This is a genomic window from Agrobacterium sp. 22-226-1 (assembly GCF_053522345.1).
This window is the reverse complement of the sequence record NZ_JBNWCP010000019.1, coordinates 1-57,671: the sequence shown is the minus strand read 5'-3', so window position 1 is coordinate 57,671 and position 57,671 is coordinate 1. Positions and strand designations below refer to the sequence as shown.

Below are 57,671 nucleotides of genomic sequence, written 5' to 3'. Positions count from 1 at the left end.
GTGCGGCTGCTGTTCAACAAGGTCGGCGTCGTCATCGGCCTCACGGAAATCCTGATGCCCTATATGATTCTGGCGCTGCTGGCGGGTTTCGGCAGGCTCGATCCGCGTGTCGAAGAGGCGGCGGAAACGCTCGGCGCATCGCCGTGGAAGGTATTCTGGCGGATCATCGTGCCGCTTACCATGCCCGGCGTCGCCCTCGGTTGCCTGCTTTCCTTCGTTCTCGCCGTCAGTTCGTTCATCACCCCCAAGCTGCTTGGCGGCGGGCGTGTCTTCCTTCTGGCGACGGAAATCTACGATCAGGCCATCGTGACGCTCAACTGGCCGCTCGCCGCGACGCTGTCGATGATCATTCTCGTGATTTTCGGCACTGCCCTGGTGCTCTATTCCCGGCTTCTGCGGGCCATTCTTTAAAGGAGATCGAAGATGGAAGAACGTCCCGCTCCGCTGGCGCTGAAAATCCTCGCCTTCATCATGTTCCTTTTCCTGCTGGCGCCCGTCGTTCTCGTCGTGCCGATCTCATTTTCGGCCGATAGCTACATGACCTTTCCGCCCTCCGGCTGGAGCCTGCGCTGGTATGTCGATCTCATGCATAATTCCAAGATGATGGGAGCGCTCGGCACCAGCACCCTTCTCGCCATCATCGTCACCGTGCTCTCCATGCTGATAGCGCTGCCCGCCTCCTATGCCATCGTGCGCATGCGGGTGATCGGGGCGGATGCGCTTCTCGCCTTCTTCACCGCGCCGCTGCTTCTGCCCACCATCGTTCTTGGCCTCGCGATCCTGATCGTTTTTGCCGGTGCCGGCCTGCTCGGCACCTTCACAGGTCTGGTGATTGCGCATCTCATCATCGTGCTGCCCTATGCGCTGCGTGTTCTCACCACCTCGCTTGCCGGCCTGCCGCTGATCTTCGAGGAGGCAGCCTCCACGCTCGGGGCATCGCCGCTCACGATTTTCCGACGCGTGACCATGCCGATGATCGCGCCGGGTGTCGTGGCGACGGCGGCACTTTCCTTTCTGGTGTCGTTCGATGAAGCGGTGATTTCGCTGTTCCTCACCGGCCCGCGCATCACCACGCTTCCCGTCGCCATGTATCAGCATGTGGAAACGCAGGCGGATCCGCTCGTTGCGGCCATTTCCGTTCTCTTGATCGTGCTCACCCTTGCCGTCGTCCTCATCGTCGACCGCACGGCGGGCCTGACCAAGACTTTCGTGAAATAAAGTCGCGGGGGCCGCCCGCTGGTGCTGGCTGCCCCTACTGGTACAGGCGCGAATTTCACTCCCGTTTATGAACGCCGCTGCTGCATCGGCGCGATCCGTCGCGCCCGTTGATTTCGCTTTGAAAGACGAAGGCAAAGGGAAGCCCATGGCTGAAACCCCCTCCACGGAATTTGATGTCGCCGTCATTGGCGCCGGTGTGGTCGGTTGCGCGGTCGCTCGCCGTTTCGCGCTGGCCGGTGCGAAGGTGGTGGTCATCGAAAAAGGCCCCGATATCCTCTCCGGCGCTTCCAAGGCCAACAGCGCCATCCTCCATACCGGCTTCGATGCGCCGGAAGGCAGTCTGGAACTTGAACTGGTGAAGGCAGGCCGGGAGGAGTATCTCTCCATTCATGGGCAGATGGGCCTCAGCCTTGTCGAAACAGGCGCACTGGTCTGCGCCTGGAACCCGGACGAGGCGGAAAAACTGCAGGGCATCTCCGATCAGGGGCGGCGCAATGGCATCGCCGGGCTTGAGTTCCTTACGGCCGGGCAGGCCCGTGAAACCATGCCAGGCCTGTCCAACCGCCTTGTCGCCGCGCTCGACGTTCCGGGCGAACATATCATCGATCCTTGGTCCGCGCCGCTCGGCTATCTCACGCAGGCGGTGGCGCTGGGTGCGCAGCTAGTGCGCAACGCGGAAGTCCTGTCCGGTGCGTTCGACGGCGCGTGGCGGATCGAGACGACGGCAGGCGTTATCCTTGCCGCGAGTGTCGTCAACGCCGCCGGGCTGTTCGGCGATATCGTCGATGCGCGTCTGGGGCTTTCACCCGACTTCGCCATCAAGCCCCGCAAGGGGCAGTTCGTGGTACTGGACAAGGCTGCCCGCCGGCATGTGCCGCGTATCGTCCTGCCCGTTCCGACCGAAATCACCAAGGGCATCGTGGTGTGCCCCACCGCCTTCGGCAATGTTCTCGTCGGTCCGACAGCGGAAGAGCAGGAAGACCGCGAGCGCGCGACGGTCGGGACGACGACGCTGGAAGCACTGCTGGAACGCGGTGCGGAGATCGTTCCGGCGCTGGCCTGCGTTTCCGTGACCGCCGTTTATGCCGGTCTGCGCCCCGCGTCTGAAAAGAAGCATTACCGCATTTCCGCCCGACCGGACCGGCGGGCGATCACGCTCGGCGGCATTCGCTCCACGGGCCTCAGCGCCGCCCTCGGTCTGGCGCAACATGCGCTGAGGCTTCACGAAGGTTTCGACACGCATTTTATCCCACCGCCCTCGGCTCCCGACGTGACGATGCCCAACCTGACGGAAACCTGCGAGCGGGACTGGCAGCGTGCCGATCACGGCGAAATCGTCTGTCATTGCGAACTCGTCACCCGCCGCGAGATCGAGGCGACCTTTTTAAGCCCGGTGCCGCCGGGCGATTTTGGTGGGCTTCGGCGGCGCACCCGCGCGGGCATGGGCCGCTGTCAGGGTTTTTATTGCAACGCCCGACTGGCTGCGATGACGAGGGACCGTCTGGTAACCCCGCTTGCCGTTCGCGAGGGAGATAACCAATGAGCGCAGGGGAAGCTTTTCAGCAAAAGAGTGCGGATGTGATCGTGGTCGGCGGCGGCCCGGCGGGTGTGGCGGCGGCGCTGGAGCTGAAAGCGCGCGGTATCGCCCGCGTGATGATCCTTGACCGTGAGCCGGCCCTTGGCGGCGCGACCCGGCATTGCCTGCATTCGCCCTTCGGCATGCGTGAATTCGGACGCGTCTATTTCGGTCCGGCTTATGCGCAACGCCTGCAGCGGCAGGCGCAGGATGCGGGTGTCGATATACGCACCGGTCATTCCGTGGTGGAACTCGGGCAGGATGGCGCGCTGCTGGTGGCATCGGCGCGCGGCGTCGAGACGCTAAAGGCCCGGCGTATCGTGCTTGCGCCCGGCGCGCGGGAAAAACCACACTCCGCGCGACTTCTGCCTGGTGACCGGCCGGTGGGTGTGGTCACCACCGGCACGCTGCAATCCTATGTCGCCTTTCACGGCATCATGCCCTTTCGTCGGCCGCTTATCATCGGTTCGGAACTGGTTTCCTTTTCCGCGCTTCTGACCTGCCTGACGCATCGCGCCCAGCCGGTGGCGATGATCGAGCCGGAGCCCCATCCGCTGGCGCGGTCGCCTTTCCATTGGTTTCCGCGACTGGCCGGGGTGCCCTTTCATTGTGGCGCGGCACTCACGGATATTCGCGGGCGCGGCCGGGTCGAGGAGGCCGATATCCGTCTTGCGAATGGTCGTATCCTGACGGTTCAATGCGACGGTGTTCTGCTCACCGGGCGGTTCACGCCGGAGGCAGCGCTTCTCAATGCGTCCCCCGTGGATGTTGCGGCAGGCAGCGCCGGGCCGCTGATCGATCAGGACGGACGGATGCCCAACCCGATATTCTTCGCCGGCGGGAATGTCTTGCGAGCCGTGGAAACGGGCGGCTGGGCGTTTCGCGAAGGCCGTCGGGTTGGCGCGGCGGTGGCTGACGATCTCGTTCGGGAACCCTGCAATGCGCCGGGGGTTCCCGTCACCTTCGCCGATCCGCTCAAGCTGGCGGTTCCCGCCATGTTGCGGCCGGGCGGGCTCGACAGACCCGCATTTCGCGACTTTCAGCTTCGCTTCGACAGACGCGTTCAAGGCCGGCTTTCGCTGCATCTCGACGGAACGGAAGTGTGGAGCAAGACCGGCCGTTGGCGTCCTGAACGCCGTGTGCTGGTGCCCATTCCCGGCGCTGCGTTTGAAGCGGGGCAGATTGTTTTTCATTTTCGGGAGACCAATTGATGCGCATCGCGGCAATCGATCAGGGAACGACATCGACCCGGTGCCTTGTGGTGAGCGATGGCGGCACGGCGGAGGTCGTGGCCAGCCGACGTCACGCACAATTTTATCCGGCCGCCGGCCATGTGGAACATGATCCGGAAGAACTGCTGGGCAACATCCGCGCAGTGCTGGCTGCCGCCGGGCCGGTGGATGCCATCGCCATCGCCAATCAGGGCGAGAGTTGCCTGGCGTGGGATGCCGTGAGCGGGGAGGCGCTGTCGCCGGTCATCGTCTGGCAGGATGCCCACACCGCCGAAGCGCTCGCCGCCCTGCCGCCTTCGGCAACGCATCGTTCGAAAGAGATTTGCGGGCTGCCGCTCGATCCCTATTTCTCGGCCAGCAAACTGGCCTGGCTGGTCAGGCACAATCCGGCAGTGGCACAGGCACGCGCCGCAGGCCGTTTGCGGCTGGGCACCACCGATGCGTTTTTTCTGGACCGGCTGACGGGCTGTTTCCGCACCGACCTTGCAACGGCGTCGCGCACGGGTCTGCTCGATCTCTCAACTGGAGACTGGAGTCCGGAACTCTGCGCGCTTCACCGCGTGCCGCTGGATTGCCTGCCCGCAATCGGCCCTGTCGATGGTGGCTTCGGCGCGGTTGACGGAACGCCCATCCGCGTTTCCATCGTCGATCAGCAGGCAGCGCTTTATGGGCATGGCTGCCGCAAGGCCGGTGATTGCAAGATAACCTTCGGAACCGGGGCCTTTCTGCTCGCCGTTGCCGGTCACGGGCGGCCGTTGACGGGAGAGCTTTTGCCGACCATTGGCTGGCAAATGCGGGGCGCGCCTGCGGTTTTCGCCATCGAAGGCGGGATCTATGATGCCGGCGCGGCGCTCGAATGGGCGAAAAAGATCGGCCTCTATGCTGAAAATGCCGAACTCGACGGTTTCGAGGGACCATCGGCCATTCGTCGCGGCCTTGTCTTCGTGCCCGCCCTTTCGGGCCTTGCCGCACCCTATTGGGACAGGCAGGCCGTGCCTTTGTTCATCGGCATGGACCACGCGACCGAGCGGCGTGACATGGTGCGCGCCGTGCTGGAAGGCATTGCCCTGCTGACGGCGCGGTTGATCGAGGCGGCATCGGCGGTCGCCCCCATAGGCGATACGATCTCCATCGATGGCGGCTTGTCGAACAGCCGCTATTTCGCCCGCTTTCTGGCCGCGGCCAGCGGTCGAACCATCTGCCTGCCCGCCATGCGCGAGTTGACGGCGCTCGGCCTGGCGGAACTGTGCGGCGTCGATGTCGCGGCCCTGCGAGGCGACGCCGAGATATTCGCCCCCGACGGATCGGTCGATGCCGAAGACCATGCCCGCTTCGCACGCGCCATAGACAGTGCGCGGAGCTGGCAACGATCCAAAACTTGCACAAGTGCGGTTCTGTCGACCGTGCCGGCAGCGGGCGTCTGATTTCTCCAATTTAAAGAACAGGCGACAAAGGCGACAGAATTTGATAAATTACAAAACAGCCGGTTGCGGTTTGACGCGTCGATAGAAGTCACCGAGCGTTCCTGTACCGCCAGCCGGATCATGGCGCAGGAGGAGAAGTGCTATGACGGCATTCCATGTCATGGCCGGTGCGAGTGGTGAATTTGCCCGCCCGGAAGTCCGCAAGATTGGCATCCCGGATATTGTGGATGCGTTGAAGCTGGGACTTGAGGACTTTAAAGAAAAGCCGTCCCACTATGTTTTTCTCTGTCTTATGTATCCGATCGCCGGTGTTTTTCTGGTGATGTGGAGTTCCGGCGCCAATCTGCTGCCGGTTATTTATCCGCTGATGTCGGGTTTTGCACTGATTGGTCCGATCGCGGCCATCGGACTTTATGAAATCAGTCGACGACGCGAGCAGGGGTTGGATAGCTCCTGGCGGCATGCACTGGAGGTTTGTCACTCTCCGGCCCTGCCGTCGATCATCGCGGTCGCCGTCATGCTGTTCGTGCTTTTCGTCGTCTGGTTGATTGTTGCGCAGAGAATCTACACTGCGACTTTCGATGCGACCGGTCCGGTTTCCCTCTCCACCTTTCTGTCGGACGTATTGACGACCTCGCAAGGTCTCTCCCTCATCGTCTGGGGCAATCTGGCCGGCTTCGTTTTCGCGGTCGTCGTGCTGGCGACAACGGTGGTGGCGTTCCCGCTGCTGCTCGACCGGGATGTCGGCGCAGTTGCGGCGGTGGATGCAAGCATCCGCGCCACACTTGCCAACCCGGTTCCGGTGGCGCTTTGGGGATTGATCGTCGCGGCGTTGCTCGTCGTCGGCACGATCCCGGTATTTATCGGCCTCGCGGTCGTCATGCCCATCCTCGGCCACGCGACCTGGCACCTCTATCGGAAACTGATCGTGTCCGATTATTCACGCCGTACGCCCTGAATTCATAGAGGAAATCTATTCGTAGATCATCCTTACTGCCGTTGCGGCCCCGCTGTGGGGAGCCGCGGCGGCTGGGATGGCCATGGAGAGTGCGGGGATGCCATGTGGTTTCGTTTTGTTTCGATCTGTCTGCTTTCCGCGAGTGCCTTCCTGATTGAGGCCGTAGCACAGAAAAGGGGACGCTGCCGCAGGCGCTACGATAATTGCTCGCCTGATCAATTTATGAGATAATTCTAATATACCTCGCGATGGAGTTGTAGAAGTATTCGTGGCCGGGTCACGGGAGGAGACGATGGCTGTCGTTGTGATTCTCGTTCTGCTGGTGGTGGGATCGATCGTATTCCACCTGCTAAGCCCGTGGTGGTGGACGCCGATAGCCTCGAACTGGAGCTATATCGACAATACGATCATCATCACTTTCTGGATCACCGGCTTCGTTTTCTCGGCCGTTGTGCTGTTCGTCGCCTATTGCGTGTTCCGCTTCAGGCACCGCGCCGGAAACCGGGCGGCATACGAGCCCGAAAACAAGCGCCTGGAATGGTGGCTGGCGGGCGGAACCGGGGTTGGGGTGGCTGCAATGCTTCTGCCGGGTCTCTTCGTATGGAACCAGTTCGTGACCGTACCGGACGGTGCGAGCGAGGTGGAAGTCGTCGGTCAGCAATGGCAATGGAGTTTCCGCCTGCCGGGAGCGGACGGACGGCTCGGGCGGGCGGATACGCGCGCTATTGGACCCGGCAATCCGCTCGGCCTGAACAGGAACGATCCCGCCGGAATGGACGACGTCATCATTGAAGGCGGAGAGTTGCATCTGCCCGCCGGCAGGCCGGTGAAAATGCTGCTGCGCGCGGTCGATGTCGTGCATGATTTCTACGTGCCGGAGTTCCGGGCCAAAATGGACATGATCCCCGGCTCGGTCACCTATTACTGGTTCACGCCGACCCGGACGGGGACTTTCGAGGTTCTCTGCGCGGAACTGTGCGGTGTGGGCCATCCGCAGATGCGCGGTACCGTCGTCGTCGATACCGAGACCGATTATCAAGCCTGGCTGCAGCAGCAGCCGACTTTCTCGAAATTGCTGGCTTCGGCGGAAACGTCGGCGGCCAGATGAGCGCCGTGCATATTGGAAGGGAAGGCCGCATCGGGGGAACAGGGAGGATGGAACATGGTCGAGATTGGATCCGGCGTCGGGCAGGTCATTCAGCCCGCTGAAGTCGAGGACGTCGAGCTTTATCACCCGAAAAGCTGGTGGACGAAATATGTCTTCAGCCAGGATGCCAAGATCATTGCCATTCAATATTTCCTGACAGCCATCGCAATCGGCATGGTGGCGCTGGTGCTTTCCTGGCTGATGCGGCTGCAGCTCGCTTTTCCCGGCTATTTCTCCTTCATAGATGCGGAACATTATTATCAGTTCATCACCATGCATGGCATGATCATGGTGATCTACCTGCTGACGGCATTGTTTCTCGGCGGTTTCGGCAACTACCTGATCCCGCTGATGCTCGGCGCGCGCGACATGGTGTTCCCCTATGCCAATATGCTGAGCTACTGGCTCTACCTCTCCGCCGTCCTTGTGCTGGTGGCCGGTTTCTTCGCACCCGGCGGGCCGACGGGCGCAGGCTGGACGCTCTATCCGCCGCAGGCGCTTCTTTCGGGAACGCCGGGCGGGCGCGACTGGGGCATCATCCTGATGCTGTCATCGCTGATCCTGTTCATCATCGGCTTTACTTTGGGCGGGCTGAATTACGTCGTCACCGTGTTGCAGGGACGCACGCGGGGCATGACGCTGATGCGCATGCCATTGACGATATGGGGCATATTCACGGCGACCGCCATGGCGCTGCTCGCTTTCCCGGCGCTCTTCGTCGCCGCGGTCATGATGCTGTTCGACCGGCTGCTCGGCACGAGCTTCTTCATGCCGGCCATCGTGGAGATGGGTGAACAATTGAAGCAGGAGGGCGGAAGTCCGATCCTGTTCCAGCACCTGTTCTGGTTCTTCGGCCATCCGGAAGTCTATATCGTCGCACTTCCCGCCTTCGGCATCGTCTCGGATCTGATCAGCACCCATGCGCGCAAGAATATCTTCGGCTACCGCATGATGGTCTGGGCGATCGTCATCATCGCGGCGCTGAGCTTCGTCGTCTGGGCGCATCATATGTATGTCAGCGGCATGAGCCCGAATTTCGGGTTCTTTTTCGCGACCACGACGCTGATCATCGCCGTGCCGACGGCAATCAAGGTCTATAACTGGGTGCTGACACTCTGGCGCGGCGATATCCATCTCACCCTGCCGATGCTGTTTGCGCTCGCCTTCATCGTCACATTCATCAATGGCGGATTGACGGGTCTCTTCCTCGGCAATGTCGTTGTCGATGTGCCGCTTTCGGATACGATGTTCGTGGTCGCCCATTTTCATATGGTGATGGGGGGCGCGCCGATCATGGTGATCTTCGGTGCGATTCACCACTGGTATCCGAAAGTCACGGGCCGGATGCTGAACGAGGCGATGGGGCACGTCCATTTCTGGATCACCTTTCTCGGTGCCTATGCCATCTTCTTCCCGATGCATTATCTCGGGCTGATGGGCGTGCCGCGCCGCTATTATGAGCTGGGCGAAACCGCTTTCATTCCAGATTCGGCGCATACGTTGAACATATTCATCACCGTGGCCGCGCTCATCGTCGGTGCGGCGCAATTGCTGTTCGTGTTCAATCTCGAGTGGAGCCTGCGCTGGGGCAAAAAGGCGGTCGGCAATCCGTGGCGGGCCACGACACTGGAATGGCAGACGCCGCAGACCCCGCCGGTTCATGGCAACTGGGGCAAGGAACTGCCGGTCGTTTATCGCTGGCCGTATGATTACAGCGTGCCCGGCGCGGCTGAGGACTTCCTGCCGCAAAACGAGCCGACTGCGGCCGGGCCTTCCGAAAGGGCCCTGTCATGAGCGCCATCCTCGTCTTCATGGCCGGGATCGCCGGCATCATCGGCTGGTGGATGGCGCGGCAGCGGCTGGCCTCGAAGCCCTGGCTGGAAGTCGGTCTGGCAGGCGATGCGCCACAGATGCAGGGATCGTCGGCGACAACCGCGAAAGTCGGACTTGGGATATTTCTGGCGGTCGTCGGCGCGTTGTTCACCTTGCTTATCAGCGCCTATCTTGGCCGCATGGGCGGCGCCGACTGGTGGGGTATCCCGATCCCCGGACTGTTATGGGTGAATACTGCGGCGCTTGCCGCCAGCAGTCTGGCGCTGCAATGGGCGAAAACCGAAATCCGTCCAGATCATCGCGACAGGCTGAATGCGGCCCTTGTGACAGCCTTTGCGACGGCTGTTTTCTTTGTCGCCGGTCAATTCCTGGCGTGGCAGCAACTCATCTCCGCAGGCTATGTTCTGGCGGATAACCCATCGAACAGCTTCTTCTATATGATCACCGGCCTGCACGGCCTGCATATATTGGGCGGGCTTTTTGTGCTTGGACGCACCGCAATCCGTGCCCGGAGCGAGCCCTTTTCGGCAAGGATGCGTCTGAGTGTGGAGCTGTGCGCCATCTACTGGCATTTCATGCTGGTCGTCTGGCTGGTCCTTTTTGCGCTTTTCGCCGGCTGGGCGAACAGTTTCGTCGATCTCTGCCGTCAATTGGTCACCTGAGGAGTGTCGATCATGGCCGCATCCATGGAGGAAAGACCGGTAAGTGATCCGCATCTGCGGCCGGCGGGACTGCGCGGCATCGCCGCCGATCTGTCATCGGACCAGCGGGCGTTCAAGAACGTCTCCTGGGGCAAGGCGATGATGTGGATATTCATCCTGAGCGATATCTTCATTTTCGGCTGTTTTCTTTTGGCCTACATGACCGCACGCATGTCCACCACCGTCGCCTGGCCCAATCCGAGTGAGGTTTTCGCGCTCACGATTGCCGGCAGGCACATCCCGCTGATCCTGATTGCCATCATGACCTTTGTTCTCATCAGCAGCAGCGGCACGATGGCCATGGCCGTCAACTTCGCATATCGCCGCGACCGTCGCAAAACCGCCGCGCTGATGGTGGCGACGGCAGCGCTTGGCGCGACATTCGTGGGAATGCAGGCATTCGAATGGAGCAAGCTGATCGCAGAGGGCGTTCGCCCCTGGGAAAACCCGTGGGGTGCAGCGCAGTTCGGTTCCGCTTTCTTCATGATCACGGGTTTTCACGGCACCCATGTTTCCATCGGCGTGTTGTTTCTTCTCATCGTCGCGCGCAAGGTGTGGCGGGGAGATTTCGATGAGGAAAGGCGGGGGTTCTTCACCAGCCGCAAGGGGCAATACGAGATCGTCGAGATAACGGGGCTTTACTGGCACTTCGTGGATCTGGTGTGGGTCTTTATCTTCGCATTCTTCTATCTGTGGTGAGTAAGGATGGCATCATGGCACAGCAACAGTCACAACAGGGACAGCAGCATCCGATAAGACTTTACATGGTGGTCTGGGGACTGCTTTTCGTCCTCAGCGCCTTCTCCTATATGGTCGATTATCTGGGCATTCAGAGCTATCCGAGATGGTCCTTGATCATCCTGTTCATGATCCTGAAGGCAGGGCTGATCATGGCGATTTTCATGCATTTGGCCTGGGAACGGTTGGTCCTGGTCTACGTCATCCTGCTTCCGCCGGTCCTCGTACTCGTCTTCGCCGCCCTGATGGCCTCGGAATCCAGCTATACGGCTCTTACCCGGGTGACCTTCATGGGTGCGGGTTCCTAGAACAGAGGCAAGATTTTCAGGATTGTGGAAGCAGCACGCCGACGGCGAATTCCTCCTCGGTTGCGACGTGGCCGGCCTGAGTCTTGCGATATTCGCTGGGGGTGAAACCGCGCTCGGCTCGTAGCGTGCGGGAAAGGTGCGGCGCATCGCAAAAACCGGTGGCGAGCGCAATCTGGGTGATGGTGTCACGCGTCGTGCGCAGCAGCGACAAAGCGCGATCCAGCCGTAGTTCGAGATAGACCTTGGAAGGCGTGGCGCTGAGGTCGTTCAGGAAACGCCGTTCGAGGCTGCGGCGGCCAAGGCCGAGATCATTCGCCAGTTCCAGCACGGTTTTCGGAACCTCGATATTCTGCTGCATCCGCAGGATTGCTTTTTTGACGAGGGGATCGTTGGCCTTGCGCGCGCTCTGCTGGCCAGGTTGAGGCTTTTCACCGCTCAGCGCACTGTCGATCATCATGATGTTGAGGCTCTTGATGGCGGCGGACTGGCCGACATGACGCTCGACGAGGAAGGCTGCCAGATGCGCGGCGCCGTGGCCGCCGGAACAGGTCAGCCGGTCGCGGTCGATGACGAAAATCTGGTCGGAGATCATCTGGACGGTATCGAAACGGTCGAGAAAATCCTGGTGGTGGAACCAGCTCACGCAGCAACGATAACCGTCGAGCAGGCCCGCTTCGTGCAGGATGAAAACCCCGGTGCACAGCCCCACGATGGGAACGCCGGCCGCCGCCCGTTCTTTCAGGAAGCGCAAAGCCTCCGATGGCAGGGCGCTGTGATCGCTGATCAAACCGCCGACAACGACGATATAGTCGTAATGCCCGGCGTCCATCAGCCGCGTATCCGGCTGCACCTTCACGCCGCAGCTCGATTGCACGCTGCTCATGGTTGCCGAAAGCACCGACCATTCGCAAAGGATAGGCCGCGAACGGTCCGCCTCATCGGCCGCAAGGCGCAGCACATCGACGAAATTCGCGAAGGCCGACAGCGTGAAGCGGTCGGCAAGCAGGAAGGCGACGCTGAGGCGTTTTCTGGCGCGGTGTGAGGTCATGACGCAAATATTCATGCAAACAGACGCGATTGTCCAGCCGGAGCGCGCCAAATGCTCCTAGCTTTTACGACACGAGATTTTCCAACCATCGGGTCCGCTCATGACGCGTTTTAATGCCTTCAATCTTTTGCGGAATGCCCTGACCGGCCACAAGAACTGGGACGAGCAATGGCCCGACAGTCAGCCCAAAGCCGAATATGACGTGGTGATCGTCGGCGCCGGCGGTCACGGTCTGGGCGCTGCCTATTATCTGGCCAGCCAGCACGGCATCACCAATGTCGCCGTCATCGACAAGGGCTGGCTCGGCGGCGGCAATACCGGCCGCAACACCACGATCATCCGCTCGAACTATCTCTATGACGAGAGCGCCCGTCTTTACGATCACGCCGTCGATCTGTGGGAGAATTTGAGTCAGGAGCTGAATTACAACGTCATGTATTCAAGGCGCGGCGTGCTGATGCTGGCGCATAACGTCCACGACGTGCAGAGCTTCAAGCGTCATATCCATTCCAACCGTCTAAACGGCGTGGATAATCGCTGGCTCACCCCGAAAGAATGCAAGGAATATTGCCCGCCGCTCAGCATCGCGCCGAATGCCCGCTATCCCGTCATGGGCGGCGCGCTTCAGGAACGGGCCGGCACGGCCCGCCATGATGCTGTCGCCTGGGGTTATGCGCGCGGGGCTGCCGCCCGCGGTGTCGATATCATCCAGAACTGCCCGGTCACGGCCATTCGCCGCAACGCCGATGGCTCGGTCGCGGGCGTCGAGACGGCAAGGGGCTTCATCAAGGCGAAGAAGGTCGCGGTTTCCGCCGCCGGCCACACCTCGGTCGTCATGGACACGGCCGGCGTGCGCCTGCCGCTCGAAAGCTATCCGTTGCAGGCGTTGGTGTCGGAGCCGATCAAGCCGGTCTTCCCCTGCGTGGTCATGTCGAACGCGGTTCACGCCTATATCAGCCAGTCCGACAAGGGCGAGCTGGTGATCGGTTCGGGTACGGACCAATATACATCCTATTCGCAGCGCGGCGGCCTGCCGCTGATCGAACATACGATCGCCGCCATCGTTGAAATCTTCCCGATCTTCAACCGCATGCGGATGCTGCGCAAATGGGGCGGCATCGTTGATGTGACGCCGGATCGCTCGGCCATTCTCGGCAAGACGCCGGTGGCCGGCCTCTATGTGAATTGCGGTTGGGGCACCGGCGGTTTCAAGGCCACGCCAGGCGCTGCCCATACCTTCGCCTGGACCATCGCCAAAAACGAACCGCACCCGATCAACGCGCCCTTCACGCTGGAACGTTTCCGCTCCGGCCGCCTGATCGACGAGGCCGCCGCCGCCGCCGTGGCGCACTGAGGACAAGAACCATGCTGCTGATCCGCTGCCCCTACTGCAAGGAAACCCTGCCCGAGGCCGAATTCACCTATGCCGGACAGGCCCATATTACCCGCGCCGCCGATCCCTCGTCGCAGACCGATGAACAATGGGAAGAATTCCTGTTCATCCGCGAAAACGTAAAAGGCCCGCATTTCGAGCGCTGGCGGCACCTGCATGGCTGCGGGCGCTTCTTCAACGCCGTACGCGACACGGTGAGTGACCGTTTCCTCACGACCTATCGGGCGGGCGAGCCGCGTCCAGAACTTTCTTCCCTGACCCGTGCACCAGCCAGTTCCGAGGTGTCGAAATGAACTCCTATCGCGTTTCCGGCCGTGGCCGTGTGGATGCCGCCCGCTCCATGAGCTTCACCTTCGACGGCAAGACCTATCGCGGTGTGAAGGGCGATACGGTCGCGTCAGCACTTCTCGCCAATGGCGTGCATCTGATGGGCCGCTCGTTCAAATACCACCGCCCGCGCGGCCCGGTGGCGGCGGGTTCCGAGGAGCCGAATGCGCTGATCGGCACCCGCCGCAGCGCCGGACGTTTCGAGCCGAACACCCGCGCCACGGTGCAGGAAATCTGGAACGGGCTGGAAACCACCTCGCAGAACAAATATCCGAGCCTGAAATTCGATATCGGCGCGGTCAACGACATGGCCTATATGCTGTTTTCGGCGGGCTTCTACTACAAGACCTTCATGTGGCCGAAGAGCTTCTGGAACAAGGTCTATGAGCCCTTCATCCGCGCGGCTGCGGGTCTCGGCGTTTCGCCGACGGAGCAAGATCCCGACACTTATGCCTCGCGCAACCTGCATTGCGATGTGCTGATCGTCGGCGCCGGTCCTGCCGGTCTTGCGGCGGCGCGTGCGGCGGCGGTCGATGGCCTCAGGGTCGTGCTGGTCGATGAAAATGCCGAAGCCGGCGGCACGCTTCTGTCCGAACCGCAGGCGAAGATCGACGGCAAGCCCGCATGGAACTGGCTGGCGGATGAGTTGAAGGCGCTGAAGGAGCGCGGCGTCAGGGTCATGACCCGCACGACGGCGATTGCCTATTACCATCAGAACATGCTCGGCCTCTGCGAAAAGCTGACCGACCATCTGGAAACCGTGCCGAAGGATACGCCGCGCGAACGCCTGTGGCGCGTTCGGGCGCGCCAGGTGGTGCTGGCGCAGGGCGCGCTGGAAAAGCCGCTGGTCTTCCACGGCAACGACCGTCCGGGCGTGATGCTGGCGGGGGCTGCCCAGACCTATCTCAACCGTTACGGCGTCAAGGTCGGCAACCGGCCGGTGGTGGTGACGAGCCATGACAGCGCCTGGTATGCGGCCTTCGATCTTCATGGCGCGGGCGCGCGTGTTCAGGCCATTGTCGATACCCGCGCCAAGGTGCGCGAGGAACTGGTGAACGAAGCGCGCGCGCTCGGCATTCCGGTCAAGCTGTCGCACACGGTCACGGCGACCTCGGGCCGGCTGCGGGTCAAGTCTGTCCGGGTCAATGCGGTTAATGGCGCGTCGGTCGGTGCGGGACAGGAAATTGCCTGCGACGCGCTGCTGATGTCGGGCGGCTGGACGCCGTCGCTACATCTCTTTTCCCATACGCAGGGCAAGATCGCATGGGATGATGAACGGACTACGTTCCTTCCTGCCCTCACTAACGAGGATTGCGTGATTGCCGGGGCCGGGCGAGGGCTGTGGGGCATCGAGGCGGCGCTGAAGGACGGTGCGGAACGGGGTTGCGAAGTCGCCGCCGCACTCGGCAAGGCCGCCAATAGTTCCAGCCATGCGGTGGAACATGATCGTACCGGCAGCGGCGTCTCGCACACGGAACTGCCGAGCGACCGCGATGCCGGCAAGGCCAAGGCTTTCGTGGATTACCAGAATGACGTGACCGCCAAGGATCTGCGGCTTGCCGTGCGTGAGGGCATGCGCTCCATCGAACATGTCAAGCGCTACACCACCAACGGCATGGCGACCGATCAGGGCAAGATGTCCAACATCAACGGTCTCAACATCGCAGCAGAAGCGCTGGGCAAGCGCCAGCCGCAGGTGGGGCTGACCACCTTCCGTCCGCCCTATACACCAACGACCTTCGGCGCTTTTGCGGGTTATCACCGCGGTGCGCATTTCGAAGTGACGCGCAAGACGCAGATCGACGGTTGGGCTGAGGAGCACGGTGCTGTCTATGAGCCGGTCGGGCAATGGCGTCGCGCCTGGTATTTCCCGAAGCCGGGCGAAGACATGGATGCGGCGGTCAGCCGTGAATGCCGGGCGGTGCGCCAGAGCGTTGGCATTTTCGATGCCTCGACGCTCGGCAAGATCGAGGTTGTCGGTCCCGATGCGGTCGAGTTCATGAACCGCATGTATACCAATCCCTGGACGAAGCTTGCTGCCGGCCGTTGCCGTTATGGCCTGCTGCTCGGCGATGACGGCTTCATCCGCGATGACGGCGTCATCGGCCGCATGACCGAGGACCGTTTCCATGTCACCACCACAACCGGCGGCGCCGCCCGCGTCCTGAACGTGATGGAGGATTACCTCCAGACCGAATGGCCCGATCTCAATGTCTGGCTGACCTCGACCACCGAACAGTGGTCGACCATTGCGCTGAACGGCCCGAACGCGGCGAAGCTGCTCGCGCCGCTGGTGGAAGGCATCGAACTGACGGAAGAGGCTTTCCCGCATATGTCCTGCGTGGAATGCACCGTGGCCGGCATGCCGGCGCGGCTGTTCCGCGTCAGCTTCACAGGGGAGATCGGCTTCGAGGTCAATGTGCCGGCGCCGCTCGGCCGCAAGCTCTGGGAAATCCTGTGGGAGGCCGGCCAGCAATATGGCATCGCGCCTTACGGCACGGAAACCATGCATGTGCTGCGCGCCGAAAAGGGTTACATCATCGTCGGCCAGGACACCGATGGCACCGTTACGCCCTATGATGCGGCGATGGGCTGGGCCGTGGGCAAGAACAAGCCGGATTTCGTCGGCAAGCGCGGCCTTGCCCGCCCCGATCTCGTCGCCAAGGGTCGCCGCCACCTCGTCGGTCTTCTGACCGAAGACCGCTCCAAGCTGGAAGAGGGCGCGCAGATCGTCTTCGATGCGAAACAGCCGATCCCGATGAAAATGGTGGGTCACGTCACCTCGTCCTATCACTCGGATGCCGCAGGCCAGCCGATTGCGCTGGCTCTGGTTGAGGGCGGCCATGATCGGATGGGCGAGACCGTCTACATTCCGATGCTGGATCGCACCATTGCCGCGAAAATCACCGGGATGGTCTTCGTCGATCCTGAAAATACCCGCCTGAAGATTTGACTAGCGCATATCCGGCGAACACAAGTTCGCCAGATATGCCATAACTCTTTGTTTTTGCGCATTTTCCGGACATAAAGGCGAATTCGCCTTTACTGGAAATGCTCTAGGAGATGACAATGAACATGCGCGTTTCCTCCCCCGTTCCCGGCACGCTGGCCGAGAGCAAAGCAGTGCGGGTCAGCATTCTGGCCGCGCAGGCGCGGCTGTCGCTGCGGGCGCGCGGCGATCTCGCCCCGCTCAACGCCGCCCTTGGCCTTACCCTGCCGGACCGGATCGGCCTCCGCGCCGCTTCAGGCGACATCGAGGTCCTGCGCCTTGGCCCCGACGAATGGACCGTGCTTGCACCTGTCAGCGCGGTCGACAGGCTGATTGCCGCCTGCGCAGGCGTTTACGCCAGCCATCCGCATAGTCTCGTCGATATTTCCGGACGAGAAGCGACGCTCCTGATCGAAGGTCCGCAGGCTGCCGAATTGCTGACGCTGGGCTGCGCCCGCGACATCGAGACGATTGCCGTCGGCGAGGGACGCCGGACGATTTTCGACGGCGTCAGCGTGGTGCTCTGGCGCGATGCGGAAAACCGTTTCCGCATGGATATCTGGAACAGTTTCGTGTCGCATCTTGGCCATCTGCTTGAAACCGGCTGCAAGGAACTTGCGGCGGACATCGCCTGATCTGGGAGAATAAAACAATGCTCAACCGACTGTCGCATAATACCGTTTCGGACACGGTGATCGCCGACGCCATCGCCGAAGAACTCGATCGCCAGAAGACGCAGATCGAGCTGATCGCTTCGGAAAACATCGTTTCCGCCGATGTTCTGGCGGCGCAAGGCTCTGTGCTGACTAACAAATATGCCGAAGGATATCCCGGCAAGCGTTATTACGGTGGCTGCGAATTCGTCGATAAGGTTGAGGCGGTCGCCATCGACCGGCTGAAGCAGCTCTTCGGCGCGAAATTCGCCAATGTGCAGCCGCATTCCGGCGCGCAGGCCAATCAGGCGGTGTTTCTGGCGCTGCTTCAGCCCGGCGACCGGATCATGGGGCTTTCGCTGGCCCATGGCGGCCACCTGACGCACGGTTCGCCGGTCACCATGTCCGGCAAATGGTTCGATGTCGTCTCCTATGAGGTCGACGCCGAAACCCATCTGATCGATATGGAGAAGGTGCGGGCACGGGCGCTGCAGACGAAACCGAAGCTGATCGTGGCGGGCGCATCGGCCTATCCGCGCCAGATCGATTTCGCCGGCTTCCGCAGAATAGCCGACGAAGTCGGCGCTTATCTGATGGTGGACATGGCCCATTATGCCGGGCTGATCGCCGGCGGCAAATATCCGAACCCCGTGCCGCACGCCCATGTGGTCACCTCCACCACCCACAAGACCCTGCGCGGTCCGCGCGGCGGCGTTATCCTCACCAACGATGTCGATCTCTCCAAAAAGCTCAATTCGGCGGTCTTCCCCGGCAATCAGGGCGGTCCGCTGATGCATGTCATCGCCGCCAAGGCCGTGGCTTTCGGCGAGGCGCTGCGCCCGGACTTTGCGGATTACGCCGGTCAGGTCATCGCCAATGCGCAGGCGCTTTCCGCCGTGCTGACGAAGGGTGGTCTGGGGATCGTCTCTGGCGGAACCGACAGCCATATGGTGCTGGTCGATCTGCGCCCGAAAGGCGTGACCGGCAAGATCGCCGAAATCGCGCTGGAGCGGGCGGGACTCACCTGCAACAAGAACGCCATTCCCAACGATCCGGAAAAGCCCTTCGTCACCTCGGGTGTCCGGCTCGGCAGCTCCGCCGGCACCACGCGCGGCTTTGGCGTCGCCGAATTCGAACAGATCGGTGCGCTGATCCTGCGTGTCATCGATGCGCTGGCGGCGAATGCCGAGGGTGACGCCGCAATCGAGGCCGACGTGCGGGCGCAGGTCGCAGCGCTTTGCGACGCCTTCCCGATCTACGGTTCGTAAGCGGCCCTGCCGGGCTTCGGCAAGTCTCAATCGCCGTCCTGGCCACGGCCGGCGGTTCATCGGCAATCGGCGCAAAAGCGCGGGCGATCCGTCGGCGCGGCAAAGACCCAGGGGAGCAGGATTTGACCACCTATATCATGAAAGTCGCGTGTCCGGCGCGCAGCGGCATCGTCGCCGCCGTCTCCGGTTATCTTGCCCGGTCCGGCTGCAACATCAACGACAGTTCGCAATTCACCGACCAGGAGACCGGCCGCTTCTTCATGCGGCTGAGCTTCGTTTCCGAACAGGGATCGGGACGCGATGCACTGCTTGACGGGTTCGGTTCCGTCGCGGCCGATTTCGATATGGATTACGATATTCATGACCTTTCGCGAAAGACGAAGGTCGTGATCATGGTCTCGCGCTTCGGCCATTGCCTGAACGATCTGCTCTATCGCTCCCGCATCGGTGCGCTGCCGGTCGAGATCGTCGCCGTGATCTCCAATCATCTGGATTACCAGAAGCAGGTGGTGAACGAGGATATTCCCTTTCACCACATTCGTGTCACGCCGGAAACGAAGCCCGAGGCGGAAGCCGCGATCCTGCAGGTGGTGCAGGATACCGGAGCGGAGCTCGTGGTGCTGGCGCGCTACATGCAGGTCCTGTCGGACCGGCTGTGTCAGGAAATGTCTGGCCGTATCATCAACATCCACCACTCCTTCCTGCCGTCTTTCAAGGGCGCCAATCCCTATAAACAGGCCTATGAGCGCGGCGTGCGGCTGATCGGCGCGACCGCCCACTACGTCACCGCCGATCTCGATGAAGGGCCGATCATCGAGCAGGACACGATCCGCGTGACCCATGCCCAGAGTGCGATGGATTATGTCAGCCTCGGCCGGGATGTGGAAAGCCAGGTGCTCGCACGGGCCATCCACGCCCATATTCATCACCGGGTCTTTCTGAACGGAAACAGGACGGTCGTCTTTCCCGCGTCTCCCGGAGAACATGTGTCCGAACGCATGGGCTGAACGCGCAATTCCAGCCCATGAAAATTCGGGTTTATCCCGAGCGGCTTCTCGCCCGGGATGACCTTGATCCTCTGTTCTTACTCCGCGGGCTGCTGCATTGCAGCTACCGGGCCGGACCGTCCGCGATCTCCGGAGAGGCTGCGCTGGCTGAGCGCGATGATGGCGACTGTCGAAAGGCTTGCGGCGACGGACACCCAGAAACCGTTATCCGGGCCGAAATTGTCGATCACCCAGCCGGAGACGAAGGCGCCGAGCGCCATGCCGATACCGATGCCGGTCATCACCCAGGTCACGCCTTCCGTCAGCATCGATTCCGGCACGCGGCGTTCTATCAGGCCGAACGAGGTGATGAAAATCGGCGAGATTGCAACGCCGCTGAGGAAAACGGCGAAAGCGAGAAGTGCTACCGAGGTGTTGGCGACAAGCAGCGGCAGGGCGGTGAGTGCAAGCACGCTGACGGCGATCAGCAATTGCCGTTGCAGTGGCATTTTGGGGTTGAGCGCGCCGAGAATGAGGCCGACCACGAAGGAGCCGATGGCATAGACGCCGATGACGAGGCTGGCGGCTTCCGGCTGGCCAAGCGCCTTGGTGATTGCGACGGCGCTCACCTCGGCCGTGGCGAAAGTCGAGCCGACAAAGATCAGCGCAAGCGTGATGATCTGGACCGGGCGCAGGAAGATGGCCGAACGCTGCCGGCGGCCGCTTTCAACCGGTCGCACCTTGGGCTCGGTCGAGCGTTGCAGGAGGAAAGCAAAGGTGCCGAGCGCCAGGAAGGTGGTGCTGATCATCATGCCCGCTTCCGGAAAGAGCGAAACCGCAAGGCCAACGGAAAGCGACGCGCCGGAGATGTAGACAAGTTCGTCAGCGGCGGATTCAAAGGCGAAGGCGGTGTTCAGCTCCGGCCGGTCGCGGAAGATTTCCGTCCAGCGGGCGCGCATCATGGCGGGAATGCTCGGCATGGCGGCGGCGAGGAAGGCGGAAAGAAACAGCGTCCAGGCGGGCCATCTCTGATTTGTCGCGATAATCAGCGCCGCAAAGGCGATGACCGAGACGATGGTGGCGGGGATGAGGACCTTGCTCTGTCCCTTTCGGTCCACCAGACGGGAGATTTGCGGGGAGAGGGCGGCATTGGTCAACGCGAAGGTTGCCGAGACGGCGCCGGCCAGCCAATATTCGCCATGAGTCTGGGAAAGCATGGCAACGATGCCGATCGGGGCCATGGCAATGGGAAGCCGGGCGAAGAAACCGGCGGCGGAAAAGCCTTTTGCGCCTGGAGCCCGGAAAATTTCTCTGTATGGATTAGACATCGGGATGCACCTTGTTCTAAGGGTGTCCACCACATACATACGTGGCGTATGTGAATGAGATAATTGCATACGACGCGTATGTCAACTAATATACGCGTCGTATGTGAAAAAAGGAGAAGAAATGCGCAAACCTCGCAGTGAAATGATTGCCGAGACGCGGGCGAAGCTTCTGGCTGCCGGCCGCAAGGCCTTCGGCAGCATCGGTTATGCGGAAGCGTCGATGGACGACTTCACCGCTGAAGCCGGTCTCACCCGTGGCGCGCTCTATCACCACTTCGGTGACAAGAAAGGCCTGTTGCTGGCGGTTGTGGCCGAGATCGATGCGGAGATGACAAAGAGGCTCTGCGACATCTCCTCAAGGGCCGCGACCCGGTGGGAGGGTTTCGTCGAGGAGAATGTCGGTTATGTGCGCATGGCTCTCGAACCGGAAATCCAGCGGATCATGTTTCGTGACGGGCCGGCCGTGCTCGGCGATCCGTCGCGCTGGCCCAATGCCAATGGCTGTATCTCGGCTGTCGCCCGAAGCCTGGATGCGCTCCGGGAAGAAGGCACCATCGGCGACATTGATCCGGAGGCATGCGCCCGCTTCATCAATGCGGCGAGCAGCAGCGCCGCCCAATGGATAGCCAATTCCGACGACCCGGAAACGACCTCGAAACGGGCTGTCGGCAGTTTCCGGACCTTTCTGGAGGGATTGCGGGTCAGGAAAGACTGACCCGCACAGCTGCCGATCTGTTATTCCGGGTCGGCTGGGCGATCATCACGGAAAATGTGTAGAAAGATCTGGAATAGACACAGATCATGTTATTGGTAGCACTTGTTGTGACACCCATGAGGCCAAGGCGATGGTCGGCAAGAAGTCAGACAAAGTCTCCGGAAGCGAGCCATCGGTTGCGACGCCGAAGCTTCTTTCGGGCGGCAATCCCCAGATTGCAAAAGGATATGGCGACGCGCCGGTTCAGGCCTATATCGCCGCCATGCCGGGCTGGAAGAGCGCGGTCGGTGGCCGTATCGACCGGCTGATCGAAGGTGTCGTGCCCGGTGTGCGCAAGGCTGTGAAGTGGAATTCGCCCTTTTACGGCATGGAGGACGACATCTGGTTCCTCAGCCTTCACTGCTTCACGAAATATATCAAGGTGACCTTCCTTAACGGCGCATCCTTGCAGCCCTTGCCGCCCGGCACTTCCAAACATCCGAAAGTCCGTTACCTCGATATCCGCGAGGATGCGTTCGATGAAGCCCAGTTCGTGGAGTGGGTGAGGCAGGCAAGCGTGTTGCCCGGCGAAAAAATGTGAGCGAGCGGGTTTACCGGTCCCAGAGGCTTTCAAGCACGCGATGATCGCGAAATGGGCGGACGAATCATGCCGGTTTTCCTGCCTCTTAAGGATCGTGTCGCGCGGCGGATGATGAGAAATCGCGGGCTGTCCGATACAGTTTTTCCGGAGCGAAGAAAAACCGGCCGATCCGACCGATTTCTGTTTACTTTTGCCGGGGTTGCACGCCATCACGCTCACTGAATTCGCTGCCAGACGTATCGCAAACCACGGAGGATGAGATGAAGGCACTGGTGCTGGAAGAAAAAGGCAAGCTCTCGCTCAGGGATTTTGACATTCCGGGTGGAGCAGGATCCGGTGAACTCGGGCCCAGGGATGTGCGCATCCGCACCCACACGGTCGGTATCTGCGGCTCGGATGTCCATTATTACACCCATGGCAAGATCGGTCATTTCGTCGTCAACGCGCCGATGGTGCTCGGCCATGAAGCGTCCGGAACGGTGATCGAAACCGGCGACGAGGTGACGCATCTGAAGGTGGGCGACCGCGTCTGCATGGAGCCCGGCATTCCCGATCCCGCATCGCGCGCCTCCAAGCTCGGCATCTACAATGTCGATCCGGCTGTCCGCTTCTGGGCGACGCCGCCCATCCATGGCTGCCTGACGCCTGAGGTCATTCATCCCGCCGCCTTCACTTACAAGCTGCCCGACAACGTGTCTTTTGCCGAAGGCGCCATGGTCGAACCCTTCGCCATCGGCATGCAGGCGGCGCTCCGGGCACGTATCCAGCCGGGCGATATCGCTGTCGTCACGGGGGCAGGTCCGATCGGCATGATGGTAGCGCTGGCGGCGCTTGCCGGCGGTTGCGCCAAGGTCATCGTTGCCGATCTCGCCCAGCCGAAGCTCGATATCATCGGTGCATATGATGGCATCGAAACCGTCAACATACGCGAACGCAATCTCGCCGAGGCCGTCTCGGCGGCGACCGACGGCTGGGGCTGCGATATCGTCTTCGAATGCTCGGGCGCAGCACCCGCCGTGCTCGGCATGGCAAAGTTGGCGCGGCCGGGCGGCGCGATCGTGCTGGTCGGCATGCCCGTCGATCCGGTTCCGGTCGATATTGTCGGCCTGCAGGCCAAGGAACTGCGGGTCGAAACGGTTTTCCGTTATGCCAATGTTTACGACCGGGCAGTTGCGCTCATCGCCTCCGGTAAGGTCGACCTGAAGCCGTTGATTTCCGCGACCATTCCCTTTGAAGACAGCATTGCCGGTTTCGACCGTGCGGTTGAAGCACGGGAAACGGATGTGAAACTGCAGATCGTGATGCCGCAGTAACGAAGCCAGCCGCTGATGATTGAGCGGCAAAGACGTTGCGGAAAAGTATGAGTGTAGCCTGCCGGCATCCGGCAGGCTACACCTCAAAATTTCAACGAAAATCGCTTCCTGTTGCGCATTGTTTGAGCGCATCACGCCAAATTGAGCGGAAAAATCGGCCTCATCGCCGCGTTTATGGTCAGCCCTTTCGGACGACTCTTCAATTTTCGACAAAAAAGAGTCAAAAAAGTATCGGCAATTTCTTCGGCGTGATGTGGATGTACCGCAGCCGCCCGCCATATGCTCCTCATCAACGCCTGGGACGAGCCATAAAGAGGAAATGGCTCCTGTCCGCAAATACGGCGGACGCGACTGATGGGAGGAACTATGATGCAGCCCGATCTGGAACTGGTGCACATCCGCAAGGGCGAATCCTTCGCCGCCTGGCGGCATGGCTATCCGTTCCGCACCGTGCGCTGGCATTATCATCCCGAATACGAAATCCATCTGGTCGTCGCCACCTCAGGCACGTTTTATATCGGTGATTTCGTCGGCCGTTTCGGCCCCGGTCAGCTCATCATGACCGGTCCCAATCTCCCCCAGAACTGGATCAGCGAGATCGAGCCGGACGAGATCGTGCCGACACGCTCTCTCGTGATCCAGTTTCCCGAGGCTTTTATCGAGGATGCCTGCGCCTCCATGTCCGAGATGGAGGTGGTGCGTGCGCTGCTGGACCGCAGCCGCCGCGGCATTCTGTTCGACGATGAGACAAGCGATCGCGTTCGTCCGCTGATCCTTCGGCTGATCGAGGCGCAGGGGCTGACGCGGCTCGCGCTTTTCTGGGAAATTCTCGATCTGCTGGTCAACGCGCCGTCTTCCGAGGTGCTTGCAAGCCTGAGCTACGAGCTGGACCTTACCGGCATCGGCGACAGCGGCATCAACCGCGCGCTGTCGCATCTGCGCCAGCATCTGACCGAGCAGGTCGAGGAAATCGACCTCGCCGACATGGTGGGCCAGAGCCAGAGCGCCTTTTCCCGCGCCTTCAAGCGTCACACGGGAACGACGCTGGTGCGGTATCGCAATCAGTTACGCATCGATCTTGCCTGCCAGATGCTGCTGGCGGATCAGGAGGTCAAGGTGGCGGAGGTCTGCTACGATGTTGGCTTCTCCAACCTTTCCAATTTCAACCGGCATTTCCTCAAATTGAAGGGAATGTCGCCGTCGAGGTTCCGCACGATATTCGCAGCCCAGAAGGCAGCGGTCATGGCGGATTAAACCAGCGACACATCGCCAGTTTCTAAGAATTCGGGCAGAGGGCTGTCCGGAAACGGGGTCTTGTTGCCCCAATTTTCCAACCGGGAGGAAGAGTGAGATGAAAATGAAGTCCAAGTTTCTGATGGCGACAGCCGCAATTGCAATGATGGCCGCTCCGGCGCTGGCGCAGGAAAAGCTGAAGATCGGCATGACCTTCCAGGAGCTGAACAACCCCTATTTCGTGTCGATGCAGGAAGCGCTGAAAGAAGCCGCCGCAAGCATCGGCGCCGACGTTGTCGTGACTGATGCCGGCCACGATGTGGCAAAGCAGATTTCCGACGTCGAAGACATGCTGCAGCAGAAGATCGACATCCTGCTTCTGAACCCCACCGACAGCGCTGGCATCGAAGCCGCCGTTCACGCTGCCAAGGCTGCCGGCGTAATCGTCGTTGCTGTTGACGCCAATGCCAACGGCCCGGTCGACACCTTCGTGGGCTCGAAGAACCGTGACGCGGGTTACAAGTCGTGCAAGCATCTCGGTGACGCGCTCGGCGGCAAGGGTGAAGTCGCCATTCTCGACGGCATTCCGGTCGTTCCGATCCTGCAGCGTGTCGAAGGCTGCAAGGCAGCTCTCGCCGAATTCGCCGACATCAAGCTGGTCGATACGCAGAACGGCCGTCAGGACCGCTCCGTTGCTCTCGGCGTCGTTGAAAACATGATCCAGTCGCGTCCGAACCTCGCGGGTATCTTCTCGGTGAATGACGGCGGTGCGATGGGCGCTCTGGCTGCGATCCAGGGTTCCGGCAAGGACATCAAGCTGACCTCGGTAGACGGTGCTCCGGAAGCTGTGAAGGCAATTGCCGAGGGTGGTCCTTTCATCGAAACCACCGCGCAGTTCCCGCGTGACCAGGTTCGCGTTGGCCTTGCCATGGCGCTCGCCCAGAAGTGGGGCGCTCGCGTCGTGCCGAAGGAAGTCCCGATCGATGTTATGGTCGTCGACAGCAAGAACGCCGGCGAGTTCAGCTGGTAAGAACTCCTCCCAGGCCCCGTCCCCATCTAGTATGGGGGCGGGGTTAAATCCCGACCATTGAGGAGGGTGAAATGCTGGAACTGAATGGAATAAGAAAAAGCTTTGGCAAGATCGAAGTCCTGCGCGGCGTCGACCTTGAGGCGCGCGCCGGTGAGGTGCATGCGCTTCTGGGAGAAAACGGCGCTGGCAAGTCGACGCTGATGAAAATCCTGTGCGGCATTTTGCAGCCATCGGAGGGAACGATCCGCATTGACGGCAAGGATCGCCGCTTCGCCAATTACGACGAGGCGATTGCCGCCGGCGTCGGCATCGTGTTTCAGGAATTCAGCCTGATCCCCTATCTCAACGCCGTTGAAAACATGTTCCTTGCCCGCGAAATCCGCGGGCCGCTGCGCCTTTTGAACAAGGGCGCCATGCGCAAGCGCGCGACCGAGATCATGAGCCGTCTGGCCGTGGATGTGCCGCTCGACGTGCCGGTGCATCGTCTCTCCGTTGCCCAGCAGCAATTCGTCGAAATCGCCAAGGCGCTGTCGCTGGATGCGCGCATTCTCGTTCTCGATGAGCCGACGGCGACGCTCACCCCCTCCGAGACGGAACACCTGTTCAAGGTCATGCGCGAGCTGCGGCGTCAGGGCGTGGCGATCATCTTCATTTCGCATCACCTCGAAGAAATATTCGAGATTTGCGACCGCATCACCGTTCTGCGCGATGGCGAGTTGATCGGTTCCTGCCTGACGTCGGAGGTCGACAATGACCGTCTGGTCGAGATGATGGTCGGCCGGCGCATCGAAGCCAGTTTCCCGCCGAAGCCACAGCTCGATCCTTCCGCCGCAAAGGTGATCGAGGTGGAAGAGCTGCAATTGAAGAAGGGCGGCCCGGTGTCGCGTTTTGCGCTGCGCAAGGGCGAAATTCTCGGCTTTGCCGGACTTGTCGGCTCGGGCCGCACGGAAACGGTTCTCGCCATGCTCGGCGCGCATTCCGCCTCGCGCCGCAAGATCAGGGTTGATGGCGTGGACACGCGTTTTTCCGGCCCTGATGAAGCGCTTATGCGGGGCATCGGCTTGCTGCCGGAAAGCCGCAAGGAGGAGGGGTTGATTACCAGCTTCTCTATTCTGCAGAATATTTCGCTCAACAATTACCGCAAATACCGCAAGGCCCACTGGTTCCTCGATCTCAAAAAGGAACTGGAACACACGACGAAGGCCATGGCGCAGGTGCAGGTCAAGGCGCAGGGGCCTTATGCGCGCGTCAACACGCTATCGGGCGGCAACCAGCAGAAGATCGTCATCGCCCGCTGGCTGAACCATGACATGCGCGTGCTGATCTTCGACGAGCCGACACGCGGCATCGATGTCGGCGCTAAGGCGGAAATCTATGCGCTGATGCGGGAATTCGCCGCCAGGGGCCATTCGATCATCATGATCTCCTCGGAACTGCCGGAAGTCATCGGCATGTCCGACAGGGTCTGCGTCTTCCGTTCCGGCGGCATCGTCGCCACTGTCGAGGGCGAAGACATCAATTCAGAAACAATAATGACAAACGCCACCACCGGGAGAGTTGAACATGTCGCTTGATGCAAACACCGGCGTTGCCGCGAAAACGGGCGGTTTTAGTCTCAGCGCCATGCTGCGTTCGCCGCTTGCCCTGCCTCTGGCGGGCCTGATTGTCGTATCGATCCTGATGGGGCTCGCGAGCGACAATTTCTTCAGCCTCAACAACATCATGAACGTGCTGCGGCAGGTTTCTGTCGTCGGCATTCTGGCCGTCGGCATGACCTTCGTCATCCTCACCGGCGGCATCGACCTGTCGGTCGGCGCGGTCATGGCGCTGATCGGAACGTTGTCCGCTGGCCTGATGGTGAATACCGGCCTCTCGCCTGCAATTGCCCTGCCGGCCGGCCTGTTCATCGGTCTCGGCATCGGCATCTTCAACGGGGCGCTCGTCGCCTGGGGCAAGATGCCGGCGATCATTGTCACGCTCGCCACCATGGGCATGGCGCGTGGCCTCGGCCTTATCTATTCCGGTGGCTACCCCGTCAGCGGCATTCCGAGTTGGATTTCCTGGTTCGGCGTCGGCCGTATCGGTGTCGTTCCGGTGCCGGTCGTCATCATGGTGGTGATCTATGCCATCGCCTGGGTGCTGTTGCAGCGCACGGCTTTTGGCCGCCATGTCTATGCTCTCGGCGGAAACGAGTTGGCGGCCCGTCTTTCGGGCGTGAAGACGCAGCGCGTCAAGCTCGCCGTCTATGGCATTTCGGGTGTGACGGCCGCTTTCGCCGCGCTCATCCTCACCGGCCGCCTGATGAGCGGACAGCCCAATGCCGGTGTCGGCTTCGAACTTGATGCCATCGCTGCCGTCGTTCTTGGCGGCACGGCGATTGCCGGCGGCAGAGGTCTCATTCTTGGTACGCTCATCGGCGCGGTGCTGCTGGGCATTCTGAACAACGGCCTCAACCTGATGGGCATCAACCCCTATCTGCAGGATGTCATCAAGGGCGGCATCATCCTGCTGGCCATCTATATCGGGCGCGAATGGCGCTAAGCCGGCCCGGAAATATCTTCATAAACGCAGGAGAATTAAATGTCTGAATCGCTGCAAGGCAAGATTGCGGTCATCACCGGCGCCGCATCCGGCATCGGGCTTGCCACAACGGAAGCTCTGCTGGAACAGGGCGCAACCGTGGTCATGGTCGACTGGAATGAGAAAGCCTTGAATGATCTGGTCGCCAAGCTCGGCGACCGCGCCATCCCCCAGGTCACCAATCTGCTGGATGCCGACAGCTGCAACGCGATGATCCCCGAGATCCTCAAGAAGGTCGATCATATCGACATTCTCTATTGCAACGCCGGCACCTATATCGGCGGCGATCTCACCGAGACGACGCCGGAAGCCATCGACAAGATGCTCAATCTCAACGTCAACGCCGTCATGAAGAACGTCCATGCCGTCGTACCCCACATGTCGGAGCGCAAGACCGGCGACATCATCGTTACCTGCTCGATTGCCGGCCACTTCCCGACTTATTGGGAGCCGGTCTATTCCGGCTCGAAATGGGCGATCACCAGCTTCGTGCAGGGCATGCGCCGCCAGATGATCCCGCACGGCGTGCGCGTTGCGCAGGTCTCCCCCGGCCCTGTCGTTTCCGCACTGCTGGCCGACTGGCCGGAGGAAAACCTCCGCAAGGCCAAGGAATCCGGCAGCCTCATCGATGCAAGCGAAGTGGCCGATGCCGTCGTCTACATGCTGACGCGCAAGCGCACGGTCACCATCCGCGACATGCTGGTCTTGCCGACCAACTTCGACCGCGTTTAAAAATCTCCGGAGCGGCGGGAAAACCGGAAACGGTCTCGCCGCTCAACCCTGTTCAAGCACCGGATGATCCGCTCCGAGGAGTATCGCAAATGGCTTCCTATCTGATTGGCGTCGATGTCGGGACCGGCTCGGCGCGCGCCGGTGTCTTCGATGTCGCGGGCAAGCTTCTCGCCACCGCCAAACGCCCGATCGGCATGCATCGCGAGGATGGCGGCATTGCCGAACAATCGAGCGGCGAAGTATGGCAGGCCGTTTGCGACAGCGTTCGGGAAAGCGTTTCCCGCTCCGGCATCGATCCCGCCGAGGTCGCCGGCATCGGTTTCGATGCCACCTGCTCGCTGGTGGTGCGTGGACCGGAAGATGAGACCCTGCCGGTTGGCGCGCTCGATCATCCCGAGCGCGACATCATCGTCTGGATGGATCACCGCGCCGTCGAACAGGCGGAGCGCATCAATGCCGGTGAACACGCCGTGCTGAAATATGTCGGCGGCCGTATTTCCCCGGAAATGCAGACGCCGAAACTGCTGTGGCTCAGCGAAAACAGGCCGGACATCTATGCCCGGGCAGAGCACTTCTTCGACCTCACGGACTTTCTGACGTGGAAAGCTTCGGGCGCGCTTGATCGCTCCGCCTGCACGGTGACCTGCAAATGGACTTATCTGGCCCATGAGAACCATTGGGATGCGGAATATTTCACCCGCATCGGGCTTGGCGATCTCGCCGAACAGGGCTTTCGCCGCATCGGTCAACGCGTCGTCCATCCCGGCACGGCGCTGGGTAACGGTTTGACGGAAGACGCTGCAAAAGCCATGGGTCTGGTTGCGGGCACTGCGGTTGCGGCAGGTCTGATCGACGCCCATGCCGGCGGCGCCGGCACGGTGGCCGCGGGCGGCGATGCGTCTCGATGCCTTGGTTATGTTTTCGGCACTTCGTCCTGCACGATGACGACCACCACCGAACCCGCCTTCGTGCCCGGCGTCTGGGGACCCTATTATTCGGCGATGGTTCCTGGCGCATGGCTGAATGAAGGCGGCCAGTCCGCTGCCGGTGCGGCCATCGATTATCTCGTCCAACTGCACCCGGCCTACGCAGAGGCGAAGGCGCTTGCCGACAAGGAAGGCAAAGCCTTGCCGGTATGGCTCGCTGACCAGGCGCTCAATCTTGCCGCATCCGCTTCCGCTGCCGCAAAGATCGCCGAGGATTTTCACGTGGTGCCCGAATTTCTCGGTAACCGCGCGCCGTTTGCCGATCCCCATGCACGCGCCGTCATCGCCGGTTACGGCATGGAGACGGGTGTGGATTCCCTCGTGGCGCTTTATGTGGCCGGCCTTCTCGGCCTCGGTTATGGACTTCGCCAGATCATCGAAACGCAGGCCCGCAATGGTGCGCCGGTGGAAACCATCAGCGTCAGCGGCGGGGCGGGTGCGCATCCGCTTGCCCGGCAGCTGCTGGCGGACGCGACGGGGCTTCCCGTGGAACTGACTGAATGCGAAGAGCCGGTGCTTCTCGGCTCGGCCATGCTGGGCGCCGTCGCCGCCGGAACCTATCGGGACCTGATGGTCGCCATGCCCGCGATGTCGCGTATCGACAGCTGTGCTGCGCCAGATCCAGATTTTCAGAAGGTTCATCAGGCGCGTTACGACGCGTTTCTGGCGCTGCAAAATGCCGCGCGCGCCATTCGTTCTGCCAGCCATTCCTGAGCGCTGTCAAAAGTTTAGATCATCCGGCTGTATCGGCCGCAAAATAAAGAGGATTCCATGCAGTTTTCCGGAAAATCCGTCATCATCACCGGCGCAGGAAAGGGCATCGGCCGCGCCTGCGCGCAGCTGATGGCCGCGCGCGGTGCGGAAGTGGTGGCGATCAGCCGCACCCAGTCCGATCTCGACAGCCTGAAAAGCGAAATCGGCGGCCGTTCGATCCGCGTCGATCTTGCCGATGTCGCCGCCACCCGCGCCGCCATGAAGGAAGCGGGCTCTTGCGATTTCCTGATCAACAGCGCCGGCATCAACGTGCTCGAAAGCGTGCTGGATATGAGCGATGCGGGTTATGAAGCCGTTCTCGGCATCAACCTGCGCGCGGCTTTGGTCGCATGTCAGGAATTTGCCCGCGCCCGCGTTGCGAAGGGGGGCGGCGGCGCCATCGTCAACATCACTTCCATCGCCGGTCACCGCGGTTTTCAGGATCACCTCTGCTACGCGGCGTCCAAGGCCGGGCTGGAAGGGGCAACCCGCGTTCTTGCCAAGGAGCTTGGCCCGCACGGCATCCGCGTCAACGCGGTTGCGCCCACCATCACCCTCACCGAACTGGCCGCAGAAGCATGGAACGATCCGGCGAAAAGCCAGCCGATGATGGTTCGCCATCCGCTCAATCGGTTCGCCGAAGCGGAAGAGGTGGCTCAGAGCATCGCGCTGCTCCTTTCGGATGACAGCCGCATGATTTCCGGAGCCGTGTTGCCGGTCGATGGCGGTTTCCTCGCCGTTTGATCTGCGCGGGGGGAGGTCTGACGCGCAAACGCCTGCCCGAAAATAAAAGAACGCCCGGCAAACAGCCGGGCGCTCCTCCTAATGAATGACAATGCTGTTAATGACGATGCTCGGGCATTTCTTTCAGCTGGTCCTTGGTCCATGAAGTGACCGCGTGGACATCGCCGTCCTCATCCCGCATGAAATCAAGATCGCTGAGCGGTACTGCGACCGGCTTTGCGCCGATACCAAGAAAGCCGCCGACATCGATGATGGCGGTGCTGCCCGCCCCGACGCCGTGGACATGATCGACCTTGCCGACCTTGTGATCGTCTGCACCATAAACGGTGGCGCCTTCAAGAACGGACGGCGTCAGTTCGGTTTCAGCCAGGCGTACGTGATTGGTGTGATCCATTGTTCTTCCTCCTGTCTTGGTTTGCAGAAAACAAACTCCTCCCCCGCAAAACCGTTCCATTGAATGTCGCTGGCCGGCGCCAGTCCATGAGGACCGGTGATTTCTCATCGGTGTATTGTTGGGGTTTGCGGCAGGCGGTTCCGAAAAGGTTGCGGAATGGTCACACCTTTTCTCCGGAAGACAAGTTTTCGCTAAATTGCAACCGCTAAAGTTGTTGCGATGACGTGTCTGGATGTTATCTCTGCGTCAGGTTGAATCATCAAGGGGATGAGGGATGAAAAAGTTGGGGGCGGTTTTGCTGGTGGCTCTTTTGAGCGCATGTGCAAAGCCATCTGACGGACCGACCGCAGGCAATATCCGATCTGCGACTTTCCCTCGAACCAACGAAAAAATCCCCGTCATCGAGCTGGCGAATGCACCGGCGGCCACGGTTTCCGCCGGAAGCCTGCAGAATGCCTCCGGCCCCGGCCTTACAGCGCTTCGCAACACCGGTTACAACGCCCAGAGATTGCGTCGCGGCGACGTGATCGACATCACCGTGCTGGATACCGGCGAAGACGGGCTTTTCTCCCCGACGCAAAGCAAGACGCTCAATCTCGGACGCTTTACGGTGGACCAGAGCGGATCGGTGAATATCCCCTTCGTCGGCAAGCAGAGGGTGGTGGATTCGACGCCCGAGGGGCTGCAATCGCAGGTCGTTGCCGGGCTCAAGGGATCGGCCGTGAACCCGCAGGCCGTCGTCACCGTCGTCGACAAGCCGACGAGCGCCGTCATGCTGAGCGGTGCGGTGAAAAACCCCGGAAAAATAACGCTCACCGCCCGTCAGGAGCGGGTGCTCGATGCGCTCAATCAGGCCGGTGGCCCGACCGTCGCTCCGGGCGCTGCCACGGTTACCGTCGTTCGCGGCTCGCACAGGGCGAGCGCGCCGCTTGACCGCGTCATGCGGGAGGACCGCCAGAATATCCGCCTGTCGCCGGACGATCAGATCATGATCGATGGCGATGCGGCGAGCTACACCGCGCTCGGCGCTTTCAAGAGCGCCGGCGAATTCCAGTTCGAAGCCGGAAAACTCACCCTGGCACAGGCCGTCGGCCGCGCCGGCGGATTGCTGGATGACCGTGCGGACGCGCGCAATGTCTATGTCTTCCGCAACGAGATCATTCAGGTGCCGTCGGCAACCGCATCGGGCGCGAAAGGCCCGGTCGCGACGGCCACGACCATGCGGCCGGTGATTTATCACGTCAATATGCGCGATGCTTCCAGCATTGCGCTCATGCAGCTCTTCCAGATGCAGAAGGGCGACGTGCTCTATGCCAGCAACGCGCCGCTGGTGGATTCGGCCAAGCTCCTGACCGTGTTCCAGAAGAGCGTGCCGACGGCGGCAGCACCGCTTCCCGGCAGCGGCAACTGATCAATGAAGCGCTACAGAAGCTGTAGCGCTTCCATCGCCGATTGCGGTCGCGACGCGGGTTCGTCCTGGCAACAGGCATCCGTAAAATCCGCCAGCCTTTGCGTTGTTAGTATCTCATCCGTAGCGCTAAGCCGCCGGGCAAGCCGCCCCACGGAGAATATATCCTGATCCGGCTTTGCGGTTGCGTCCCGCATCCGTTCCGGTGCTGCAAATTCACGCGAGGCGGCAAAGCTCATACCTCGGTCGGCGTGTTTTTGGCCGATCTCCAGCGCAATGCCGAAATCGCCAAGCCTGCCCGTTTCGAAATCGCCGCCCTCCAGCAGAATATTGGCTGGCGTGACATCGCAGTGGACGTACCCCCGTGCATGCATGGCGCTCAGCCCTTCCAGCAGGCGGCGAAGGATTGTGATCGCCTGCGGCGCGCTAACCGGCCGCTGCGATGCAAGCGACGCCAATGATTGCGGGAACCATGGTTGCAACAGGCCCGGCCGGCCATCGGCCAGTCTCAGCAGCGCCGATGTTTCCACCAGGCAAGGATGGCGCAATGTCAGGCCGACCTGCGCCTCCTCGCGTAATCTTTGCAGCAGCGCCGCGTCGTTTCTCAACGCCGGCGGTGTGGTTTTCAGGGCGTGAAGGGAGCCGAGATCGCGGTGCCGCATTTGCAGCAGCAGCGTGTTTTCGCTTTCGTAGGCGATCCGTTCAAGGGCAAAACTGTCGGCGATCCAGCCGGGTTTCGCATCGGAAAAATGCGATATTTTCCGGTCCAGTGCATTTCTGACCTGATCGATCAGGTCTTTCTGTTCTTCGGCTGGCCTTTCCCGCGTGCCGTCATGGCGGATGGTTTGCCACAGATCGGAAAAGCGCTCTGCAACCTGCGGATAGGCAGGCCCGTCGCCCGGTTGTTTACCCTTGCTCAAGCCGGTTTCCAATCACGATGGCGCTGACATTCTCGCGTGCGTCCTCGATCAATGCTTCCTGGATCAGGGCACTGGCGCAGTCTTTGATCGGGGTGTTACCGACAATCTCGGCAATGGCCCGCTCCTTCAGGATTTGTACCAGCGGATAGCTGCACAGGAGCAGCCTGTCCTGCGAACCCCAGTCTTCTCCGACGATGTCCGGGCGGAACTGCTGGGAAAGGCCGACACATTGCGCGAGCTGCCTTTTCATGCCGACAACGACGTGATCGCGCGAAAGCTGATGCATGGTTCCGTTTTTCAGGAGATAGGCGCGCGCGTCGCCGGACCACAGGACGCTCAACCTGCGGCCGATAATGGAGGCGATGATGACGCTTGCCATCGGCCTGCCGTCAGCGCCCATGGTTTGCCGGGAAAGAAGCAGGCTGTTGACGGTGCCGAGCTTTCCCCTGATCTGCTGCGCCATCACCTCGGGGCTTTCGGCATCGGGCGTCTCGGCAAGAATATTTGTGGCCAGACGTGCGGCTTCCACGGCGCTGTGCGTGTCGCCCTGTCCATCTGCTATGGCGAAGAGGGCAGGGGTCTGGGAAACGAAGAGCGAATCCGCGTTCAGGGAGAGCCGTGTTCCCGGGTGCGTGGCATAGCTATAGATGACCGGTGACGGCTGTTCCGTTGGCGGTGCGGGCGCGGGCGTCATTACGGGCGGAGTTTTTTGTCTCGCACTTTCCTGCGTCTGTACGGGTGTCGAGCCGTTCTCTTCGCCCTTGCCTGCCATGTCGCTGAAGAGGCGCAGGAAATCGGAAGCTTTCGGTTTGCCGTCGAATTTGAGACCGCGGGCGCGGCGGCTGACGGGATCGATGCGCCACCAGAGGCTCGTCGGCGCGCGGCTGCGCACCATTTCCGGGGCGTCATCCTCTTCCCGGGGTTTCGGCAGGCGCAGTTTTTTAACGGAGGTGTTAAACCGGGACATGTCGAAATCGCCTGTCATGGATGTTTCGGCCAGCGCCTCGGCGGCCATGAACCAGGTGTCGTCGAGATAGAGCGTTCTCGGATGTTTCCGGAAGCTATTGAGCTGGGCAATGATGGCAAGCGGATATTTGCGTCCCACCCGGTCTGCACTGGGCACCAGCACGCCGGCATAGGCGCAGTTTCCCCATATGCCGCTTTCGATGATGAAGCGTATGGGCGGCGATGACGTGAATATTTCGGGCCATCGGCCCGAAAACAGGTCCGCGCAGGCGTGCAGGCCGGATCGCATCCAGTCGTCAAATGTCCCGATCAGCTCCCGTTCAAGCCCGTCGGAGATGAAGTCGCCATGGCTGGGGACCTTGCCGAAGAAGCCGATGCGGTCGCTTTCCGCTGCGGTTTCCGCGGGCCTCGATGCCTGATTGGCCATCAGTCGTTATTGACCGCGGTGCTTTTCGTCGTTGCTTTCATCATAATCCCCTCCTTGAAAAAACGGTGCGCCGCCCCGCCGCTAAAATTGCGCGGGGCAGGCAAAGCCGGCGATGGCATCCAGCCTGAACGGGTTGAGAACGGAGCCGAACTGAATATCGAATTCGGCAGCCTGAGCGCCATTCGCAAATCGCACCCGCAGCAGATCACCCGACTGGTTTTCGATATCGGCGCCGTCGAACAGCCGGAATGGCGACCAGTCGCCGTTTTCGGTTTTCGCCTGCTGCCAGCCGCCCGGCTGGAAGGCGATGCGCGACAGGCTCGCCGTGTTTTCACGCGACGGCCAGGTGATCGATTTCGCCTGAATGGGGCCGTGATAATAAACCACCCGCTCGCCCTCGATTTCCAGCATCACTGCGCTGGAAGCGTTGGTGAGCGAAACGGGTTTGACATTGATCGACACCGCCGGCGTCTCGCTGCCATTCGGGAAAAAGGCGCGCGAAATCTTGTCGGCATTCTCGAACTGGGCGACGGCGCTGCTTGGAATGCCGGCCGCGCCGAAGGTGCCTTTCCAGCTCCAGGGGTTGGTGGTCTTGTCGACAAAGGCTTCCATTCGCTGTTTGAAGAAGGACTGGAAAACACCGGTCGGCCCAAAGAGACGGGTGAAATCCGCGATGGCGACATCGCGGGAAGATGACCTGTCGAAAGGATAACGGCCGGTCACGATCGAAGAGCACAGCGATGCCGCATCGGCCGCCCAGAGTTCCGCAATGCGGCTGCGGGCGGATTTGACCGCAAGCGAGCCGACATCCGCCGCCACACCCGCCACCCACACATCGAGGGGCGCCGGCAATTCACGGGCCTGCTGCAGCAGATCCTGATTGGCCTTGGTGAGTTGACTATCCACGTCGAACACCTTGGCGACCTCGTCGGAGGTGGTTGCCGAACGGGCAAGCTGCTCGTTCAGCATCTTGAAATGCGCGAGCAACTGTTCCGATGGCGAGCCACCGGCCTTGCCGCCATTGGCCTGCTCGCCCGTTGTGGCTGTCCCTTTCGCCGCCAGCATGTCGCGCAGTCTCGCATAGGGATCGGCCGCGTTTACCGTGGCGGCCAGAACGGCCGCGGTTGCGTCACCTTCTGCGGCGGAGGCGAGGGCGGCGGGGTTTGCCCCGGGGCGCAGATCGGTCGCCTCCGCGATCGATCTGGCAGCCTCCACCACGATATTGCGCTCATTGGCAAGCGCGCGGGTCGTTTCCACCGCGTCGCCAAGGGTTTGGGACGGCTTGACCCGAAGGTCGGCCAGCGTATCGGCCCATTTTTTCTCGAAACGGTCGAAATAGATTTGCAGCGCGGCCTGCGCCACCTGCTCGACCGTGGCACCTCTTATGGCATCATCGGAACCGCGCACCCATCCTTCGGAAAGTGCGATGCGTGCCGCATGGGCAACCTGCGGAATGACGACGCTGCGATATCCCTCCGCCGTGAAAAGACCTTCGATGCCTTCCGCCATCGGCGCTTTGCTGCGCCGCTCGAAGGCGCGCTCTCCCAGCGGGCCGAAGGCCGTGGCTGGTGTCCATTCCATCAGTTCCCGCGCCTGCGGAAGACCGGCGAGAATATCATAGGCGCGCGTGCCGACAGCCTGGTTGCGAATGGTTTCACGGGCGGTGGCGATGAGCCGTGCGTCGAGCTCAATCGGGGCGAGCACGCCGTCCGCGAGCGCTTTCGCATGCCGGTCGAGCGCTTCTCTCGCCGCCGCCCTTCCATCGCCGGGATAGAGGGATGCGAACATCTGGTGTGTCTGCACGGTCAGGAAATCGGGGTCCAGCGCACCCATGCCGCCGAGCATTCCATAGAGCTTCAGCGAATTGAAGGTGCGCGTGACATCCTTTTCATCCTTCAGCTGTTTCTGCAGCTGCACGATCATGCGCGGCAGGAGCAGGGCATTGAGCGCGCGTTGATAGGCGTCACGCTGCCGTCCGGCGATCTTGTCTTCCTGATCGAGCCCGAAGCTGACATTCCACACTCTCTCGCGGGCAAAGCCGGAATTGACGTCGCGCAGATTGTCGAGCGCCGGAAGGATGCGGAGAAAATCGGCGTCGGAAACATCGCGTACGGGAATGCCCTGAACGAGTTGTTCATAAGCGCCAAGTTTGCGATCCGCTTCGGCAAGCGCCTGCGTATTGGCGAAATAGGTGAAAATCCAGCCGGTGAAGACGATGGCGACTGCTGCGGTCGAAACACCATAGGCGATGCGCCGCACCAGCAATTGCCGTCCGGAAAGGCGCTTGTCGCGCATCACCAGCGCGGCTTCGGGGAAGATGACATCCTTGAACAGCCGCGACAGGAAGTAGCTTCGGCGGGTTCTGGCCGCTGCGGGAGACCTTTCCGTTTCCGGCTGCGTTCCCGAAGCAAGATAAACGCCACGCAAAAGCGGTGCTTCGATCAGCGGGGACCGTGCGCAAAGTTCGGTCAGGGCCTCATGGAGCCGGTCTTTCAACCGCGCGAGTTCGGCGGGGAAGCGGAAGATGCGCCCGCGCGTCTCGGCATTCTGCTCCTGCTGCAAGCGCTCGATCAGCATCGCATCGACCCGCTGTTGCAGCAGTTCGAACTCTTCCGTCAGGCGTTGCGGCAGGTTTTCGGCGGTATAGCTCTCATCCAGCTTGAAGGTGGTGCCCCACACCTGCTGGCGGTCGGTCTTGTTGAAACCGTCGAAGAATTCCACGAAACCATGTAGCAGATCGGCCTTGGTCAGCACGATATAGACTGGAACGCGGGCGTGCAGATATTCGTCCAGTTCCGAAAGCCGCTGGCGGATGGAGCGCAGTTCCTGTCGCTGTTCCTCGGGATCGCGGGTGAGAAGATCGGGGATGGACAATGTCACCAGCGCGCCGTTGATCGGCTGCGAGCGACGATACCGTCTCAGAAGGCCGAGGAATCCTTCCCAGCCGGCCTTCGAGGAGCCATCGAGGTCGTCCTGTGTGGTGTAACGGCCGGCGGTATCGATCAATATCGCCTCATCGGCGAACCACCAGTTGCAGTTGCGTGTGCCGCCGATGCCCTTCACCGCGTTTTCGCCGAGCGCATCGCCAAGCGGAAATTGCAGGCCGGAATTGGTGAGCGCCGTTGTCTTGCCGGAGCCGGGTGCGCCGAAGATCACGTACCAGGGAAGATCGTAAATATAACCGAAACGCTTTTTCGTGACCCGCCGCAGCAGCGCCAGCGCTTCCTTGAGACGCATCTGGATCTCGCCGACTTCGGCCTGGCGGTTGGCCAGAGCCTCGCGCTCGATACTGTCGACAAGTTCCTTGTCCTGCTTGCGGCCGCGATAAATGGTGACGGCGATATAAATCAGCCATATGGCGAGAACGATGCCGATGGCGATGAGCCGGGCCTGCGTCGTTCCCAATGGCTTGAAATCGCCCAGCGCGACCAGATAGCCGTAAAACCAGATGACGATGCAGAGCGCGACCACCCATAACAGCGACAGGAAACGGCGGCCGATGAGAGCGGCATAGCTCTCGACATAGGATCGGATCGTATAAAAATAGCTCAATGGATTCATGGATGTGCCTCTTGCGGCTGCTGTCCCGAACTGTTCTGGATGGTCGGCGAGAGAATGCCGGCGTCGCTCAGTTTTTCATCGGGATTGGTCAGGACCATGATTTCCGTTCTGCGGTTGATCTGGCGGCCTTCCTCCGTTTTGTTGTCGGCGATCGGGTCGCTGTCGGCACGGCCTTCCGTCAGGATCGCTTCTGGGCCGGTGAATTGTGAAAGAATGTCCCCGACCGCCTTGGCGCGGGCTTCGGAAAGGTGCCAGTTCGACGGAAATTCTACCGTCTTGATCGGCACGGTATCGGTATAGCCGATGACGACGGCGCGGAATTTCTCAGCCGCAAGCGCGCCGCCGATACGCTGGATGAGATCGCGGAACTGGGGGCTAACATCGGCGCTGCCGGTGGAGAACAGGCCCGAATTGTTGATGCGAATGCGCAGCCGCCCATTCACATCCGCCAGCGTGACAAGCTTCTTTTCGACTTCCGGCTGAAGGAAGGCCATCAGCTTTTCAAGCCGGGAGGGTTGTCGTGGCTCCACCGTCTTCGGCGGTTCCACGACCTTGGGCGTTTCGACCTGCGCCGGTGGCTGGGGCGGGCTTGCGATCAGCACGCTGGGCGTCTCGTTCGGCGGCAGATGGGCGAGCCTCTCGAAAGTGACATCGGATGCGTTGTTGAGCGACAGCGTGAAGAAGAGATAACCAAGCGCGAAGGCAAGCGCCATCAGGGACAGCAGGGTCCACAGCGCAGCCATCGTGCGCAATGGCGTATGACGGGCTTCCACGCCTTTCCAGTGCGGCGAAAGCTCCCGCTCAAAAGTGCCATATTGGCCGATCAGCGTCTTGTAGAGGCTGTCGCGGATGCGTGAGAGCTCCAGCGCACCCTTTGGCGAAACGCGGGTGCGCCCTTCGAAAGCCAGCGACAGGCACAGATAGATCAGCAGCAGCAGATCCTTGCTGGCGCCGGGCGATTGATGGAAATGGTCGAGAATGTCGAAAACCCGGTCGCCGCCGGTGACATCGTTGTGGAAGGTGGAGACAAGGCCGGAGCGCGCCCAGCCTGCCCGCACGCCCCAGGGTTTGCTGAGAACCACATCATCCACCGTGGCGCAGACGACATAATGCGCCGCCCTTGCCCGCTCGGGGCTGATGCGGGCGGAAGCGAGATCGCGCTCGTAGCGGGTGATCGCCTCAATGCAGGCGCGGCGAAGCTGATCGGAATCCGGCTCGGCATCGCTGAAGCGCAGGAGATGCGCGAGGTTGAGGAGAGGAGCGGCCGATTGCACGAGCGTCGGCACATCGCCGCCGCCGAAATGGAAACCGGAGAGCAGCTGATCGACCGGCATGGCGGCCGCGCCTGCCTTCGGCCGCCCGGCCGGGGCGTCGGTCTCGACAATATCTTCGAGGATTGCCGCCATGTTGCGGGCGTTCTGGTTGCGTCGGCGGCTTTCCTCGGTGATTTCGACCACCGTCGGCAAATCCTGCCAGGAGGAGGGGTTTTCCTTGCTCATTCGCGTAACGCCCACATTTCCATCTCAAGCCCGGGGAACTCGCCCGCCAGATGCAGGGCAATCGCGCCGGAGGTCTCAAGCTGCTTCCAGAGGGGTGATTGCGTGTCGATCTCGAAATAGACGGTACCGGACCGATAGGGCAACTGCCGCGGCAGGACCGGCAGGGAGCGCACGGGAATGCCGGGCAGCGCCACATTGACCAGTTCGGAAATCCGCTCCACCGGCCCGACCTTGATCTGTGCCGGCAGGCGGCGGCGAATGTCTTCGGCGGCCATGTCCGCGCGCACGGCAAGCACGAAGCCGGCATCGCGCAGCAGCGTGCGGTCGTGGATGGTGCCGACGCGGACGCCGTGGCGACGCTCCACCAGCTCGATCGCAACGGCTGCTTGTTCCAGAACCGCTGACAGCGATGTGCGCAGATCGTCGAAAACCGCCCCGAAGGTGGCTTTCAAGTCCTCGTGCCGATAGGGCGGGAAATCCGTCGCGCGCTTTTTGTCCGTGGTGAAGGTTGCAAGCTCGCCGGCAAGCTGGATGCAGTCTTCGTAAAAACGGATGGGGTGAAAACGCGTGGCGTTGGCGCAGCGATGCGCCAGCAGCGGATCGGCCCGGTTGAGGATTTGCAGCAGGAAATAATCGCCCACTTCCGCCGTTCCCCTGATCGTCGGATCGCCGATGCGTTCGGCAATCGCCTGGGCGCGGTGGCGAACGATCCCCAGAAGCTCCGTCAGCAATTCGTTGAGGCGGGGCGCCGCCGCGCAGCTGAGGCTCGGAGGAATGAAATCCGGGTCCAGAATGACCGCGCGATCGGAGCGGACCTCGATGACCCTTGCAAGACCGATGAGATCGTAACCGGAAAGATCGTCGCCGGTTTTCAGGAATTTCAGGCTGAGACGGCCGACATCGATGGGGGCCACGAAATCCGTCTCGATATTGGTGTCGGAGACCTCATAGCTGGAGGCGGTGAAGCGCACATTGTTCGCATCGTTGCGGCCGCTGGCAGACATATCGGCCTTGCCCGGCTGCCTTGCCGGCAGGGCGAGATAGATGACGGCGTTCTTGACGCTTTCGTCGAGATCGAGCGGCGGCGGAAGGTCGGAATCCTCCGGCGCCTCGAAAGGCGTTCCATCGGGAAGTACGCCGCGCAGGTTCGACAGGGCGAATTGCCCTATCGACAGCGCGCTGCGGTCCACGCCGATTTCGGCGATGCCCCACGGGTAAGGCGAGAGGTTGCGCGTGGTGTTGCGCACCAGCCGTTCGGTCCAGCGGTCGGATTGCTGAAAATGCTGGACGCGAAGAAACATGCCCTCGCTCCAGGCAACACGGTTCTCATGTCTCATCGTGGTTGTTTACCCCCTTAGCATCGGCTGTTATCGCGTCAGGTTCCTGCGTGGGCGCGGCTTCACCGCGCGCTGCCCGCTGCAGGAACTGCCTGACTGGCAATGGACGGCCGTTTTCCTCAAATTGCTTTTTGTAAGTGGACCAGTAGTCGGTCTTCATGATCAGCCCCTGCCAGTCGCGACGCTCGATTTTCGCACGGAGATCGTTGCTGGCATCGACGGAGGCTTCCAGAAGCCTCGGCTCGAGTTTTTGCGTGCAGCCGTGGATCAGGGTCTCAAGCGAGGCGGCGAGCCGCCGCTGCTGGCGGATGAGCGTTTCCATCCGCTCGCTCAGGGAGGCTGACGAGCCGTGGCCGGTGCGCTCGCCTTCAATGTCGAGAATGGCCAGACAATCGGCGCTTTCCTGCTCCAGCGCGGTCAGAAGATCGCCGATCTCCTGCGCGGTCGAAGCAGCAGCAGTTGATGCGTTCTCCACGGTCAGGTCTTCGCCTGCTTCCGGGAAAACGCTGTCGAAATCCTCGTTACCTGAGGCCGAAACCGGACGAGAGATCATGACCGGCGTGTTCAGTGCGTCGGTATGTTCGTGCTCGCTGCTTGCAACCGGCTCCTCGTCCCAGTTATCAGGCAGAACGGCGCCTATTCCGCGCGTCGCGGGCGGCTCGCTCCAGCCGATCTCGACATTTCGCGAAATGGATTTCGCCTTCCGCTTCGCGCCTTCGCGCCATGTTTCGGACCAGTCGTCGGCGGAGGCGGTGTTGCCCATCACGCCGCCGGCCGAGCGACCGTTCGGGGCGATGTCGGCAAGGATCGCCGAAATGGTCAGCGGCTCGTCACTCATGCGCAGGGAAGCGTCGGGATCGGAAAAATCCAGCTCGGCATCGCCGCTGATGGCGACCTGAAAAACCTGCCCGCCAATGTTGATTTGCGAACCGTCGCGGAGACGCGCGCTTTCGCCTTCCAGCAGCAGGCGGCCATCGACCAGCGTGCCGTTCGCGCTCTGGTCAAGGATCGTAAAACCTTCGCCATCGCGGCTGAGCGTGCAGTGCAGCTTGGAAACGCGCCGCTCATTGTCATCGATCTGCCAGTCGCAATCGCGAGACCGGCCGATGACGCGGCGGCCGCGCTCGAAGCTCCACTGACCGGCTCTTGCGGCTCCGATATTTCGTGTGTCCCTGAGTGCAAGCTTCATATCCATGCCCTCACGCGGAAATCGCCGAGCCTTCCCGCTCGGTCACCACAGCATCGGCGCTGTCTTTTTCTGCGGGCGCCACACGAGCCCAGCTATTCCAACCGAGGCGGGCGGGGGCATCGGACTGGCCGAGGCGGCAAAAGGGAATGTCCTCCTTTTTCAGGATCACCTGCACATCGAAATGCAAGGCGCTTCCGACGAACAGGCGTGTCAGCGAAAATATCTCCGCAAGCCGCTTCGATCCGGGCGTCAGGGCCAGATAATCCGCATAGGCGACGGGACCGATCACGATCCGGAAACCGCCGCTCATATCTTCGACAGCGCTTCCCGCCGTCGTGTTCTGTCCGAGCCTCAGACCGGATGCCTGTCCGAGCTGGCTTTGTTCGTGAAGCGGCAAAGCCACCCATCGCCGGCGAAACTGTTCGACATGGACCGGAAGTCCCGTGAATTCACAAAGCATGGAGGTCAGGGCCGAAACATTGCGGTTGCGGCCGGCCAGAAGGCCGCTGAAACGCAGGAGCGCATCTTCGCTCACGCCTGCCTTTTCCACCAGACCGGCTGTGCGGAACCCGGTGAGTGCAAGCAGGGTCTTGCGAAAACCGTTCTCCCTCTGCTCGGCCGACCAGCGCAATCCCCTTGCGAGGCGGTATTTTTCCGTCGCGGATACGAACAGTTCGCTGAACCTTGCTGCGAACAGATTGAAGAAGCTTGCCAGCGCGCCGGAGCGATTGCGCTCTTCCCGCTGCAACAACTCGCCATAGGCCGGCGGCAGCGAACCGAGCGGCCCGACAATGGGGGCGAAGGCGGATTTCAGTTCGGCCTGGCCGCGTTTGCGGTTGAAGCCGCTGATCGCCAGCGGGGTTGGCTGTGTTCCGCCATGAGCGCCGACGACAATCCCGTCATCTGCCGAAACGAGTTGGGCGACGCGAAACGCGGTGGCGGGCTCAAAACGGCCGGGATCGTCGCTGAGAAGCGCCGCCTGTCGGTCTTTCATGGTTGGCGTCTGCTGTTCCATCCCGGTCTCCTAGAGCAGCGGCCGATCTGCCGCGCGGGCAGGCCAGCGGGCAATCGGTTTGGAGTGGCCGCGCATCGTCGCCGTCAGCCGTGTGAAACTGTTGATCGAGGTGTAGAGCCCGAAGAAATGATTGAGGACATTGGCGAAAACAAATGCGGCAGGCCGCGCGATCAGCGCGGGATCGAATTCCACGGTGATGTCCGTTCCCGGCACCATGGCCGATCCGATCCGGGCATGGGAATTCTGCGCCTCGACATTGCTGATCGCCTCCACCAGCTGCCGGGTTTCCGGGCTGTCCCTGAAGGAATAGAGCGACAGAATGTCCTTCAGCGGCGCGCCGCCGCTGTCGGTGAGGGAGAGATGGTTGAGGAGGAGATGCGAGATCAGCCGCCATTCACGCGCCGAGCGCTCGTTGACGCGGATCGCCGCCGTCGGCGGCATCAGCGCATGGATGGATTTTATAGCCTCGTTGCCGGTCGAAAGCTGCAGGAAGGGGTGGCCGCCGCCAAAGGGAAGCTGGCTTGGCAGCTCGCGATTGATGCACAGCGTATCGATGCTTGCCACCATGTCGAGCGGTCCCAGCGGTCCGCGCTTCTGATCCACGAAGGCGATGTCCGTATCGGAAGAACCGTCGTCATCGAAACGGCGCTGTATCTGCCAGAAAACGTTTGCACCGTTGTTGCGCTGGGTGCGGCCGAAGAACGGGGAGGTCTTTTCGGTCTGCCCGGAACGGCTGGTCAGTTGAACGTTTTCGACGGCATAGATTTCGCGGGTCCGCTGCCGCCGCGCATCCGGCAGCAGGCGGTATTCCGTGCGCGTGCCATCGAGGCTGAGCGGTTCGCAGCTTTGCTTGAACAGGTTGATGACCGGCGAGGCGTTCAGCACGAAATCCCGGACCGATACCATGCGCTCAAGCTGCGTGTCCGCCGCGTCCAGATAGATGTAAAGTTCGCAGTCGCCGCCGCTCCATTTGTGCAGCCCGTCGATATCGAGAAAGAGAAATTTCTGCGGCAGCGCGAAGAATTCAGTGAGAAGCCGGTATCCGTCAAAGCTGTTGGCCGGATAGGGCAACATGGCCTGATCGCGCGTGTAGCCGGATGGCGTGAGATTGCCGGCGGGCAGGAAAACGGCTTCCTTGTCCTCGGCGTGCCGCGCAAGCGCCATGCCCACGCAGTGGTTGCTCAAAAGCTCGTAAAGCGCCGTGGCCTGCTGCCAGGCGGCTGACAGAAAAATCTGAAGTTTCGTCAGGCCCATTTCCGGGAAAGTGCCGCCGCGCGGCGCCGTGCTGCGCAGCGAAAGCCGCAGGCAGCTGGCGGCGCCGGCAAACGAGGCCGAAAAAGGCGCGTCGATCGGCTGGCCGGAAAGCGTTGCGGCTGCGATTTGCAGCGGCGCGATCTCCACCGCCTGCGTGGTGCGAAAACGGCAGCTTTCACCGCCCACCGGCTCCGCAAGGATTTCGCTGTGCCGTGGAAGCGTCTGCACGGTTGCGAGCGCCGTGCTCGGGGTGAACTGAACCACGCTCATGGACGGGATCGGCGCAAGATAATGCGGGTAGAGCGTTTCCAAGAGGCTGTCCGACAGTTCCGGAAACTCGTCGTCCAGTTTCTGGCGCACACGGGCGGCGGAATAGGCGAAGCTCTGGATCAGTCGCTCGACATGCGGATCGTCGGCCACATCGCCCGTCATACGCAGCCTGCCGGCAATCTTTGGAAACGCCGCCGCAAAACGCGATGCGCGCTTTCTCAGGGCGAAGAGTTCGTCATTGTATTTTTCGAGGAAGCCGTCAGCCATTCGTCGCCTCCACCAGGAAACGCTGTGTGGACGGATCGATCCGGGACTCAAAGCTGATCGGTGGCATGCCTTCCTGAAGCCGGAAACTTGCCTGTATGCGCATGCGAAGCGCCCGGTCGCCATCCGTGCGGTTTTTCAGGATCGTCACATGCACATCGCCAAGGCGGGTTTCGAACAGGGAAATCCGCCGCTCGATGCTGCGTGCGAGCCGCGCCTTGGAGGCATCCGTCACCAGATTGGCCGAAAGAATGCCGTCCACGCCATAGCTCACCAGCGCGTCGGACAGTTCCTTCAGCGCCGCCGGCGGGCCGGCGGGGTTACGGCGGGTATTGAGCAATGCCTCGAGATCGCGGCGGATCACCTCGCGCATCTCGCGTGCCTGATCCTTCAGGCTGACGAGCATATCCGTTTCCGCATCCGGCGCGTCATCGAGCAGCCGGTCCAGAACGGAGCGCGACAGCGTTCTCTGCCGTGCGCGATATTGCTCCAGCGGATCAACCACGGGCAATCTGCCTTTCATCGTCGGAGGCGGCGGAAAGGGAGCCGATCTCGTGGAACGGCACCACATCGTCGCCAATCAGCAGGCAGCGCTGGCCTTGCCCGGTTGCCAGAGGCTGGTCATCCTCGCTCCATCGGGTTTCCCGGCCGAGGAGAAGGCCGACATCGTCCTTCGCGCCGTGATAAATGGCCGGAAGCAGCACGGATGCGACCGCGCCGTCGCGCAACGTCAGCTCAGCCCCGCGAAAAGCGAGGTCGCGCGGGCGGCTCATCGGGTCGATGGCGAGGCTTTCTATGCGACCGTAATCGATCCAGAGGTAGCGGCCGCCATTGGTCAGCACCTCCAGCGCATGCGGAATCCGGTCGTCCAGATCGCGAATATCGCCGGCGCTCTTGCCGTTGCGGCCGATCGGCACATCGCCGCGTTTATCATCGAGTTCAGCCAGTGCGGTTCTGGCGGCATCCGCATCGCCGCTGCGCGCTGCGATATTCGCCCGGATGGCCAGCTGATCGAGTTCGGACGGACCGCCGGGGAAATCCGGCACCGCGCCGGTTTCGAACCACGCATTGCGTGCGGCCATGGCGCGCAGCTGGTGGCGAAAGAGAGAAAAACCGACGCTTTCCTGCGGCGAAAATGTTGCGGCAAGATTGCATTGCGCATCGGCCTTCTCATAGTCGCCGGCAAGGACTAGCAGGTCGATGTAGAAATGGCGTCCATCCTTGTCGGTTGGCTTCGTCTTGACGTGTTCGCGCGCAAGATTGATCGCGTCCTGCAGCCGGTCATCGTCGAGAAGGCGGGAGATATCGTCGCGCAGCGTCATGCGGGTATCCTTTGCGGCTCGGCCGGAGACCGGGATGCGGCGGCGGGCGGCATCATGGTTTCGGCAATGAGGTGGAAGCTCGTGGAGACGTCATCGAGCTGGAAATGCGGCTGAAGGCGCACGGTGCAGGAGAATGTTCCGGGCTTGCCGGGAACCTCGAAGACGTTGATCCCGGCAGAACGCAGCGGGTAGCGCGTGCGCAGCGCCGCTTCCGCATCGTCATTGCCGAGCGTGTAGGAGGAAAGCCAGCCTTCCAGCTTGCGCTCTATCGTCGAGGCATCGCTCAGCTGGCCGATATCGTCGCGCATGATGACCTTGAGATAATGCGAGAACCGGGAGGCGCACAGCACATATTGCAGCATGGCCGCGAGGCGGGCGTTCTGTCTTGCCGCTTCGCTGGAATAATGGCCGGGTGCATGCAGGGACTGGTTGGCGTTGAAGATCGCCATGCCGGAGAGATAGGTGGTGGAGACGGGCACGATGCCGAGATCGGAAAATTGCTGCTCCTGTCCGGTCGTCAGCTGCACCTCGACAGGCGGCTGCGCGGAAAGGCCGTTGCTTTCGATGCCGAGATCGAGCGGCGGCAATTGCCGGGAAGAGAGCATGCCGCCATCCACGGCATCCTGCGTCACACCGCGCAGATCCGCAAACCAGCCGGAATCGACGAAATTGCGCACCACCACGGTTGCAAAGGCGAAGGCGGCATTGCCCCACAACAGGGTCTCGCCGCTTTCCGCCACATGCTCGCGGAATGGAAATCCGTCATCGCGCCCCCGCGCATAGGGCCTGTAGGGCGAGCGCAGCAAAACGCGCGGCGCGACAAGGCCGACGAAGCGGGAATCGTCGCGTGCACGCAGCGCATTCCACCGCAGCCGCGATTTATCCTGCTTCAGCGAGGAAAAGTCGTGAACCCGGCTGAGTTCGGCGAAGTCCTGCAGGCCGACGGCGGAAGGTGCTGCCGCCGCGACGAAGGGGCAGAAGGCGGCCGCAGCCACCATGCCGATCTGCGACAGCGTGGTGATGGAATCGGCGCCCTGAAGATCATCGGGGGAAAAGGCGTAGTCGCCGATCAGCATGCCGACCGGCTCGCCGCCCGGCATGCCGAATTCGCGGTTATAGACGACTTCGAAAAGGTGGCTCTGGTCGAAGTCGGTGGCGCGTTCGGTGTTGCGGGCAAGATCGCGCCAGCTGGCGTTCAGCAGCTTCACCTTGACGTCTGCGCCGCGGCCAGCCTCGCGAACGACCATGGCAAGCCCGCGCCATCTCGCTTCCATCGCCTGAAAATCAGGGTGGTGGAGAATGGCGTTCACCTGGCCGGTCAGCGCATCGTCGATGAGGGCGATGAGCTGGTCGGCGAAAATGCGGGCGTCCGGAAAGGACTGATGCGCCATGAGCGGGCTCCGGGTGACGAACGGGGCCGGGGTGGCGGACCACCCCGGTCCGGGTTCAGTTCTTGGACGGAATACGGGCGACCATGCGCAGCGAGGTCGTCAGTTCTTCCATCTGCAACCAGGGCCGCATCCATGCGACCGCATTGTAGGCGCCGGGTTTGCCCGGCACTTCCTGCACGGTCACCTTGGCATCGCGCAGCGGATATTTCGCCCGGCTTTCCTCGCCCGCCTCGTCATTGGCGTTGACATAGTTGGCGATCCAGCGGTTGAGCCAGACTTCGCAATCGGACGCCTCCATGAAGGAGCCGATCTTGTCGCGGCCCATCACCTTGAGGTAATGCGCGAAGCGGGACGTGGCCATGATATAGGGCAGGCGGGCCGAAACGGCGGCGTTGGCCGTGGCTTCCGGCTTGTCGTAAAGCTTCGGCTTGTGCGCGGTCTGGGCGCCGAAGAACACCGCATAATCCGTGTTCTTGTAGTGGCAGAGCGGCAGGAAGCCGAGCTTGCCCAGCTCGGCGTCGCGGCGGTCGGTAATGCCGACTTCGGTCGGGCATTTGAGATCGAGATCGCCGTCATCGCTGGAGAAGACGTGCATGGGCAGATTTTCCACCCGGCCGCCATTTTCCGCGCCACGGATCGCAGTGCACCAGCCGCTTTTTGCAAAAGCGTCGGTCAGCTTCGTTCCCATGACATAGGCGGCGTTCATCCAGCAATATTCGTCATGCTGCAGGTCGCCATTCACCGCACCCCTGGTTTCGTCATAGGCGAAATCGTCAATCGGGTTGGTTTTCGGGCCATAGGGCATGCGCGCCAGAACACGCGGCAAAGCGAGCGTGACGAAACGGGAATCGTCGCTTTCGCGGAAGCTGCGCCACTTGGCATATTCCACCGTATCGAAAATCTTCTCCAGATCGCGCGGACGGGCGAGATCGCGGTAATCTTCGAAGCCGAACATCTGCGGGCTTGCCGCCGAGATGAACGGTGCGAAAGCCGCCGCCGCAATCGATGAAACGCCCTGAAGCAGCTGTACGTCATCGAAGGAATTGTCGAATTCGTAATCGCCGATGATCGCGCCGAGCGGTTCGCCGCCGGGGGTGCCGAATTCGTCTTCGTAGATCGCCTTGAAGAGGCGCGACTGATCGAATTCCACGGCCTTTTCCAGATCGCGCGCCAGTTCCCGCTTGCCGGCGTTCATGACGCGGATTTTGAGGTTCACGCTAGTTTCGGAATTCTTGACGAGATAGTTGAGCCCGCGCCAGGTGCCTTCGAGCTTGGCGAATTCAGGCGCCTGCATGATGGCGGCGAGCTGTTCGGAAATTGTCCGGTCCAGTTCGGCAATGGCGTGGTTGAGGGTGACGGTGAGGTTGCGGTCGTATTTGATCGTTCCCTTCAGCGCCTGGTCTGTCAGCGTGCGCAGAAGATTTTGCGCGCGGTCCGGTTCGGTCTGGCGGGTTGCGGCAACCACCTTGGACAGCAGTCCCTGATCTTCGGCGGTCGTTGCCTGTGCTTCGTTTTTCAGCAGGCTTTCAGCGCTCATGTTTCAGTCCTTCCACATGCGGCTTTGAAAAAATGCCGCTTGAACAGTTGAAGCCCCGCAATCGGGGCCGTTCGGGGAGGTTTTCCTCCGCACAGGCGATTATTTGCTCGCGCCGTTCTTTTCCTTGAGTTCGGAAACCAGCGTTGCGAGATCAGTCTTGTTCTGCAGAATATCTTCCAGCATCCGTTCCAGATCTTCCGAACGGTCGGCCTTGGAAAGCAGGTCGCGCAGCTCGTTGCGGGCGTCCAGAAGCGCCTTGAGGGCAGGAACCTGCTGCACGACGGCGCCGGGTTCGAAATCGTCCATGCTTTCGAACTTCAGGTTGACCTGCATGTCCGTGCCGTCTTTCTGCAGCGTGTTGGCAACGGCAATGTTGAGGCCAGGCGTCATGCGGCGCATCACCTCATCGAAATTGTCGCGGTCGATCTGAACGAATTTGCGCTCGCCGAACGGCTTCAGCGGCTGGGTCGGATTGCCCGAGAAATCGCCGAGAACGCCGACGACGAAGGGCAGTTCCTTGACCACCATCGCGCCTTCGGTTTCGACTTCGTATTTGATGTGGACGCGGGGCTTGCGAACCCGTTCCAGCTTTTCGTGTACACTTGCCATTTCAACCTCCTTGATGCCCCTTGGCATGGCTGACTGTGAGGGGACGGGGTTTCCGTCCCTTGCCTCGTTATTTTCCGTTGTTGTCTCCGCCGGGTTTGATCCCGGCGGCCGTCAGAACTGCATTGCGGGCCTGTGCCTCAGGCAGAAGCTCCGCCAGCAGTTCGGAAAAATCCATGCGCCCCCTGCGAACCAGCGTTTCGATGGAGAGCGAGATCGGCGAATGCGGTTCGGTCCGGCGAAAGTAACGCGCAACCGAAAGAAGAGTTTCAAACGCTTCATCGCGTGATGATATGCCTTCCGGTGACGTCGTGGGTGTTCGTACCGCCGGTTGCCCGTTGTCGTTCGTTCCAGGAATTGCGGCTGCCGTCTGCTCGACCGGTGCCGGCTCCAGCTCGCGCCCACCCAGCGTGCGAATGGCCGCAGCAGCTTCGATGAGCGTGTTGCGGATGTTGGAGCTGGGTGGCGCGGAGTGGCCGCAGCGTTCGGAAAGAACCGCCATGATGGCGTCGAAGCTGGAGAGGCAGGCGTTGACTTCGGCCAGATGGGAAGACATGGCGGCAACGCCCGCTTCCGATGCCAGCCGATACAGTTCTTCGCGCCGTTTGCTCTCGTTGGGTCGCTGCGCCAGCTGGAAATCCCAGAGGCTGTGCTCTCCGAATTTCCCTCCGGGGATCAGCGGCGCAAGCCGAAGCGGCTGCACAAGCGTTCCCTCGGTGCCGATGCCGTTCAATCCCGCAAAAGGTGCAAATTTTTCCTCATCATTATCATCGCTGATGGAGCGCAATGAGTCCCAGTGGTTGTAAAAAAGATCGCCACAAAGCTCATAGATTTCTCGCAGTCCAGGAAAGCCGCGCAGCCGCAGGCTTGCTTCGGCAAGCCACGCCAATATTTCTATGTCCTTGCTTTCGGAATATATAATCTGCAATCCAAGATTGCTGACACTGTCCCAGCTACTGGAGATCTTTAAGTTATCCTGTGGGGACGCGGCGCGCTCTTCTGTGCGCGCTTGGTTTCTTTCATCCTTAATTCTATAGTATATTTCACGCGTTCTTGAATCGATGCGGATATTTTGTCCGCAATCTCCCAAAAATTCTATATCTCTTTTAACCTGCGGCGCGTTCAAGAGCAGTCTATCCCCAGAAAATAGTAGTGGATTTTTTGTAGTTACTTCCCTTACGTAAGGCTATTCCTCAGACAGACTTATTCAAAATGTGTCTAAATTGTGGCGTCTACTGCCTGATCTAACCCGATAAAAAATAAACTTCGGGGTGGACAACCCGGTTTCATCATCATAGTTATTCCACGTCACGTTGTGGAATGAACCCGGGCAGGAGGCTCATTGCATGTCGCATATCGATCTCAATCGCCTCGTTGAAGCGCTTGAGCCTGACCTGCGCGTCACCCTTGAAGCAGCGGCTTCCGTTGCGGTGCGTATGGGGCACAGGTACGTGGATATCCCGCATTGGCTGCTGGCGGTTGTAGATGCCGGCATCTATGCGAAAACATTCGAGGAATTAAAAATTCCACTTCCGGTATTGCAGGCGGAAATCGGTCGCAGCCTGGAAGAGGCCGTTATCGGCGATGGCGAGGCTTTGTCGCTCTCCCAGAACATTCTGACGGCGGGCCGTGAGGCATGGGTTCTCGCGTCGCTGGAGGCCGGGCGCGACCGCGTGACGCTTTGCGACCTGCTTCTGGCGATGGACGAGGAAACCTCGCTCCGCGCTTTCGTCCGCTCGGCATTTCCGTCGCTGAAGGCGATGGATCGCGCGGCTCTCGAACGGCTTCGCAGTTCGGTTGAAGACAGCAGCGGAAGAGAGGTTCCTGCCGCGGCGGCGGGTGCCGCGACGGCCGCCGGCCAGAACGATTTTCTGCGCCTTTACACCCAGGACATGACCGCCGACGCCCGGAACGGCAAGGTCGATCCGGTGATCGGGCGCGATGATGAATTACGCCAACTCGTTGATATTCTTACGCGCCGTCGTCAGAACAATCCCATTCTGGTGGGTGAGGCCGGCGTTGGCAAAACGGCGGTCGCCGAAGCGCTGGCGCTGGAAATCGCTTCCGGAAATGTGCCGGAAAAATTGCGCAACGTCCGCCTGCTGAACCTCGATATTTCGCTGCTGCAGGCCGGCGCCGGCGTGAAGGGCGAGTTCGAGCGCCGTCTTCATGGCGTGATCGATGCGGTAAAACGCTCGGCCGAGCCGGTGATCCTGTTCATCGACGAGGCGCATGGGCTTGTCGGCGCCGGCGGTGCGGCCGGACAGGGCGATGCGGCCAATATTCTCAAGCCCGCTCTCGCGCGGGGCGAAGTGCGCACCGTCGCGGCCACGACCTGGAGCGAATACAAGAAATATTTCGAAAAGGATGCGGCGCTGACGCGTCGTTTCCAGCCCGTGCATGTGCGCGAGCCGGATGAGACGACCGCGATCCGCATGTTGCGCGGTGTCGCCGATAGCTTCGTCAGCCATCATAACGTTGTCGTTCGTGACGAGGCGATTGTGGCGGCGGTGCAATTATCGGCGCGTTACATGCCGGCGCGGCAATTGCCGGACAAGGCCGTCAGCCTTCTCGATACGGCCGCGGCCGCCGTTTCGCTGGCGCGGCAGACCCTGCCGGAACGGCTGCGCGCCATGGAAAGCGAGCGGCGTCTTCTGACCGATGAATTGAACTGGCTTCTGCGTGAACCGCAGGATGACGAGATGCAAAGCCGTATCCAGTCGATACGCGACGAAGTCGAGAAGCTCGAGAGCGTGATCGACGATCTGCGCGGCCGTTACGATGCGGAAATGGCTGAACTCGGCGAAGAGCAGCCCGTTGAAACCGGCGCGTCGAATGTGTCGCGCCTGCGGCCTGCGGCTGAGACCAAGCCGGCAAACGTCGAAAGACTTGTACCGACGGTGGTCGACCGTGAAGCGATTGCATCCGTCGTATCGCGCTGGACCGGAATTCCGCTCGGTAAGCTTCTGGCCGACCAGATCGAAAGCGCGCGCACATTGGATGCGCGCATGCGGCAGCGGGTCGTGGGGCAGGATGCTGCAATCGGCCGCATTGCCGATGCGATGCGCACCGCCCGTGCCGGATTGTCCGATCCACGCCGCCCGCCCGCCGTGTTCTTCCTCGTCGGCATGTCCGGAACGGGAAAGACCGAGACGGCGCTGTCGCTGGCCGATCTGCTCTATGGCGGTAACAGCCATCTGACGACGATCAACATGTCGGAGTTCAAGGAGGAGCACAAGGTTTCGCTGCTTCTCGGTTCGCCGCCCGGTTATGTCGGTTTCGGCGAAGGCGGCGTGTTGACGGAAGCGGTTCGCCGCCGGCCGTTCGGCGTTCTCCTTCTCGATGAGATCGATAAGGCCCATCCCGGCGTCCAGGATATTTTCTATCAGGTGTTCGACAAGGGCGTGCTTCGCGATGGCGAAGGCCGCGATGTCGATTTCAAGAACACCACGATCTTCATGACGGCCAATACCGGATCAGAGCTGCTGGCCGCGCTCTCCGCCGATCCGGATACGATGCCGGAAGGCGAGGCGCTGGAAGCGCTGCTGATGCCGGAACTGACCAGACAGTTCAAGCCCGCATTCCTCGGGCGCACGATCATCCTGCCCTTCATGCCGCTCGGTGCGGAAGAACTTGCAAGGATCGTGGATATGCAGATCGGCAAGATCAGGGAGCGTGTTCTTGCAACATACGGCGCCGACCTGACCCTTTCCGATGCTGCGCGCGACGCGTTGGTGGCGCGCGCCGGTGCAAGTGAAATTGGCGCACGCGCCATCGAAATCATGATCGGCAAGGATCTCCTGCCGCCTCTTTCCAGTTTTTTCCTCGAAAAAGTCATCGCGGGAGAACGCGTGGGCAAGATCGTTGTCGATTTTGGTGAAAACAGGTTCGGCATTCGTGCCGAAGCGGCTGGGGAAACAGATGAATTCGCCGCGCCCGAAGAGGGTGGGGTGGATGAAGTTGCCGCGTCGGAAGGGGCTACCCGACGCATGCGGCATTAAACGAAGGGTAACGCGGCCTCGAAGCAAGAGGTCATTTCAGCTACAGGAGCTTACAGCATGCCAATTTATCTGCAGATTGACGGTATCCAGGGCGACGCCACGCATGAGGAACACCGCAAGTGGATGGACATCGAGGCCATTCACTGGAACGTAGCGCGCAACATGAACACGTCTGCCGGTTCTGCTGCAAACCGCGAAGCATCCGAACCGACCATTTCGGAAGTCATTCTGACCAAGGTTAGCGATTCTTCTTCCACCAAGCTTTTCCAGGAAGCCTGCGCCGGCCGCACTGGCAAGCTCGCAACCATCCATCTGGTGACCACGGGCAATCCGGGCAACACCTATATCGAGTATCTGCTGACGAACACACTCATCGCCAGCTACTCGGTGGATTCCAGCGGTGACCGTCCGGTGGAAACCATCAAGCTCAACTTCACCAAGATGGAAGTGAAGTACACGCCGTTCGACGACAACAACTCGCCGCAGTCTCCGATGATCGCTTCTTACGATCTGGCGACGACGAAGGCCGCTTGATAGCGACGCGACCCGGTGCCGGCATTCGCCGGCACCGGAACGTTTTCATTGCAGTTTTGCAGCTCACGTCGTGATGTTTCTCATCCACGTTGGACGAGGCGGGTTTTCATGCGCTCCCTATATGCGTTTTTTGTTTCCGTGCCGGTTGTTCTGGCTCTGTCCGGTCTTTCGCCGGCGGGCGCCGAGGAACGGACATGGATATTCTCCGGTGCCGAACTCAAGCAGGCTATCGAGGGCAAACTTGCCCCGGAAGTGTCTGATCCGGAAATGCGGCGGCTGGTTTCCGTCGCAAAATCGAGCGCCTATATCGCCGGTGTGGCCGATCTGACAAGTGGATCGGACTGGTGCGGTGCGGGTGCCGTGGCGCCCCATGAACTCACCGACCGGATCTACACCTATCTCGGCGATCTTCCTGCGGAAAAACTGGATGAACAGGCAGCCACTCTCGTGCGGGAGGCGCTCAAGGTCTCCTTTCCCTGTGAGCAGAAAAGTAACTAGTGGGACGAGCCATGCGCGTTAACTTTGACACTCTCTATAAGAATTATCCGAGCAGCGACCCGTCGCATCCGAACTATCTCAGCCAGCGTGATCTGTTCACGGAAATCGGCTGGGACGATTTCATCGGCAATCCGAACTATCACAATACCTGCGCCATCCGCGTCAGCATCGCTTTCGTGAAGTCGGGCATCAACATCGTGCCCGCCTCGCACCGCATCCAGAAGGGCCCCTATGCCGGTAAGGGCATAGAGGTGAACATGCGCCGCCTTGCCAGCCTGATGAAGCGGACGAGCTATCTTGGCGAACCCGAGCCTTTCACCCCCGCGACGGCGCGCAACGGCATCGGCGCTCGCAACGGTGTCGTGGCGTTCAACAATATCCCCGGCTACACCGGCGGCGGTCACATCGATCTTGTGCGGGGCGGCTCGGAAGCCACCCAATGCGCTTCGGCCTGCTACTACAATTCGGAAACGATCTGGTTCTGGCCCCTGCAGTCCAGCCGCGGGTCCTGATTAGGAGTATCCCATGAACGACCAGCCTTCGTTTTCCGATTTCGTTCAGGCGAGCCGAGTTCTGAAGGTGTCTTCGCCACTCGGCGAGGATCAGCTTCTGCCAGAGCGCCTGTCCGTCGAGGAGGGCGTGTCGCAGCTCTTCGACATCCGCCTGACCGTGCGGGCCAAGAAGGAAGCGGTCAAGCCCGAGGAACTGATCGGACGGCTGGTCGATATCTCCATCGAAATCAGCCAGGGCGAGGGCGATGGCGGCGGTGTTCGCCGCCCCTTCAACGGCTTGGTGACGGAGCTGCATGAAGGCCCGCCGATCACACGCGGCATGCGCTCCTATGCGCTGACCCTCCGCCCGCAAATGTGGCTTCTGTCGCGCCGCTCGGATTGCCGCATCTGGATGGACAGGACGGCGGTCGAGGTCGTCGAGACGCTGTTTTCCGAACACGGCATTCCCGCTCCCGATACATCGGGCATCATCTCGCCGCCGCCCGCACAGCATTACAGCGTCCAGTTTAACGAGACGGACCTCGACTATCTTTTGCGCCGCTTTGAAGAGGACGGCCTGTTCTACTGGTTCAGCCATGAGGACGGTTCCCACAAGCTGCATGTGGCCGATAGCGCAAGCGGCTGGCTTGGGCCGTCGCCGGCCGCCCAGGGGGAGGGGACGGTGCGTCTGGCGCAGGGGTCTTCGGATCGTAACCACATCAACGACTGGGCGCGGCGTTTTTCCTATGTCCCGGGCCAGCGTGCGGGTGCTGACTGGAATTTCGAGACGCCGGGCATGGTGCCGGGCACGATGACGCCGTCGCTGGTGCAGATGCCGGATGCGACGAAGCGCGAGCTTTACGAATATCCGGCCCGCATCAGGACGGTGGAAGAAGCCGAGCGGGCGCAGAAACTGCGCACCCAGGCGATCGAGGCCGACCACGACCGGGTTTTCGGTTCGTCGACCTCGCGCATTCTGGAGGCCGGCCGCCGC

At 61.3% G+C, this 57,671-nt stretch carries 50 protein-coding genes (1 of these 50 running past the window's edge); 33 read left to right on the top strand and 17 right to left on the bottom strand.

Features of this window, described 5'->3' with window-relative positions:
* The 11 genes from ACQZ5K_RS23755 to ACQZ5K_RS23705 all read left to right on the top strand — a co-directional run.
* Positions 1-411, top strand: the final stretch of a protein-coding gene (locus tag ACQZ5K_RS23755; protein ID WP_137005428.1) for an ABC transporter permease. 468 nt of this gene lie to the left of the window's left edge; the window shows 411 of its 879 coding nt (coding positions 469-879); its start codon lies off the left edge, out of view; the stop codon is at positions 409-411.
* Between the two features lie 12 nt (positions 412-423).
* On the top strand, positions 424-1,218 hold the full coding sequence (locus ACQZ5K_RS23750) for an ABC transporter permease (protein ID WP_137005429.1): 795 nt from the start codon (positions 424-426) through the stop codon (positions 1,216-1,218).
* 145 nt (positions 1,219-1,363) lie between these two features.
* Positions 1,364-2,761: an FAD-dependent oxidoreductase gene (locus ACQZ5K_RS23745; RefSeq protein WP_448741621.1), complete on the top strand. Its 1,398-nt coding sequence runs from the start codon at positions 1,364-1,366 to the stop codon at positions 2,759-2,761.
* The gene (locus tag ACQZ5K_RS23740; RefSeq protein WP_448741620.1) at positions 2,758-4,005 is read left to right on the top strand and encodes an FAD-dependent oxidoreductase; all 1,248 of its coding nucleotides are present in this window, start codon (positions 2,758-2,760) and stop codon (positions 4,003-4,005) included. The genes ACQZ5K_RS23745 and ACQZ5K_RS23740 overlap by 4 nt, the downstream gene beginning before the upstream one ends.
* On the top strand, positions 4,005-5,450 hold the full coding sequence (locus ACQZ5K_RS23735; RefSeq protein ID WP_448741619.1) for an FGGY family carbohydrate kinase: 1,446 nt from the start codon (positions 4,005-4,007) through the stop codon (positions 5,448-5,450). The genes ACQZ5K_RS23740 and ACQZ5K_RS23735 overlap by 1 nt, the downstream gene beginning before the upstream one ends.
* A gap of 142 nt (positions 5,451-5,592) precedes the next feature.
* Positions 5,593-6,408, top strand: a complete 816-nt coding sequence (locus ACQZ5K_RS23730; protein ID WP_448741618.1) for a DUF2189 domain-containing protein — start codon at positions 5,593-5,595, stop codon at positions 6,406-6,408.
* Positions 6,409-6,700: 292 nt separating this feature from the next.
* The gene (locus ACQZ5K_RS23725) at positions 6,701-7,516 is read left to right on the top strand and encodes a cytochrome c oxidase subunit II (protein WP_080857786.1); all 816 of its coding nucleotides are present in this window, start codon (positions 6,701-6,703) and stop codon (positions 7,514-7,516) included.
* Between the two features lie 54 nt (positions 7,517-7,570).
* The gene (locus ACQZ5K_RS23720) at positions 7,571-9,349 is read left to right on the top strand and encodes a cytochrome c oxidase subunit I (RefSeq protein ID WP_448741617.1); all 1,779 of its coding nucleotides are present in this window, start codon (positions 7,571-7,573) and stop codon (positions 9,347-9,349) included.
* Positions 9,346-10,050 (top strand): cytochrome c oxidase subunit 3, encoded by a 705-nt coding sequence (locus ACQZ5K_RS23715; protein ID WP_448741616.1) that lies wholly within the window; start codon positions 9,346-9,348, stop codon positions 10,048-10,050. Before ACQZ5K_RS23720 ends, ACQZ5K_RS23715 begins: the two co-directional genes overlap by 4 nt.
* 12 nt (positions 10,051-10,062) lie before the next feature.
* The gene (locus ACQZ5K_RS23710) at positions 10,063-10,788 is read left to right on the top strand and encodes a heme-copper oxidase subunit III family protein (RefSeq protein WP_448741615.1); all 726 of its coding nucleotides are present in this window, start codon (positions 10,063-10,065) and stop codon (positions 10,786-10,788) included.
* 14 nt (positions 10,789-10,802) lie between these two features.
* On the top strand, positions 10,803-11,135 hold the full coding sequence (locus ACQZ5K_RS23705) for a cytochrome C oxidase subunit IV family protein (RefSeq protein WP_448741614.1): 333 nt from the start codon (positions 10,803-10,805) through the stop codon (positions 11,133-11,135).
* A gap of 16 nt (positions 11,136-11,151) precedes the next feature.
* On the opposite strand, the gene ACQZ5K_RS23700 is transcribed toward ACQZ5K_RS23705, so the two are convergent.
* Entirely contained in the window at positions 11,152-12,198 is a 1,047-nt protein-coding gene (locus tag ACQZ5K_RS23700; RefSeq protein WP_448741613.1) for a GlxA family transcriptional regulator, read from the bottom strand.
* 85 nt (positions 12,199-12,283) lie between these two features.
* Between ACQZ5K_RS23700 and ACQZ5K_RS23695 the strand changes: the two genes are divergently transcribed.
* From ACQZ5K_RS23695 to purU, 6 genes are all read left to right on the top strand, one after another.
* Positions 12,284-13,537, top strand: a complete 1,254-nt coding sequence (locus tag ACQZ5K_RS23695) for a sarcosine oxidase subunit beta family protein (protein WP_448741612.1) — start codon at positions 12,284-12,286, stop codon at positions 13,535-13,537.
* Positions 13,538-13,548: 11 nt separating this feature from the next.
* On the top strand, positions 13,549-13,869 hold the full coding sequence (locus ACQZ5K_RS23690; protein ID WP_080820334.1) for a sarcosine oxidase subunit delta: 321 nt from the start codon (positions 13,549-13,551) through the stop codon (positions 13,867-13,869).
* Entirely contained in the window at positions 13,866-16,856 is a 2,991-nt protein-coding gene (locus ACQZ5K_RS23685; RefSeq protein WP_448741611.1) for a sarcosine oxidase subunit alpha, read from the top strand. Before ACQZ5K_RS23690 ends, ACQZ5K_RS23685 begins: the two co-directional genes overlap by 4 nt.
* A 116-nt stretch (positions 16,857-16,972) precedes the next feature.
* Positions 16,973-17,527 carry a sarcosine oxidase subunit gamma gene (locus ACQZ5K_RS23680; RefSeq protein WP_175422197.1) on the top strand — a complete coding sequence of 185 codons (555 nt, stop codon included), beginning with the start codon at positions 16,973-16,975 and terminating at the stop codon, positions 17,525-17,527.
* Between the two features lie 17 nt (positions 17,528-17,544).
* Complete coding sequence (gene glyA, locus ACQZ5K_RS23675) at positions 17,545-18,813, top strand: serine hydroxymethyltransferase (protein ID WP_448741610.1); 1,269 nt, start codon at positions 17,545-17,547, stop codon at positions 18,811-18,813.
* 122 nt (positions 18,814-18,935) lie between these two features.
* Positions 18,936-19,820, top strand: a complete 885-nt coding sequence (purU, locus tag ACQZ5K_RS23670) for a formyltetrahydrofolate deformylase (protein ID WP_448741609.1) — start codon at positions 18,936-18,938, stop codon at positions 19,818-19,820.
* A gap of 77 nt (positions 19,821-19,897) precedes the next feature.
* On the opposite strand, the gene ACQZ5K_RS23665 is transcribed toward purU, so the two are convergent.
* Positions 19,898-21,127: an MFS transporter gene (locus ACQZ5K_RS23665; RefSeq protein WP_448741608.1), complete on the bottom strand. Its 1,230-nt coding sequence runs from the start codon at positions 21,125-21,127 to the stop codon at positions 19,898-19,900.
* A 121-nt stretch (positions 21,128-21,248) separates the two neighbouring features.
* Between ACQZ5K_RS23665 and ACQZ5K_RS23660 the strand changes: the two genes are divergently transcribed.
* From ACQZ5K_RS23660 to ACQZ5K_RS23615, 10 genes are all read left to right on the top strand, one after another.
* Complete coding sequence (locus ACQZ5K_RS23660; RefSeq protein ID WP_020812322.1) at positions 21,249-21,842, top strand: TetR/AcrR family transcriptional regulator; 594 nt, start codon at positions 21,249-21,251, stop codon at positions 21,840-21,842.
* A 130-nt stretch (positions 21,843-21,972) separates the two neighbouring features.
* Positions 21,973-22,422, top strand: a complete 450-nt coding sequence (locus ACQZ5K_RS23655; protein ID WP_137005445.1) for a DUF1801 domain-containing protein — start codon at positions 21,973-21,975, stop codon at positions 22,420-22,422.
* A gap of 260 nt (positions 22,423-22,682) precedes the next feature.
* Positions 22,683-23,735, top strand: coding sequence for an NAD(P)-dependent alcohol dehydrogenase (locus tag ACQZ5K_RS23650; protein WP_137005446.1), 1,053 nt, complete (start codon positions 22,683-22,685; stop codon positions 23,733-23,735).
* Between the two features lie 369 nt (positions 23,736-24,104).
* Complete coding sequence (locus ACQZ5K_RS23645) at positions 24,105-24,989, top strand: AraC family transcriptional regulator (protein ID WP_080858199.1); 885 nt, start codon at positions 24,105-24,107, stop codon at positions 24,987-24,989.
* A 97-nt stretch (positions 24,990-25,086) separates the two neighbouring features.
* Positions 25,087-25,998, top strand: coding sequence for an ABC transporter substrate-binding protein (locus ACQZ5K_RS23640; RefSeq protein WP_080820364.1), 912 nt, complete (start codon positions 25,087-25,089; stop codon positions 25,996-25,998).
* A 71-nt stretch (positions 25,999-26,069) separates the two neighbouring features.
* Positions 26,070-27,572 carry a sugar ABC transporter ATP-binding protein gene (locus ACQZ5K_RS23635; protein ID WP_448741607.1) on the top strand — a complete coding sequence of 501 codons (1,503 nt, stop codon included), beginning with the start codon at positions 26,070-26,072 and terminating at the stop codon, positions 27,570-27,572.
* A complete protein-coding gene (locus tag ACQZ5K_RS23630; RefSeq protein ID WP_004438211.1) occupies positions 27,562-28,539 on the top strand; it encodes an ABC transporter permease in 978 nt (325 codons plus the stop codon). Before ACQZ5K_RS23635 ends, ACQZ5K_RS23630 begins: the two co-directional genes overlap by 11 nt.
* Positions 28,540-28,578: 39 nt before the next feature.
* The gene (locus tag ACQZ5K_RS23625) at positions 28,579-29,310 is read left to right on the top strand and encodes an SDR family oxidoreductase (protein WP_004438213.1); all 732 of its coding nucleotides are present in this window, start codon (positions 28,579-28,581) and stop codon (positions 29,308-29,310) included.
* An 89-nt stretch (positions 29,311-29,399) separates the two neighbouring features.
* A complete protein-coding gene (locus tag ACQZ5K_RS23620) occupies positions 29,400-31,010 on the top strand; it encodes an FGGY-family carbohydrate kinase (RefSeq protein WP_448741606.1) in 1,611 nt (536 codons plus the stop codon).
* Positions 31,011-31,067: 57 nt separating this feature from the next.
* On the top strand, positions 31,068-31,793 hold the full coding sequence (locus ACQZ5K_RS23615) for an SDR family oxidoreductase (protein ID WP_448741605.1): 726 nt from the start codon (positions 31,068-31,070) through the stop codon (positions 31,791-31,793).
* Between the two features lie 97 nt (positions 31,794-31,890).
* Here the strand turns inward: ACQZ5K_RS23615 and ACQZ5K_RS23610 are convergent, their stop codons facing one another.
* A complete protein-coding gene (locus ACQZ5K_RS23610; protein WP_137005451.1) occupies positions 31,891-32,187 on the bottom strand; it encodes a PRC-barrel domain-containing protein in 297 nt (98 codons plus the stop codon).
* A gap of 274 nt (positions 32,188-32,461) precedes the next feature.
* Here ACQZ5K_RS23610 and ACQZ5K_RS23605 point away from each other — a divergent pair, with 274 nt between their 5' ends.
* The gene (locus tag ACQZ5K_RS23605) at positions 32,462-33,598 is read left to right on the top strand and encodes a polysaccharide biosynthesis/export family protein (RefSeq protein WP_020812312.1); all 1,137 of its coding nucleotides are present in this window, start codon (positions 32,462-32,464) and stop codon (positions 33,596-33,598) included.
* Positions 33,599-33,609: 11 nt separating this feature from the next.
* On the opposite strand, the gene ACQZ5K_RS23600 is transcribed toward ACQZ5K_RS23605, so the two are convergent.
* From ACQZ5K_RS23600 to tssA, 14 genes are all read right to left on the bottom strand, one after another.
* On the bottom strand, positions 33,610-34,515 hold the full coding sequence (locus tag ACQZ5K_RS23600; RefSeq protein ID WP_448741604.1) for a protein kinase domain-containing protein: 906 nt from the start codon (positions 34,513-34,515) through the stop codon (positions 33,610-33,612).
* Complete coding sequence (gene tagF / locus ACQZ5K_RS23595) at positions 34,502-35,908, bottom strand: type VI secretion system-associated protein TagF (RefSeq protein WP_137005454.1); 1,407 nt, start codon at positions 35,906-35,908, stop codon at positions 34,502-34,504. The genes ACQZ5K_RS23600 and tagF overlap by 14 nt, the downstream gene beginning before the upstream one ends.
* Before the next feature lie 81 nt (positions 35,909-35,989).
* Entirely contained in the window at positions 35,990-39,469 is a 3,480-nt protein-coding gene (tssM, locus tag ACQZ5K_RS23590; protein ID WP_137005455.1) for a type VI secretion system membrane subunit TssM, read from the bottom strand.
* Positions 39,466-40,968, bottom strand: coding sequence for a type VI secretion system protein TssL, long form (tssL, locus tag ACQZ5K_RS23585; protein ID WP_137005456.1), 1,503 nt, complete (start codon positions 40,966-40,968; stop codon positions 39,466-39,468). The genes tssM and tssL overlap by 4 nt, the downstream gene beginning before the upstream one ends.
* On the bottom strand, positions 40,965-42,305 hold the full coding sequence (tssK, locus tag ACQZ5K_RS23580; RefSeq protein WP_059761087.1) for a type VI secretion system baseplate subunit TssK: 1,341 nt from the start codon (positions 42,303-42,305) through the stop codon (positions 40,965-40,967). The genes tssL and tssK overlap by 4 nt, the downstream gene beginning before the upstream one ends.
* The gene (locus tag ACQZ5K_RS23575) at positions 42,295-43,500 is read right to left on the bottom strand and encodes a type VI secretion system-associated FHA domain protein (protein WP_167857100.1); all 1,206 of its coding nucleotides are present in this window, start codon (positions 43,498-43,500) and stop codon (positions 42,295-42,297) included. Before ACQZ5K_RS23575 ends, tssK begins: the two co-directional genes overlap by 11 nt.
* A gap of 4 nt (positions 43,501-43,504) precedes the next feature.
* Complete coding sequence (tssG, locus tag ACQZ5K_RS23570) at positions 43,505-44,509, bottom strand: type VI secretion system baseplate subunit TssG (protein ID WP_137005459.1); 1,005 nt, start codon at positions 44,507-44,509, stop codon at positions 43,505-43,507.
* A gap of 9 nt (positions 44,510-44,518) precedes the next feature.
* Entirely contained in the window at positions 44,519-46,300 is a 1,782-nt protein-coding gene (gene tssF, locus ACQZ5K_RS23565) for a type VI secretion system baseplate subunit TssF (RefSeq protein WP_080820398.1), read from the bottom strand.
* A complete protein-coding gene (tssE, locus tag ACQZ5K_RS23560; protein WP_080821059.1) occupies positions 46,293-46,802 on the bottom strand; it encodes a type VI secretion system baseplate subunit TssE in 510 nt (169 codons plus the stop codon). Before tssE ends, tssF begins: the two co-directional genes overlap by 8 nt.
* Positions 46,795-47,619, bottom strand: a complete 825-nt coding sequence (locus ACQZ5K_RS23555) for a type VI secretion system accessory protein TagJ (protein ID WP_080820400.1) — start codon at positions 47,617-47,619, stop codon at positions 46,795-46,797. Before ACQZ5K_RS23555 ends, tssE begins: the two co-directional genes overlap by 8 nt.
* Complete coding sequence (gene tssC / locus ACQZ5K_RS23550; protein ID WP_448741603.1) at positions 47,616-49,010, bottom strand: type VI secretion system contractile sheath large subunit; 1,395 nt, start codon at positions 49,008-49,010, stop codon at positions 47,616-47,618. The genes ACQZ5K_RS23555 and tssC (ACQZ5K_RS23550) overlap by 4 nt, the downstream gene beginning before the upstream one ends.
* Positions 49,011-49,065: 55 nt before the next feature.
* Positions 49,066-50,547 (bottom strand): type VI secretion system contractile sheath large subunit, encoded by a 1,482-nt coding sequence (gene tssC, locus ACQZ5K_RS23545; RefSeq protein ID WP_448741602.1) that lies wholly within the window; start codon positions 50,545-50,547, stop codon positions 49,066-49,068.
* Between the two features lie 99 nt (positions 50,548-50,646).
* Complete coding sequence (gene tssB / locus ACQZ5K_RS23540; RefSeq protein ID WP_035263819.1) at positions 50,647-51,156, bottom strand: type VI secretion system contractile sheath small subunit; 510 nt, start codon at positions 51,154-51,156, stop codon at positions 50,647-50,649.
* A gap of 67 nt (positions 51,157-51,223) precedes the next feature.
* The gene (gene tssA, locus ACQZ5K_RS23535) at positions 51,224-52,279 is read right to left on the bottom strand and encodes a type VI secretion system protein TssA (protein WP_137005460.1); all 1,056 of its coding nucleotides are present in this window, start codon (positions 52,277-52,279) and stop codon (positions 51,224-51,226) included.
* A 220-nt stretch (positions 52,280-52,499) separates the two neighbouring features.
* Here tssA and tssH point away from each other — a divergent pair, with 220 nt between their 5' ends.
* The 5 genes from tssH to tssI all read left to right on the top strand — a co-directional run.
* A complete protein-coding gene (tssH, locus tag ACQZ5K_RS23530) occupies positions 52,500-55,154 on the top strand; it encodes a type VI secretion system ATPase TssH (protein ID WP_448741601.1) in 2,655 nt (884 codons plus the stop codon).
* A gap of 57 nt (positions 55,155-55,211) precedes the next feature.
* Complete coding sequence (locus tag ACQZ5K_RS23525; RefSeq protein WP_003504561.1) at positions 55,212-55,688, top strand: Hcp family type VI secretion system effector; 477 nt, start codon at positions 55,212-55,214, stop codon at positions 55,686-55,688.
* A gap of 108 nt (positions 55,689-55,796) precedes the next feature.
* A complete protein-coding gene (locus ACQZ5K_RS23520; protein ID WP_059761069.1) occupies positions 55,797-56,186 on the top strand; it encodes a Rap1a/Tai family immunity protein in 390 nt (129 codons plus the stop codon).
* Positions 56,187-56,197: 11 nt separating this feature from the next.
* Positions 56,198-56,698 (top strand): type VI secretion system amidase effector protein Tae4, encoded by a 501-nt coding sequence (locus tag ACQZ5K_RS23515; protein WP_059761067.1) that lies wholly within the window; start codon positions 56,198-56,200, stop codon positions 56,696-56,698.
* Positions 56,699-56,711: 13 nt separating this feature from the next.
* Positions 56,712-57,671 (top strand): type VI secretion system tip protein TssI/VgrG (gene tssI, locus ACQZ5K_RS23510; protein WP_448741600.1); only part of this gene is annotated, 960 nt, incomplete at its 3' end.

What these genes read in the sequence shown, in the direction of transcription:
- ACQZ5K_RS23750 (WP_137005429.1), top strand. Translation starts at nt 424, where the DNA reads ATGGAAGAACGTCCCGCTCCGCTGGCGCTGAAAATCCTCGCCTTCATC.
- ACQZ5K_RS23745 (WP_448741621.1), top strand. Translation starts at nt 1,364, where the DNA reads ATGGCTGAAACCCCCTCCACGGAATTTGATGTCGCCGTCATTGGCGCC.
- ACQZ5K_RS23740 (WP_448741620.1), top strand. Translation starts at nt 2,758, where the DNA reads ATGAGCGCAGGGGAAGCTTTTCAGCAAAAGAGTGCGGATGTGATCGTG.
- ACQZ5K_RS23735 (WP_448741619.1), top strand. Translation starts at nt 4,005, where the DNA reads ATGCGCATCGCGGCAATCGATCAGGGAACGACATCGACCCGGTGCCTT.
- ACQZ5K_RS23730 (WP_448741618.1), top strand. Translation starts at nt 5,593, where the DNA reads ATGACGGCATTCCATGTCATGGCCGGTGCGAGTGGTGAATTTGCCCGC.
- ACQZ5K_RS23725 (WP_080857786.1), top strand. Translation starts at nt 6,701, where the DNA reads ATGGCTGTCGTTGTGATTCTCGTTCTGCTGGTGGTGGGATCGATCGTA.
- ACQZ5K_RS23720 (WP_448741617.1), top strand. Translation starts at nt 7,571, where the DNA reads ATGGTCGAGATTGGATCCGGCGTCGGGCAGGTCATTCAGCCCGCTGAA.
- ACQZ5K_RS23715 (WP_448741616.1), top strand. Translation starts at nt 9,346, where the DNA reads ATGAGCGCCATCCTCGTCTTCATGGCCGGGATCGCCGGCATCATCGGC.
- ACQZ5K_RS23710 (WP_448741615.1), top strand. Translation starts at nt 10,063, where the DNA reads ATGGCCGCATCCATGGAGGAAAGACCGGTAAGTGATCCGCATCTGCGG.
- ACQZ5K_RS23705 (WP_448741614.1), top strand. Translation starts at nt 10,803, where the DNA reads ATGGCACAGCAACAGTCACAACAGGGACAGCAGCATCCGATAAGACTT.
- ACQZ5K_RS23700 (WP_448741613.1), bottom strand. Translation starts at nt 12,198, where the DNA reads ATGAATATTTGCGTCATGACCTCACACCGCGCCAGAAAACGCCTCAGC.
- ACQZ5K_RS23695 (WP_448741612.1), top strand. Translation starts at nt 12,284, where the DNA reads ATGACGCGTTTTAATGCCTTCAATCTTTTGCGGAATGCCCTGACCGGC.
- ACQZ5K_RS23690 (WP_080820334.1), top strand. Translation starts at nt 13,549, where the DNA reads ATGCTGCTGATCCGCTGCCCCTACTGCAAGGAAACCCTGCCCGAGGCC.
- ACQZ5K_RS23685 (WP_448741611.1), top strand. Translation starts at nt 13,866, where the DNA reads ATGAACTCCTATCGCGTTTCCGGCCGTGGCCGTGTGGATGCCGCCCGC.
- ACQZ5K_RS23680 (WP_175422197.1), top strand. Translation starts at nt 16,973, where the DNA reads ATGAACATGCGCGTTTCCTCCCCCGTTCCCGGCACGCTGGCCGAGAGC.
- glyA (WP_448741610.1), top strand. Translation starts at nt 17,545, where the DNA reads ATGCTCAACCGACTGTCGCATAATACCGTTTCGGACACGGTGATCGCC.
- ACQZ5K_RS23665 (WP_448741608.1), bottom strand. Translation starts at nt 21,127, where the DNA reads ATGTCTAATCCATACAGAGAAATTTTCCGGGCTCCAGGCGCAAAAGGC.
- ACQZ5K_RS23660 (WP_020812322.1), top strand. Translation starts at nt 21,249, where the DNA reads ATGCGCAAACCTCGCAGTGAAATGATTGCCGAGACGCGGGCGAAGCTT.
- ACQZ5K_RS23655 (WP_137005445.1), top strand. Translation starts at nt 21,973, where the DNA reads ATGGTCGGCAAGAAGTCAGACAAAGTCTCCGGAAGCGAGCCATCGGTT.
- ACQZ5K_RS23650 (WP_137005446.1), top strand. Translation starts at nt 22,683, where the DNA reads ATGAAGGCACTGGTGCTGGAAGAAAAAGGCAAGCTCTCGCTCAGGGAT.
- ACQZ5K_RS23645 (WP_080858199.1), top strand. Translation starts at nt 24,105, where the DNA reads ATGCAGCCCGATCTGGAACTGGTGCACATCCGCAAGGGCGAATCCTTC.
- ACQZ5K_RS23640 (WP_080820364.1), top strand. Translation starts at nt 25,087, where the DNA reads ATGAAAATGAAGTCCAAGTTTCTGATGGCGACAGCCGCAATTGCAATG.
- ACQZ5K_RS23635 (WP_448741607.1), top strand. Translation starts at nt 26,070, where the DNA reads ATGCTGGAACTGAATGGAATAAGAAAAAGCTTTGGCAAGATCGAAGTC.
- ACQZ5K_RS23630 (WP_004438211.1), top strand. Translation starts at nt 27,562, where the DNA reads ATGTCGCTTGATGCAAACACCGGCGTTGCCGCGAAAACGGGCGGTTTT.
- ACQZ5K_RS23625 (WP_004438213.1), top strand. Translation starts at nt 28,579, where the DNA reads ATGTCTGAATCGCTGCAAGGCAAGATTGCGGTCATCACCGGCGCCGCA.
- ACQZ5K_RS23620 (WP_448741606.1), top strand. Translation starts at nt 29,400, where the DNA reads ATGGCTTCCTATCTGATTGGCGTCGATGTCGGGACCGGCTCGGCGCGC.
- ACQZ5K_RS23615 (WP_448741605.1), top strand. Translation starts at nt 31,068, where the DNA reads ATGCAGTTTTCCGGAAAATCCGTCATCATCACCGGCGCAGGAAAGGGC.
- ACQZ5K_RS23610 (WP_137005451.1), bottom strand. Translation starts at nt 32,187, where the DNA reads ATGGATCACACCAATCACGTACGCCTGGCTGAAACCGAACTGACGCCG.
- ACQZ5K_RS23605 (WP_020812312.1), top strand. Translation starts at nt 32,462, where the DNA reads ATGAAAAAGTTGGGGGCGGTTTTGCTGGTGGCTCTTTTGAGCGCATGT.
- tagF (WP_137005454.1), bottom strand. Translation starts at nt 35,908, where the DNA reads ATGGCCAATCAGGCATCGAGGCCCGCGGAAACCGCAGCGGAAAGCGAC.
- tssM (WP_137005455.1), bottom strand. Translation starts at nt 39,469, where the DNA reads ATGAATCCATTGAGCTATTTTTATACGATCCGATCCTATGTCGAGAGC.
- tssL (WP_137005456.1), bottom strand. Translation starts at nt 40,968, where the DNA reads ATGAGCAAGGAAAACCCCTCCTCCTGGCAGGATTTGCCGACGGTGGTC.
- tssK (WP_059761087.1), bottom strand. Translation starts at nt 42,305, where the DNA reads ATGAGACATGAGAACCGTGTTGCCTGGAGCGAGGGCATGTTTCTTCGC.
- ACQZ5K_RS23575 (WP_167857100.1), bottom strand. Translation starts at nt 43,500, where the DNA reads ATGGATATGAAGCTTGCACTCAGGGACACACGAAATATCGGAGCCGCA.
- tssG (WP_137005459.1), bottom strand. Translation starts at nt 44,509, where the DNA reads ATGGAACAGCAGACGCCAACCATGAAAGACCGACAGGCGGCGCTTCTC.
- tssF (WP_080820398.1), bottom strand. Translation starts at nt 46,300, where the DNA reads ATGGCTGACGGCTTCCTCGAAAAATACAATGACGAACTCTTCGCCCTG.
- ACQZ5K_RS23555 (WP_080820400.1), bottom strand. Translation starts at nt 47,619, where the DNA reads ATGACGCTGCGCGACGATATCTCCCGCCTTCTCGACGATGACCGGCTG.
- tssC (WP_448741603.1), bottom strand. Translation starts at nt 49,010, where the DNA reads ATGGCGCATCAGTCCTTTCCGGACGCCCGCATTTTCGCCGACCAGCTC.
- tssC (WP_448741602.1), bottom strand. Translation starts at nt 50,547, where the DNA reads ATGAGCGCTGAAAGCCTGCTGAAAAACGAAGCACAGGCAACGACCGCC.
- tssB (WP_035263819.1), bottom strand. Translation starts at nt 51,156, where the DNA reads ATGGCAAGTGTACACGAAAAGCTGGAACGGGTTCGCAAGCCCCGCGTC.
- tssH (WP_448741601.1), top strand. Translation starts at nt 52,500, where the DNA reads ATGTCGCATATCGATCTCAATCGCCTCGTTGAAGCGCTTGAGCCTGAC.
- ACQZ5K_RS23525 (WP_003504561.1), top strand. Translation starts at nt 55,212, where the DNA reads ATGCCAATTTATCTGCAGATTGACGGTATCCAGGGCGACGCCACGCAT.
- ACQZ5K_RS23520 (WP_059761069.1), top strand. Translation starts at nt 55,797, where the DNA reads ATGCGCTCCCTATATGCGTTTTTTGTTTCCGTGCCGGTTGTTCTGGCT.
- ACQZ5K_RS23515 (WP_059761067.1), top strand. Translation starts at nt 56,198, where the DNA reads ATGCGCGTTAACTTTGACACTCTCTATAAGAATTATCCGAGCAGCGAC.